Raw genomic sequence first — 42,576 nt, 5'->3', positions numbered from 1 at the left:
GTTCCCCGCGCCCCTGGAAGCGAAAAGCGTGGGGCGCAGCCCCTGCTTTTCAGGGGCGCGGGGAACTGCGCGAGAAGCCCCACCGGGGCCGCACCCGCCGACGCACCCGAACCCCCGGGCTATTAGGCGCCCTCCCCCAAGAACACCCCGTACTCGTCCAAAAGCCCCAACACCTCGGCCTCCCCCGCCGGAGGCAACTGGACCACCGCCTCCTCGATGCCCAGCTCCGCGTAGTACGCCAGCTTCCCCGCACTCGGCCGCACCGCGTACGGCACCACCTGAAGCGCCCCCGGATCACGCCCGGCCTCGGCCCACGCCGCCCGCAGCACGGGAAGCGCCTCCCCCAACCCCCGCCCCCCGATCGGCAGCCACCCGTCCGCGTACTCGGCGATATGGGCGAACAGCTTCGGCCCCGCGGCCCCACCGATCAGCGTGCGCGGCCCCACCACCGGCCCCCGCGGCTTCCGCACCGGCTTCGGATACGCGGAACTCGCCCGCACACTCCCGAACTCCCCCTCGTACGCCGTCGGCTCCTCCGCCCACAGCGCCCGCATCAGCGCCATCCGGTCCCGCACCAGCTCCCGCCGGGTACGCCACTCGACCCCGTGGTCGGCGGCCTCCTCCACGTTCCAGCCGTAGCCGACGCCGAGGGTGAGACGGCCGCCGGAGAGGTGGTCGACGGTCGCGATCTGCTTCGCGAGGTCGATCGGGTCGTGCTGGGCGACCAGCGTGATCCCGGTGCCGAGCCCCAGCCGCTCGGTGACGGCGGCGGCCTGGCCGAGCGCCACGAAGGGGTCGAGGGTGCGGCCGTACTCACGCGGCAGCTCCCCGCCGGCCGGGTACGGCGTCGTCCGCTCGACGGGGATGTGCGTGTGCTCGGGGAGGTAGAGCCCCGCGAAACCGCGTTGCTCCAGCTCGCGGGCGAGCCGGGTCGGGGTGATCGTCTCGTCGGTGAGGAAGATCGTCACGGAGATGCGCATGGTGTCATCTGTAGCGGCTCCGGGCAGGTATGTCCATACCGACCGGTCGGCACTTAGGGGAGCCGGCCGGTCGGCTCCGAGCGGAGTCAGGCCAGTCGGCCAGTCAGCGAGTCAGCGAGTCGGCCGGTCAGCCAGTCGGACTTCCGGCGGACCCGCCGTCCTGCCGGGGAACCGTCGCGAGCAGCACCCGCTTCGCGAGGCTGTCCGTGCGGGCCGGGTCGCCGAGGCGGTGGAGGAGGATCCACCGGCCGTCGTCGTACGCGGCGGCCAGGACGGACGAGCCGCGCGTGGCGCCGTTGTGCCACCGGATCGAGGGGCCGCGCTGCCAGGAGGGCGCCGGGTCGCCGAGCCGGCGTTCGACGAGCAGGGCGACGACGATCCGCGCCAGCGTCCGGCAGGTGGACCACAGACCGCCGGCGGGCAGGATCGGGCCGGTCAGCGTCCACAGCGGGCGGGCCCGGCCGAACGGTCCGCGCGGTACGAGGCGTCGGTCCTCCGGCGGGTACGCAGTCGCCGCGCCCGCCTCCAGCCCGAGCGGCAACAGGACGTACGCGTCCACCAGTTGCTGGTACGAGCGCCCCGTGACGCTCGTGAGCGCGTGCCCGAGCACGGCGTAGCCGAAGTTGGAGTACTCCACCTCCCCGAGCCGTCCGGCCGCCGTCCGGTCCAGGCCGCGCAGCGACTCCCGCAGGGCCGTCTCCGTGAACCCGGCGTACGGGTCGTCCGGGGGGCCGGTGGGTCCGGCGGGCAGCCGGGGCAGGCCCGAGGTGTGCTCGGCGAGATGCCTGAGGGTGATGCCCGTCCCGCCCGGCACGTCGTCGAGGCACTCCTCCAGCGGGGTGTCGAACCCGACGCCGCCCTCCGCCGCGAGCCGGGCCAGGACGGTTCCCGTGAGCACCTTGGTGAGGGAGCCGATCTCCACGAACCGGTCCGGGTCGTGGCCGTGGGCGACCCGGTCGGTGATGCCGGCTCCGCCCAGCAGGCAGGTCGGTGTCCGCACGCTCTGTGTCTCCTGTCGAGAAGGTCGAGAGGGTCGAGAGGGTCGAGTGCGTCAAGAGGTCAAGAGGGTCGAGTGGGTCAAGAGGGTCGATGGGTCGAGTGGGGCCGTGAGGGCTGCTGGGCTGCTGGGTTGCGGCCGCTCGGGTGTAGCGGGCTACACCATCGATCCGGGAGGCCGGTCCCTCGTGGCGGCGGTCGGGCGAGGAGATCGTGGTCGTCAGAGATCCCGCCCACCAGGCCTCCTCCCGAAGAAAGGGTCCCTCATGACCGCCGAGCCCACCCGCCGCCCCCGCAGCCCTCGTCGCCGTATCGCCGCCCTCGCCACCGGCGTCGCCGCCCTCACGCTCTCCGCAGGACTCCTCACCGGCTGCGAGTTCGGTGACTCCCTCGACTGTGTCTCGAACGCGGACACCATCGCCGAGAGCCTCAGGGACATCCACCAGGCCGGACTGGAGGCGGCGAAGGATCCCGCCAAGACCGACGAATCCATCGAGACCATCGAGAAGAACCTCGACGAGATCGACGACAAGGCGGACAACGACGACAGCAAGGTCGACAAGGCGGTCGACGACCTCTCCCAGGCCATCAAGGACTACAACAGGTCGATCCTCAACGGCGACACCGACCCCGACTCCAGCGAGATCGACGCCGCGGCCGACAAGCTGACGGACCTCTGCACGTCCTGACGCACAGCGGGCCCGCCACGACCCGATGCGAGTCGGCCAAGTGGAAAGCCGCCGATTCCCTGCCCTTGCCCCGCAGTTCACCACGGAATACGAAGGTGGCACGCACCACCCCTGCACCACCCACGCCATGTCACTCACGACCGACCTGGGGAGCAGCAGCATGTGCGACGACCACCAAGGTGACGGGAACGGACTGGGAAGGCGCGCGCTGTTCGTGACGTCGGCGGCGGCCGCGCTTACGTTGGGAAGCGTGACCTTTGGGACGAGCGGCGCCGAGGCCGTGGACGGCGACCAGGAGACGAAGACCATCCGGGGGACCCTCCCCACCGGATCCCCCGATTTCGTGTATCTGCCGGTCGAAGTTCCGCCGGGGGTAAGGGAGTTGAAGGTCTCGTACAGCTACGAGAGACCGGCTGTCCCGGCCGGCACCGCGGGCAACGCGCTCGACATCGGTGTCTTCGACGAACGCGGCACGGAACTCGGCGGCAAGGGCTTCCGGGGCTGGTCGGGCGGTGCGCGCACGGAGTTCTTCATCCGGGTGGACGAGGCGACTCCGGGCTACCTCCCCGGCCCGGTCCGCCCCGGCACCTGGCACATCGCGCTGGGCCCGTACACGGTGGCGCCGGCCGGTCTGCCGTACGAGATCACGATCACCCTCACGTACGGCAGGCCGGCCACGCCGGTGAAGCCGGTGTACCCGCCGGAGCGGGCCAAGGGGCGGGGCCGGGCCTGGTACCGGGGCGACTGCCATCTGCACTCCTGGTACTCCGACGGCCGCCGTACGCTCGCCGAGCTGGCGGCGCTGGCGCGGGCGGCGGGGCTGGACTTCATCAACAGCTCGGAGCACAACACCCAGTCCGCGCACGCCCATTGGGCCGAGCACGCGGGCGACGACCTCCTCATCATGCTGGGCGAGGAGGTCACGACCCGCAACGGCCATGTGCTGGCGCTCGGGGTCGACCCGGGGACGTTCGTCGACTGGCGCTACCGGGCCCGGGACAACCGGTTCGGCAAGTACGCCCGGCAGATCCGCCGCGCCGGGGGCCTGGTCGTCCCGGCGCATCCGCACGCCACCTGCATCGGCTGCAACTGGAAGTTCGGCTTCGGCGAGGCGGACGCGGTGGAGGTGTGGAACGGCGCGTACTCGCCGGAGGACGAGGTCGCGCTCGCCGACTGGGACGGCATGCTCGTGGCGGCCGTGCGCGAGGGCCGCCCGGACTGGATCCCGGCGATGGGCAACAGCGACGCCCACCGCGACCCCGACCCCGTGGGCCGCCCCCAGACGGTCGTCCTCGCCGACGATCTGACCAGGGAGGCCATCCAGGAGGGCCTGCGGGCGGGCCGCTCGTACGTCGCCGAGTCCAAGGACGTGTCGGTGTCGTTCACGGCGTCCGGGGCGCGTGGCGAGCACGCGGGCATCGGGGAGCGGCTGAAGGTGGACGCCGACGCCCCGGTCACCGTCCGTCTGGAGGCCACGGGTTCCGCCGGCTGCGTCATCCGCTTCGTCACCGACCAGGGCGTCCTGTTCACCTCGGCCGAGCTGCCGGCGTCCGGCACGGGCTCGGCGGAGTGGCGTACGACGGCCTCGTACGCGGCGTACGTACGCGCCGAGGTCCGCCGGCCGCCCATCGTTCCGGGCTTCCCGGGCCCGCTGGCGGCCTTCACCAACCCGATCTTCCTCGGGCGGCGATAGGACGGCCGGCCACGGAGACGATGGCAGCCAGCAGGAAGGTCGGGCGACGGTAGGGGGAACCCGCGTACGAAATACCTGTGTTGGGCCTTAGGTTTGGCTCGACACAGTACGTGCGTCTGTCTGTGTGACGACGCACCTGCACGGCGGAGGAGAAGGCGCCCATGACCGATCACGCGACCACGCCCGACCCGGCGGCGGCTCCGGCGGCGAAGGAGAAGGTCGACACCTCGGTGCCCGCCTCCGCCCGCATCTGGAACTACTGGCTGGGCGGCAAGGACAACTACCCGGTGGACGAGGCGGCCGGCGACGCGTACGCCGGCGCCTTCCCCGGCATCGTGACCATCGCCCGCAGCAGCCGCGCGTACCTGCGGCGCAGCATCCGGCACCTGGTGGAGGTGGAGGGCGTCCGGCAGTTCCTGGACGTCGGCACCGGGCTGCCCACGGCGGACAACACCCACCAGGTCGCCCAGCGCAGCGCGCCGGAGGCGAGGATCGTCTACGTCGACAACGACCCGATGGTCCTCGCGCACGCCCGCGCGCTGCTGTACTCCTCCCCCGAGGGTGCCACCGCGTACGTGGACGCCAGCCTCTACGACCCGGAGCGCATCCTGGAGGCGGCCGCCGAGACCCTGGACCTGTCCCGGCCCACGGCTCTGATCCTCAGCGGCATCCTGGGCCATGTCGCCGACTACGACGAGGCCCGGGACATCGTCCGCCGCCTCCTCGCCGGCCTCCCCTCCGGCAGCTACCTCAACATCAACGAGGGCTCCCGGGGCACCGACCCCGACTACGAGCGCGCCCAGGACGCCTACAACGAGACCGGCGCCGTCCCGTACTTCCTGCGCCCGATCGACCAGATCACCGGCTACTTCGACGGCCTCGACCTGATCGACCCCGGCATCGTCTCCGTACCGCTGTGGCGCCCGGAGGCCACGCAGGGGGGCGAGCCGAAGGCGATCGGGCAGCATGGGGGGTTGGGCCGGAAGCCGTAGCCGGTAGGGACCGTCGGGTTCGTCGGGTCCTGATGGCCCGTCGGCTCCGTATGGATGGTGAGGGTGGTGGCCGGGGTCGTCAGCGGACCCCGGCCTCCGCTGTCTCCACGGTCCCCACTGTCCCCGCCCCTCCCACCCCATCCGCCCCTTCCGCCAGGTCGGCGACGACGGCCATGTGGTCGGAGGGCCATACGCCGTCGACGGGGGCGTCGCCCGCCCTGCGTACGGCGCGTACGTGCCCGATGCCGCCGGGGCCCGGCGGCCCGACGTGGATGTAGTCGATCCGTACGGCCGGCCCGAACGTCCCGGCGACGTACGGGTTCACGGGGTCCCAGGTGGCGGAGGGCGCGCCCGGGTCGGCGTACTCCCAGGCGTCGAGGAAGCACTGGCCGGGCACGGCGGGCGCGGTTCTGTACCCGCCGAACAGCCGGACCTCGTCGGAGTCGGGCCAGGCGTTGAAGTCGCCGGTGATCACGGGCGGGTGGGCGCTGCCGCCCCGGTGGCGGGCGACGAACTCGGCCAGCGCGGTGACCTGGCGGCAGCGCAGCGCGGAGGCGTCGGTGGCCGAGCTGAGGTGGGCGGTGAAGAAGGGGACGGGGGCGCCGGGCGCGTCGAGGAGGGCGTAGAGGGCGCCGCGCGCGCTGCCGCCCTCCCCGGTGGGCAGCCCGATGGTGTCCCGCTCCAGGACGGGCCACCGGCTCAGCACGGCGCTACCGATCCCCACACTCCGGTCCCCGATCCGCCGCTGCCAGCGCCCGGCGTCGCCGTACGCGCCCCAGGCCCAGTGCAGACCGAGTTCCCCGGCGAGCCACCCGGCCAGGTTCTCCCGGTTCGCCGCATCCCGCGCGTTCTCCCCGCCGTGCTCCCAGACCTCCTGCAACCCGACCGCATCGGGCCGCAGTTCACGCAGTACGGCGAGGATCGCCTTCTGCCGCTCCTGCCACGGTCCGAACCGCCACCACAGGTTCCACGTCACGACCCGCACCGGCCGACCACCGCCTTTCACCGCGTACCCGATCCTGTAACCCGTACCTCGTACCTCCCACTCCCAGAGGAGAACCAAGCCGATGTCCCGCGATGCGGATCCCGCCGCCCCGATGGAGCTCAAGCAACGCGTCGTCACGGCCTTCCAGCGCCACGTCGCCAACCCGGTGCTCCGCCGCATACCGCTCCAGACCGTCCTGGAGACCACCGGCCGCACCTCCGGCCTCCCGCGCCGCACGCCCATCGGCGGGCGCCGCGTCGGCGACACGTTCTGGCTGGTCTCCGAGTACGGCGAGAAGTCCCACTACATCCGCAACATCAAGGCCGACCCGTCGGTCCGCGTCCGCATCCGGGGCCGCTGGCACGAGGGCACGGCCCATCTCCTCCCGGACGACGACCCGGTGGCCCGCCTGCGCTCTCTGCCCCGTATGAACAGCACGGCGGTACGGGTGTTGGGGTCACGGCTGCTGACTGTGCGGGTGGATCTGCACGGTCAGGGACCGACCGGCGGATGAGCTGGACACGGCCCCGGACGACACCGTTTCGCGCCTGTGACCCGGGGAAGCGGAGCCCCAGCCGCCCCCGGGACCCGGCACGTCACAGGGCCCCCGCCGGTGGGTAGCATCTCCGTTTTCCTGTCCCCCCACCTCATGCACCACCTCAAGCACCTGGAGTCCCCCCATGAACCGCACCCCTGGCTTCCCTCTCTCCCGCCGCGGCCTCATACGCACCGGCGCCGGCGCCTCCCTCGCGGCGCTCGGGCTGGGCGTCGGCGCGCGGACCGCCTCCGCCGCGGTGGCCGCCACCAAGCGCTTCGATCTCACGCAGCCGTCGTACGACCTGTTCCGGTCCAAGGACACACACGGTGCGCGGGTCCAGCAGAGCTTCGCCTTCGACTGGGAGAACAAGTTCCTGTTCGTGGCGACCAAGCGGAGCGGAAGCACCGAGGCCGACGGTGACCTGTGCATCAACAAGATGGACTTCGACGGCAACTACCTCTCGTACATGCACCTCGACGGCTTCGGCCACGGCGTCTCCTTCGCCGCGCTGCCGAACGGTTCCGAGACCGAGCTGTGGATCGAGTGCGCCGCGAACACCAAGGGGTACGGCACCGCGCTCGCCCCCATCACCTACCGGCCCAACACCACCCTGGGCTCGCCTGCCGCCTCGGCTGCCTACCGGCCGATCTCCGGGGCCACCGAGTACACCTGCTCCGCCGATCCGGTCTACGACCGCATGATCGTCCGCTACCACACCAGCGGCGGCAAGCGCATCGCCGTGTACCCCCTCTCCGCCTTCCGGACCGGCAGCTTCGGCTCGCCGCTGGTCGACTTCCAGCAGCCGACGATCTCCGGCACGCCCCAGGGCTACGCCCTCTACGGCTCGTACATGTACTACCTGACGGGTGACGCGTACCCCGGCGACGGCACCCCCACCGGCGACGGCAACTCCTACCTCACCAGCATCGACATCAACACGGGCGCCGTGAAGCAGGGCCCCGTCCTCACCAAGGCCGGTTCCACCCTCCACCACCGGGAGCCCGAGGGCCTCGCGGTCTACCGCACCGACGGGGGCGAGGTCCGCCTCTTCATCGGCTTCGCCACCGGCCTGGAGGGCGACCGGCGCTCCAGCATCTTCTACAAGAAGGCGCTGGTCTGAGCCATGTCCGGACCGAGCCCGGGTGGGTTCCCGGCCGACTCCCCGGCCGTCAGGCCTGCTCGGGCTCCAGCTCCGACGTCTCGAACGTGAAGTAGATGCTCAGCGTGTAGGGCTCGTCCTCGTCGTGCGCGAAGTCCCATGACACGTCGACGAGGAAGACGTCGTGCTCCCCCACCCACTCCTGAGCCTTCCGGAAGGCGTCCGCGGCGGTCGTGGCCGGGAACAGCTTCCTGGCCATGGGGTGCACCTGGCTCTCGGCGTCCGAGTCGTCGAAGCCCTCCGGCACGTCCAGGCAGAGATCGGGATCGAGTTCCATGGACTGCGCCCTTCCGGTCGGTGACGCCCGGTAAGACCACGGCGCCCCCGCACGGGTTGCCTGCCAGGCGATCCGATCCGATCCGATCCCCGATCCGATCCCCGATCCGATCCCCGATCCCGATCCGCTTGATCGCCCGCCCGGAGGGCGTCCATCGCCTCCATCGCCTTCACCGCCTTCACCGCCTTCACCCCCTTCCCGCCTTCCCGTCCTCAACTCCGTCGCCTCCACATCGACGCTCCCGTAGGGTGCGCGGGTTGTCGTGGCGGAGAGGCGGTTCGGAACGTGGCATCCAGGTCGGTGACGCGGGAGCGGTTGGCGGGTGCGGCGCGTGCCGCGCTGGGGGGCGGGCGGCGGCTGGAGGCGGTCGAGCGGATCGCGGGCGGCACCAAGAAGGGCGTGTACCGCCTGGTGATGGACGACGCGACGACGGCGGTCGCCTACCTGTGGGACGACGCCGAGAACTACTGGCCGGCCGCCGAGGGCGACGACGACCTCACCGACCCGTTCTCGCCCGGCCTCGGCCTCGAACTGTTCCGGGCCGCGCACGCGCGGCTGGACGCGCTCGGCGTCCGCGTCCCGGCCATCCGTCTCGTCGACCGCGACGGCGACGGAGACGGAGACAGCGCCCACGGCCCCGCCGGCCTCGTGATCGTCGAGGACCTTCCGGGCGAGAACCTGGAGGAGCTGCTCGCGCGCGACCGGGACGCGGCCGCTCCGGTCATGGCCCGGCTCGCGGAGTCGCTGGAGGTGATGCGGGGCCACCGGGCACCGGCGTACGGCAAGGTGGCCGTGGTCGACGGAGGAGGAACCTCGCGCGGTACGTCGTGCGAGGAGGTGGTTCTCGACCGTGCGCTGCGGGACCTCGCCGAGGCGGCCTCGCGCGATCCGCGCATCGCGGACGCCCGCGCCCGGCTGGAGGAACGACTGCTCGGCCTGGCGGCGGCGGTGCGTCCGCGCGCGGAATACGCGGTCGTGCACGGCGAGTTGGGCCCCGACCATGTGCGGGTGGACGCGGACGGCAACCCCGTGGTGGTCGACATCGAGGGGTTGATGTACTTCGACGTCGAGTGGGAGCACGTGTTCCTGCGGATCCGCCTGCACGACGACTACCGGCCGCTGCACGTGGACGGCCTGGACGAGGACCGGCTCGCGCTCTACCTGCTCGCCCAGCGGCTCTCGCTCACTGCGGGCCCGCTGCGGCTGCTCGACGGCGACTTCCCCGACCGGGCCTTCATGGCGGGCATCGCCGAGTACAACCTGAAGCAGGCGCTGGCACTGAGTTGAGCGGAGTGCCGCCGCCAGGGGAAACCCCTCGTGGATCAGCCCAGGCGGTCGTAGAGGTCCGTGATGAAGTCCCGTACGGCGTCGGGGTCCCGAAGGGTCGGGAAGTGGTCGGCGGCCGGGAGGCGGACGAGGTGGCAGCCGGGGACGCGGGCGGCGATCTCCTCGTTGCAGCGGACGACTTCCGGCTGGTCCTTCTCGCCGAGGAGGAGGGCGGCCGGGAGGTCGAGTTCGCCGAGGCGGTCGAAGGCCGGGGGCGCGGGGGTGTCGTGGCCGAAGGTCGTGAACCACGCGGGGATCGCCGCGCGCAGCGCCTCGTCGGCCTCGGTGTCGGGGGACGGGCCCGCCGCGCCCCACAGGCCGAGGCCGAGCTTCACGAGGCCGTCGATGTCGCCCGCCTTGGCGAGCCGCCCGATCTCCTCCGTCAACTCCGGTGACTCCAGGCCCGCGTAGCCGCTGATCCCCGGTACGACCAGCCCGAGCGCCGCCACCCGCGACGGTTCCTCCAGGGCGAAGCTGATCGCCGTCGAGCCGCCCATGCTCGAACCGACGAGCACCGCGCGGGCTACGCCGAAGTGGTCCAGTACCGACCGGAGATCGCGTGTCTGCGCGTACGACGTGCCCGGCTTCGGCGACCTGCCGAAGCCTCGGGCGTCGTACCGGATCACGCGATACCGGGCGCCCAGTCCGCCGGACACCACCCGGTCCCAGATCCGCGAGTCCCCGACTCCCGGGTGCAACAGCACCACCGGCGGTGCGTCCACCCCCGCCCCGGCGCCCGGCCCCGCCGCCGGTCCCGTGTCGTCCGCCCAGACCTCGCCGCCCTCGACCCACACCATGCACTCCATGCCGACGACTGTGCCCGTCCCCCAGAGCCGAGCAAAAGTCCCGAATCGGTCAAACCGCCGGTGGCCGACGCGCCACGAACACCAACTCCCTCCCGGGCCGGTCGGGGGCGTCCCGTACGTCCTCCAGTACGTATCCGTGAGCGGCCAGATCGGCTTCGATGTCGTGCCGTTCGCGGAATCTGAGGGTGGAGTCGGAGGTGAGCGCCCCGCCGGTGCCGGCACCGGTGCCGTTCCCGCTGCCGCGCGTGCCATTGCCGTCGCCGTCGCCGTCGCCGTCGCCGTCGCCGTCGAAGGCGCAGTGCCAGCGGAAGGTCACCAGTTGGCCGGTGACCTCGGTCAGTTCCACCCAGCTCTCGACCGTGCCGATGCCCGGTACCTCGGTGACGCCGTACGAGTCCTCGCGATTCCACCCCTCCCAGGCCCGCCTGGCCGGGTCCCGGGTCTCGAAGACCAGCCGGCCGCCCGGTCGCAGCGCCTCGTAGGCGCCCGTGAGCGTCCGGTGCCACAGCTCGGGGTCCACGATCGCCTGGGCCACGTTGGCCGTCATCGTGACGAGGTCGGTCTGGAGCGGGGGCAGGGCCGTCGCGTCGCCGTGGATCCAGCGGACGCGGTCCGCTCCCGGTTTGGCGCGGGCGACGTCGAGGGAGGCGCCGGCCGGGTCGACGCCGACGACCTCCACCCCGCGCTCCGCCAGCAGCAGCGCGAACACGCCCGTCCCGCAGCCGATGTCCAGCACGCTCCGCGCGCCGAACTCCTCCGCCAGCAGGAGGTAGGCGTCCAGGTCGCCGCGATCGGGGTCGAGGGGGTCGTACAGCTCGGCGAGCCGTCGGTCACGGAAGATCTCGTCTGCCATGCGGTCAAGGTAGGGGACGAGGGTGGGCCGCCCCAACCGCCTTGTCCCGAACGGAATCCCCGGCGGGAATTCACGCGACACGGCACGCGCGCTCTGGAACGCTGTGCGTCGCCCGCCCGCCCCGATCACCGACGGAGGAACCACCACCCATGTCTTCACGCCCGACGACCGTGGCCATCACGGAGTTCCCCGTCTCCGACGCCGAGGCGGGGCCGTACGGAATCGCCGCCGGGCCGGACGGAGCACTGTGGTTCACCCTGGTGCACGCCGGGCGCATCGGCCGGCTCACGCCCGACGGCGAGACCACGTCGTACGCGCTGGAGTCGGCGTCCGGCGGACCGTCGATCATCACGGCGGGGCCGGACGGCGCGCTGTGGTTCACGGAGTTCCGGGGGCATCGGATCGGGCGGATCAATACGGCCGGAGAGGTCACGTCCTTCCCCTTGCCGACGCCTGACGCCGGGCCGTTCGGGATCGCGGTCGGTCCCGATGACGCGTTGTGGTTCACGGAGGCGGGGGCCGACCGGATCGGCCGGATCACGACCGAGGGGGAGGTCACCGAGTTCCCGCTGCCGCTCTCCGGGGCGTTCCCGTCGGCCATCGCCGCCGGGCCGGACGGTCGGCTCTGGTTCACGATGAACCAGGCCAACGCGATCGGTGCCATCACCCTGGACGGGGAGGTCACGGTCCACCCGCTGCCCACGCCGGGTGCCGCTCCCGTGGGCATCACCGCCGGTGGGGACGGGGCTCTGTGGTTCGTCGAGATCGGGGCCGGCCAGATCGGGCGAATCACCACGGACGGGAAGATCGACGAGTTCCCCCTCCCGGACCGCGAGTCCCGCCCACACGCCATCGCTCCCGCTGCCGACGCCGACGCCGACGGTGGTTGCTGGTTCACGGAGTGGGGCGCGAACCGCGTGGGCCGGATCACCTTCGACGGCCATCGCCACACCATTCACGAACACGATCTGCCGACCCCCTCCTCCGAGCCCCACGGCATCGCCCTGGGGCCGGACGGCTCGATGTGGACGGCCCTGGAGATCGGCTCCGTCGCCCGCGTCACGGCTGTGACCGCTGGTCGCTCATAGGGGTGAAGGAGGGCGGGGAGAGGCCTCATCGGTCCGTAGGCGGTGATCCACACTGCCAAGATCACTTGGCAATCGGTCGGACCAAGAGGGGTGTCGTATGGACAGCGTGGGTGCGAAGGTCGCCAAGGCGCGGTGGCTCGTGCGCGTGGGGGTGAGCGCGGCGTGCGCGGGGGCGTTGGTGGCCGCGGGGGCGCCGTCGGCGTCCGCCGGGGCGCAGGGGTGCAATCAGCGGACCTGTATCGAGGTCGAGGGCAGCGGTCTGCGCGTCGAGTCGATCTCCGCGGCGACGACCTGGAACGGCGACTTCACCGGCCACTTCCACATCTGGGGCGGCGGCATCGACACCAACAGCGCCACCGGCTTCTGGGGCTACCACCAGAAGTTCACGGTCCCCGTCCACCGCGACCTCCCCAACGGCGCCGTCCTCTGCGCCGAGGGCTGGGAGCACCTCAACGGCAGGATGGAGTCACGGGGGCGGGCCTGCGCCGAGGTGCACTTCTGAGGCAGGGGCCGGCCCGCATGGACAAGCGCCGCCAACCTCAGATCTCCCTCTGAACCCGCCCTTCCGCCTTGTCGCCCTTCTCGCCCCGGTGCCACGATCACGGCCTCGCCCGCCACCAACGGGCAGACAGACGGGGGTCGTTCATGTCACCTACATCGCGTATACCGCGCGCATCACACACATCGCGTGCATCGCGCGCACCACGCACCTCTCGCCGCGCACGCACCACCCTGACGCTGCTGGCGGCGGCGCTCCTCCTCTCCACCACCGCCGCCTGCTCGTCCGACAGTGACACCGGGTCGCAGAAGCGGCAGCCCGTACGGACGGCCGAGCCGAGCCCGGCGAAGGGAACCCCGGGGGCGGACTCGGACGAGGCCGACGAGACCGCCGCCTCGGGCGGCAAGTCCGTGGACCGCGCTCCGGACCTGGACATGGCCGACCGGGTCGTCCTGCGTCAGAACGGCACCCGGGGCAACGCCTCGCTGGAGTTCGGCAAGGCGAAGAAGGGCGACGGCAAGGCGTTGACCATCGGGGTGCGATGCGAGGGCAAGGGCAGGATCGAGGTGGTCCTGCGTTCCGTAGGCGCCTCCTTCCCCATGGACTGCGTCGACGGCGAAGTGGCCGACATCTACAACCAGGTCGCTGTGGATGGCGCGGACCACGCGGGCAGCGTCACCGTCACCGCCGCTCCGGAGGTGCGCTGGTCCCTGTCGCTCGGCCGTGGCGAGCCTGCCGAGCAGGACCTCAGCGACTAGACACCCGAAGCCCACCGGCTGCCACGCCCTCACCCGCCCACGCGACGCAGTACGACCTCAGCCAGCTCACCCGGGCTCGACTCGCCGTCCAGGAACACCGTGTCGCGGGGCAGGGTGTCGAGCGCGGCCGTGCACGCCGGGATGCGCGCCTTGCACCACCGGCGGACGCGTTCGTCCTGCTCGGGGTCGTCGGGTGTGAAGCTCCGGCCGTCGATCCGGGCGGTCAGTACGTCCTCGGGGACCTTGAGGAAGAAGTGGTGGAGGGGGACACCGGCGGCCTCGATCGCGCCGAACACCTCAGCGACGTAGTCGGGGTTCACCAAGGTCATCGGCGCCAGCACCGGCCGCCGGTACTCCTCCGCCAGGCCCACCAGGAACTCGGCCACCTGCCGCCGCCACAGCCGCAGATCCTGGAAGTCCCCGGTCGGCACCTCCACGATCTCCCGCAGCACATAGCCGACCACCTCGGGATCGAACAGCAACGCCTCGGGCCATCGCCCCCGCAACTCCTCGACCAAGGTGGTCTTGCCGCTCCCGAAAGCCCCGTTCACCCATACGATCATCAGTCGACCGTATCCCTTCCCATCCGGCCGGTGGTGGTCCGCGCGAAGGCAGCGAGGGCCGCGAAGTCCGGTTCTCGCAGGCCGAGTCGGGGGTCGACGCGGTGCAGCAGGACAGAGTTCCGGTGGTGCCTGGCCACGAAGTCCCGGTCGGCGGCGCCGATCTCGTCGTCGACCCATGCGAACGGGCGCCCTGCCGCGTGCTCGACGAGCCGCGGTGTCTTCCAGAAGACCCCAGCCCCCACAGTCCCCGAAGGGTCCGAGTCGGCCCCGGACGCGCGCGTCTCCGGCCACTCCACCACCGGCAGTTCCGGCAGCCCCAGCACCGGCGCAATGTACGTGTTCGCCTCACCGGCCCACGTCGTCGCCCACATCAGCTCGAACAGCTTGGCCAGGGCGAGCAGTTGACGGCCGTGGTCCGGGTTGAGCCAGACCCGTAGCGGCTTGACGTACGCCGCCGGCTCACCCGGATGCTGGTCGAGCCAGCCCTGCGGTTTCATCCGATGGGTCGTGTAACCGGCGGGCCGCCGCTCCGGCTTCGCGGCGTACGGGTTCAACGGCCCGTCCACGTCCAGATAGAGAAGCGGGCGGCTCATCACGACGCCCACCCGATACGCCCAACACACCAGACGCGCCTACGCCGCCCACCCCACCCAACCCGCCACCCAACCAGCATTCGAACATCATCGTGTCACCGACGAGCCCGAGGGAAGAGATCACCCGGGCCAGACGATCGCCTGCACCTCGCTGTACGCGTGCAGCGCGTACGACCCCACGTCGCGCCCCACCCCGCTCTTCTTGAAGCCGCCGAACGGGGCCTCCATGTTGCGGCCGACGGTGTTGACGCCCACGCCACCGGCCCGGAGGCGGCGGGCCACGCGGAAGGCTCGGGCCACGTCGCCGGACCAGACGTAGTCGATGAGGCCGTAGTCGCTGTCGTTGGCGAGGGTGACGGCCTCGTCCTCGTCGTCGAAGGGGAGGACGACGACGACCGGGCCGAAGATCTCCTCGCGGACGACCCGCATGTCCGGGGTGCAATCGGCGAGAAGGGTGGGCGCCACGTAGAACCCCCGGTCATGCGGCGGGCGTTGACCACCGGCCACCACCCGCGCGCCCTCCTTGCGGCCCAGTTCGACATACGACTCCACCCGGTCGCGGTGCGCCGCCGAGATCACCGGGCCGACGACGGTGCCGCGCTCGCGGGGGTCGCCCACGGGCAACCGCCCCGCGTACGCGGCCAGTTGGGTCACCAACCGGTCGTAGACGCCCCGTTGGGCGATCACCCGCGTCGGTGCCGTGCAGATCTGACCGCTGTAGAAGGTGAAGGTCGTGGCGATGCCGGCCACCGCCGCGCCCACGTCCGCGTCGTCGAAGACGACCGCCGCGCCCTTCCCGCCCAGCTCCATCAGCTGGCGCTTCATCCCGCGCCCGCACACCTCCGCGATCCGCTGCCCGACCGCCGTCGAGCCGGTGAAGCTGACCATGTCCACGTCCGGGGAGTCCACGGCCGCCTCGCCGACCTCCGCGCCCGACCCGCTCACCACGTTCACCACCCCCGGCGGAACACCGGCGGCCTCCAGGGCCTCCGCCATGCGGTAGACGGAGAGCGGGTCCTGCGGGGCCGGCTTCACGACGACCGTGTTGCCCATGGCGAGGGCGGGGGCGATCTTGCCCGCCGGGTTGGCCCAGGGGTTGTTGTACGACGTGACGCAGGTGACCACGCCCACCGGCTGCCGTACGGCGAGGGCGCCCATCACGGCCGCCTTGCCGAAGGGGCCCGCCTCGTTGATCTGAGGGGCGATCGGCTCCTCCACCGGCTCAACCCGGGCGTACCGCTGGAAACGGGCCGCACCGATCCCGACCTGCATCCCCCGCGCCGTACCGGTCGTCGCGCCGCTCTCGGCCTGGGCTAGTTCGGCGTACGGAACGAGGTCGCGTCGGATCAGCTCCGCCGTACGGGCCAGGATCGCCGCCCGCTCGGCGGCCGGTGTCCGGGACCACGGGCCGAAGGCCTCGCGGGCGGCGGCGGCGGCCGCGTGGACCTGGTCCCGCGAGGCCTCCGGCGCCCGCCCGACGACGCCCTCGGTCGCCGGGTCGATCACCTCGTAGTGCCCGCCGTCGGGCTCCACCCAGGAGCCGCCGACGAACAACCGCTGGGCGTCGGTCACTTGACGCTCACCTCGTACTCACCGTCCGGGTGTCCCGCCCGCTGCGCAGCACCTTCCCGGGCACCGCCCCGGTCACCACGTCGTCGCGGATCGCCTCGACGCCGTTGACCCAGACCGCCCGTATACCGATCGCCTTGGAGTCGAGGCGTGGGCTGTCGCCCGGCAGGTCGTGCACCAGGGTGGCCTTGCCGGCGTCGACGCGCTCCGGGTCGAAGAGGACGAGGTCCGCATGCCACCCCTCCCGCACCTGCCCGCGTTCCCGCAGGCCGAAGAGGCGCGCCGGGTCGTCGGTCAGCATCTTCACCGCCTGTTCGAGCCCGACGAGCTTCCGGCCGCGCAGACAGTCCCCGATGAACCGGGTGGTGTACGGGGCGCCGCACATCCGGTCCAGATGGGCGCCCGCGTCCGAGCCGCCGAGGAGGACGTCCTCGTGGCGCCAGGTCTCGGCGCGCAGGGTCCAGGAGCCGGGGTCGTTGTCGGTGGGCATGGGCCACAGGACCGTACGGAGGTTGTCGGCGGCGCAGATCTCCACCAGGCACTCGAACGGTTCCTGCCCCCGCTCGGCCGCGATGTCCTTCACGACCCGCCCGGTGAGGCCCTCGTTCGCCTCGCTGTACGTGTCCCCGATGACGTACCGCCCGAAGTTGGCCAGCCGCCGGAAGACGCCCGCCTCCTTCGAGTCCGCGCGGCGCAGCATCTCCGCCCGCACCTCCGGGTCGCGGAGGCGTTCGATCCGCTCGGGCACCGGCAGGCCCAGGATCGGGCCCCAGCCGGGGATCAGGTTCAGCGCGCAGAACGTGCCCAGCGACATGTTCATCGGCGTGAGGATCGGCATCGTCAGGGCCACCACCCGGCCCCCGGCCTTCCGCGCCCGCTCGCTCGCCTCCAGCTGCCTCGGCACGCGTTCGGGGACGGCCGAGTCGATGGTGAGGACGTTCCAGTTGAGGGGGCGGCCGGCCACCGCGCTCATCTCCACGAAGAGATCGATCTCGTCGTCGCTGAACTGGTCCAGGCAGCCCGCGACGATCGCCTCGATCTGTGTCCCCTCGTGCTCGCCCACCGCCCGTGACAGGGCGATCAGTTCGGCGGGCTTCGCGTGCCGCGACGCGACCGGCTGCCCGTCGCCGTCACTGTGCGTCGAGGACTGCGTGGTCGACAGCCCCCACGCACCCGCCTCCATCGCCTCGTGGAACAGCCGCAGCATGGCGTCGAGTTGCTCGTCGCTCGGCTGCCCGCCGATGGCATCGGGGCCCATCACATACCGCCGCAGCGCGCAATGTCCCACCATGAAGCCCGCGTTGACGGCGATCCGCCCTTCGAGGGCGTCCAGATACTCCCCGAAGCCGCTCCAGCTCCAGGGCGCCCCCTCCTCCAGCGCGACCAGCGACATCCCCTCGACCTTGGACATCATCCGTCGCGTGTAGTCCGCGTCCTCGGGGCGGGCGGGGTTGAGGGGCGCGAGCGTGAACCCGCAGTTCCCGCCCGCGACCGTCGTCACCCCGTGGTTGAGGGAGGGCGTCGCGTACGGGTCCCAGAACAGCTGCGCGTCGTAGTGGGTGTGCGGATCGACGAAGCCGGGGGCGAGGACGAGTCCGGCCGCGTTCTCCGACGTACGGGCCTCTTCGGTGACGGTCCCGATGACGGCGATCCGCCCGTCCCGTATCCCCACGTCAGCGGTGTAGGCGGGAGCACCGGTCCCATCGACGACGGTCACACCTTCGATGACATGGTCGAGCATGCCTCTCCCCTCCGGGTGCCTGGTAGCAATCGAGTACTGCAGTTGGGTCAGGGGCGCGGGGAACTGCGCGACCAGCCCCCACCGAGCCGCAGCCGCCGTACAAACGTCACCCCGCCGCCCGGAACCGCGAAGTCCGATGCACAGGATCCGTATCGATCTTCGGAATCACGTGCTCCCCCACCAGCCTGATCGTCTGCAGGGTCGCCTCCTTCGGCACCCCCACCGGCAACCCGAAGCTCAACTGATCCGCCCCGGCCTGCTCCCACCGCTTGCACTGCCGGACCACCTCGTCCGGATCCCCGCAGATCAACAGCTCTTCCTCGATGAGCAGTTCGATGAACTCCTCGTTGTACTCGGGCAGCGTCTCCGGCCAGACCGGGAAGCCGTCCGGCCGCGGGAACGTGTCGTGGTACCGGAAGACGAGCGACGGCAGATAGTGCAGCCCGCCGTTGACCGCGATCCGCACCGCCTCGTCGTGCGTGGGCGCGCAGATCGCGGTCGTCGTCACCATCACGTTGTCGTTGACGAAGTCACCGATGGGCTCGGCGTCGACGATCGCCGTCTTGTACTTCTCCAGCACCCACTCCATGTCGGAGACCTTCTGCACACTGAAGCCGAGCACGCCGAGCCCCTTGCGCGCGGCCATGGAGTACGACGGCGGCGACCCGGCCGCGTACCACATCGCGGGGTGCGACTTCCCGTACGGCTTGGGCAGGATCTTGCGCGGCGGCAGGGACCAGTGCTTGCCCTGGAAGCCGACGTACTCGTCCTGAAGCCACATCTTGGGGAACTCTGCGATGGTCTCTTCCCAGATCTCCTTGGTGTAGTTCATGTCGGTCACACCCGGGATGAAGCCGAGGATCTCGTGCGAGCCGGCCCCGCGTCCGCTGCCGAACTCGAAGCGGCCCTCGGTGAGATGGTCGAGCATGGTCACCTTCTCGGCGACCTTCACGGGGTGGTTGACCTGGGCGAGGGGGTTGAAGATGCCGGAGCCCAGATGGATCCGCTCGGTGGCGTGCGCCAGATAGCCGAGGAACACGTCATTGGCCGACAGATGCGAGTACTCCTCCAGGAAGTGGTGCTCGGAGGCCCACGCGTACTTGAAGCCGGACTTGTCCGCCTGGATGACGTACTCGGTCTCCTCCATCAGTGCCTTGTGCTCCGCGAGCGGGTCGGTCTCGGCCCGCTTGCCCACGTATCCCTGTACAAAGAGCCCGAATTCCAAGGAGGTTCACCGTCCCACGGTCAGGTCCTCTGACTTTTCTGACTGTCCGTCAGATATCGATACGGCCGACTGTTCCACCGGCCCCGTGGAGCGTCAATAGCTGACGTGCCGTCAGATCGATGCCCATCAGATCGATGCCCATCAGATCGACGTCCATCAGATCGACGTCCGCCAGGTCGACGTCCGTCAGGTCGGCGTGCCCTCAGAGGCTCACCCCGGCCAGCCAGCCCCCGTCGATCACGAACGGCTGCCCGGTGATGTAGGAGGAGTCCTCGCAGGAGAGGAAGAGCGCGAGCCGGGCGACCTCGTCGGGGCGCCCGATCCGGCCGAGCGGGACCCGCTTGCGGTAGAGCTTGGCGACGGCCTCGGCGGACGTCTCGTCGCCCGGGTCGGTCATCGCGGTGTCGATGGAGCCGGGGCAGACCGCGTTGACCCGGATGCCCTTGCGGGCCAGCTCCAGCGCGGCGACCCGGGTGAGGCCGACGATCGCGTGCTTGGTCGCGGCGTACGCGCCCACGTACGCCATCCCCGTGAGTCCCGTGTACGAGGCGGTGTTGACGATCGTGCCGCCGCCGGCCGCCTCGATCTCGGGGGCCAGGGTCTTGACGCCGAGGAAGACACCGACCTGGTTGACCCGTACGACCTGCATGAACTCGTCGAGGGGGGTGTCGACGAGGGAGTTGAAGCGCAGCACGCCGGCGTTGTTGACGAGTCCGTCCACCCGGCCGTAGGCGCCCTTGGCGGCGGCCACGGCGGCCGTCCAGTCCTCCTCGCTGCCGACGTCCAGGTGGACGTAGAGTGCGCCGATCTCCTTGGCGAGGGCCTCCCCCTGGTCGTCGAGGACGTCGGCGACGACGACCTCGGCCCCCTCCGCCCGGAACAGCCGGGCCTCCTGTTCACCCTGACCGCGCGCGGCACCTGTGACGAGGACGACACGTCCGTCGAGCTTGCCCATGGGGACTCCCTTCGGGGTGCGTTGGCCGAGGTCAGCGTACCGCCGTAGCTGACGAAGCGTCAGATGCGAGACGCATGCTTGCGATTGCGATCACAAGTGACCAATGGGTAGGGACATTTGACCCTGTCCACCACACGTACGGGGCCTCAATAATTCACCATCGGAAGGTAAAGCCACCCCCAAGGAGAGAGCCGAGCATGGCGAAGAGGCGCTTCAAGAACAAGAAGGTCCGGTACCTGGCGATCGGGGCCTCGCTCCTGACCGGTACGGCGGTCGTCACCGTGCTGCTGCCGTCGGCCAACGCCGCCGATGAGAAGACGCCCGACCAGATCATGAGGATGTGCGAAAGGACTGCCAAGCTCAACGGAAAACAGCAGTCGACGAGGGATTTCGGAGGCGGGCTCGGGGACGGTTTCGAGTCAGACACCTGTGATTTCGTCGAGACGAAGTTCGAGACCTTCGACGGACCCACGGAGAAGGTCACCGTCGACTTCCCGAACTGCGAGCCGAACGCCACCGAACCGTCGAAGGTGACCACCGAGTTCTCGAAGGCGGTGGGCCAGGGCCAGGGCAAGTACACCGCGACCCAGCAGGGCGCCCTCGGCGGTCTCTTCGGAGCCCTGAGCGGCGGCTGGGTGAAGCACAAGGGCACGCTGGACATGACCGTCAAGACGGCCACCGCCAGCGAGTCGGAACAGCGGGAAGTGCCCGTCGGCAAGGTCATGCATGTGACGTTCACGCCGAAGATGCAGCGCATGACCGGCGAATGGCGGGTGCACCTCGACGCCGATCCTGGAAGCTTCGCCGTGAACCCCTCCCCCGAGAAGAACTTCGTGGCGCCGGAGGTCGTCGAGGGCCCGGTCATCCTGGAGAGCGCCGCGGGCACGCCCGGACTCGCGGACGGCACCAGCAAGGTCGTCCTGGAGGACTGCTGACCGAAGGCCGGCAGCCGACGGCCTCGGGGCGCCCGCCCCACCACACAGACTTCTCCCCCCACGGGATCCCCCACCCCTCACGGGAGGGACGCCCCCTCCCACCATTGCTTATCCCCCTCATCACCCTCGCAGGAGACACACATGACACGCACCGGGCGCAGCGGCAACCACCGCAGCAAGAAGAAGCGCATCACCCTCGCGCTGGCGCCGGTCGCCGCCCTCGGACTGGCCGTCCCACTGATGTACAGCGCGGGTGCCGCCACCCCCGACGAGGTGGCCACCGACTGCCGTACGGACTCGGACAAGCTGGAGAACTGCGAGTTCGTCGACGTCCAGGTCAAGCGCAACAGCCTCGGCCCCAACGAACGGGTCACCTCGGTGACCGACAACTGCGGAGTCAGCACCGCGGCGACGAAGACCTTCAGCGGCACGGCGTCCGTGACACGCACCATTCAGCTGGAGGACGGCTTCAACACGGACGGCAGCACGAAGCTGGCGAGCTCCGTCTTCGAGATCGGCGTCAAGTTCGCCACGCAGGAATTCAACATCAAGCGCGACGACACCACGTCGTCGTTCTCCTTCTCGAGAAGTGACACGGTCAAGCCGGACCACATCGCCTTCTTCATGTGGTCCCACAAGCGCACCGACGTGAGCGGTTTCCTCAAGGCCACCTACAAGGAGGCCCAGGACGGCCAGAAGGTGTTCTTCTCCCCCAGCGAGGGGGCTACGAGCGTCCACGTCTTCTATCCGCAGCTCCTGCCCAGCGGAACGCCGGACGGCCGGCTCTGGCTGCGCAACGTCCAGTGCGGTACGCCCCAGGCCAACGGAATCATCAACAGCGAGAACAGTGCCCGCGCCGAACCCGGATTCGACGAGGGTGGCGCGAACGTGACCGACATCGAGGTTCCGCTCTCCGAAGTCACCATTCAATAGCCGCCGGAGAAACCCGAGTAATCCCCCGTGCCATGCGCGGGGGATTCTTTCGTACGGTTTCCCGAATGGGCTCCCTGTGTTCCTGGACGTGCTCAGTTCCGCGTTCTCATACGCGAACCCCGGGGGTCGCCCCCAGCCAGCGCAGCACCGCCTCCGTGCTCCCCCGGACATCCAACTTGGCGTAGATGTTGCTCAGGTTGTTGCGGACGGTCTTCTCGCTCAGCCGCAGACGCAGCCCGATCTCCTGGGCGCCGAGGCCGGTGGAGAGGAGTTCCATGATCTGGCCCTCGCGGGGCGAGAGCAGCGAGCGCAGTCGCTCCATCGCCTCCCCGTGGTCCGGCAGACGCTGGGCCGCGTCCCGGATGGCCGCGCAGGCGACGGGCGAGAAATAGGTGTGGCCGACCGTGGCGGCCATGACCGCCGAGGAGAGCATGCAGGTGCAGTAGTCGCCCTCGACCAGATAGCCGGCCCCGCCGCGGAACACCTCCACCACCGCCTCGGCGTCCCGGCGGGGGCTGACGACGACCACCGGAGCGCTCATGGAGCCCATGGCCCTCAGCAGTTCCGCGAAGGAGACCGACGGGTCCTCGCAGCGCAGGACCACGACATCCGCCTCGCTCTCCCGGAGCGCGTGATAGGGCGGCGGGACGTACAGCGCGCTGCTCACGTACCGGTCGTCGGGGGCCGGCCAGTCGTCGTGCGGCCACTCCCTCTCGGCACAGGCGAGGGCGACGGACAGGCTCTGGGACGACGGTTCCGGCAGCCGGGGCGGGTGCGCCGGGACACGGGAAGGGGGTGCGGGAACAGCTGAAACGGGGGTGCCTACGGGGGTGCCTACGTGCTGGGACGTTCTGACGTGCCGGGGGGATCGCACTTCGCGTGTCCTTCCGCCGAAGCCATGACGTACGTACATACGTGACTCGGGCGTAAGTTGTTCGAAGATTCAAGAAACGAATTGTCTGGCTGTCAGACAGGTTCTGCCGGCCCCGCCCGCCCCAGCGGTCCGACAACCCCGCATCGAACTCCCCTGCCTGGTCGGGGAGTTCGGCTCGGCGAGCGCCCGCACTGGGGCCGTTCCCGTTCCCGTCCTGGCCCTCATGACCGGAGTGGTGGCGATCGTGGCCGGAACGGTCGGGACGGTGGGGAGGGGACGGTCGCGCTGTGGCACCGGGCGGGCGTAGGGTCCCCGTGTGCGTTGATCTGCCGGGCGGTGGCCGCGTTGCCGCCGCAGAGGATGCGGGTGACCCCGACGAGGTTCGGGGCCGCCCGTTCGGCATACCCGTCGCCATCCCACCGGAGATCACGCCATGACCGCTCAGCGATCCCTCGCCTCCTACGACGCGTTCGTCGAGTTCACCGAGCTCGCCGCCGCCGACCCGGCTGTCGTAGGCCTCGTCCTCAAGGGCTCCCGGGCCCACGAGGGCATGACCACCGAGTACTCCGACCATGACCTGTACGTGGTCCTCGCCGACGGCGCGACGACGACGCTCACCCGGTTCACGGGGCACCGCACCCCGGAACTCGACCTCGTCGTCCTCTCCCTCGCCGAGTTCCGCGCCGCCGGGATGCCCGGCTTCGAGCGGTACGCCCTCGCCCGCGCCCGCGTCGTACTCGACCGCCTCGACGGAGGCATCGCCCGCATCCTGGCCGCCAAGGCACGGCTCGACGCCGACGAGGCCTTCCGGGAGGCAGGGGCGTACCTCGACGCCTACGCCAACTCCCTCTACCGCTCGGTCAAGAACCACCGCGACGGCCACACCCTCGCGGCCCGGCTCGACGCCGCCGACAGCGTCCGGTACCTGCTGGAAACCCTCTTCGCCCTGGACCGCCGCCCCCGCCCGTACAACAAGTACCTGGAATGGGAGCTGACCCGCTTCCCCCTCCCCGACTGGGACACCGCCACACTCCTCGACACCCTGGCCCACATCTCGGCCACGGGCGACGCGCCCACCCAGCGCCGCCTCTTCGCCCAGGCCGAGGCCGTCGCCCGGCGTGCGGGGCACGGCCCGGTGCTGGACGCGTGGGGCGAGGACCTGCACCTGATGCGACCGGTCAACGCGCGGCCGGTCAACGCGCGGCGGGCTCCCACCACCGAAGATGGGCGGCTGCCTGAGCCACCGGCTCGATGACCTCCCAGCACTCGGCGATCAGCCCGTCGTCGATCCGCCAGATGTCTACGACGGCGATCTCCGTTCCCCCACCGGGGAGTTGGCGCCGCGAGTGCATGACGACGTGATCACCGTCGGGGAGCCGGCGGCTCCTACGACAACGGCCGTACACGGCTTCGGCGGTGGCGGCCAAGGTTCACAGCAGACCGAGGTCGCGGGCGCGGAGGGCCGCCTGGGTGCGGTCGCGCAGGGCGAGGCGGTTGAGGATGCGGGAGATGTGGTTCTTGACGGTGCCCTCGCTGAGGTAGAGGCGCGTGGCGATCTCCCGGTTGGTGTGGCCGTGTGCCACGAGCCGCAGGATGTCCGTCTCGCGTGGGCTGAGGGTGACCGCGGGAGTCTCCGCGGTGGGGCCGGGACGCGGCAGGAAGGCGGTCAGGTGGTGGGCGACGGACGAGTCGAGCTGGGTGACGCCCGCGTGCGCCAGGCGGATCGCGTGGGCGAGTTCCTCGGCCGGCAGATCCTTGAGGAGATAGCCGTGCGCGCCGGCCCGCAACGCCTGCACGACGTACTCCTCGTCGTCGAACGTCGTCAGCATCACCACCCGGCACTCCGGCGCCCGGTCGCGCAGGACGGCGACCGCCTCGACACCGTCCATCTCCGGCATCCGGACGTCCATGAGCACGACGTCCGGCCCCAGTTCCAGCGTCCTCGCCACGGCGTCCCGGCCGTCCACGGCGGTGCCGACGACCTCGATGCCCGGCCGGATGGAGAGCAGGGAGGCGATGCCGTCCCGGATGAGCCGCTGATCGTCCACCACCAGCACCCGCACGGGCGGCACCTGCTCCGGCTCATCGTCGTTCATGTCACCGCTCCCCTGTCTGCCTGGGCATCTGCCCGAACACCTGCCCGGACTTCGCCGTCGTCCCGCGCGGGACCGTCACCGTGAGCCGGGTGCCCGCTCCCGGGCTGCTGTCGATGTCGACGCTCCCCGCCACCAGATGCACCCGCTCCCGCATGCCGAGCAGCCCGAACCCGGCGGCGGCCGCGTCCGGTGCGAAGCCGCGGCCGTCGTCCGTCACCTCCAGCCGCGCGGCGTCCCCGGTCAGCCGGACCACGACGGTCACCTGTGCGGCCCGGGCATGGCGGCGCGCGTTGGTCACGGCCTCCTGCGCGGCCCGGTGCAGCGCGGTCAGCTCGGCCGGGCCGTAGCCGTCCTCGTCGCCGCTCACCTCGACCGTGACCCGCGGCCGTGCCGTGCCGTCCTGCGCCAGCGCGGCGAGCGCCGCCGACAGCGTGGGGCGCGTCGCCTCGTCCCGCAGCGCGCGCACCGACTGCCGTACGTCGCCCAGCGCGAGCCGTACCGACCGCCGTGCCTCGTCCAGGGCCCGCCGGGCCGCGTCGGGGTCCAGGCTCCTGAAGTCCGAGGCCATCTCCAACTGCACGGACATCACGGTGAGATGGTGACCGAGGCTGTCGTGGATGTCCCGCGCCAGCCGGTTGCGCTCGGTGGCGGCGGACAGTTCGGCGACCCGCGCGGCATACGCCTCCAGTTCGAGCCGTGCGCGCTGCTCGCCGACGGCCACCGCCGCCATCGAGATCGCCAGCACCAGCCCGACGCAGAGCATCAACAGGTCGGCCACGTACTCCGGGTCGCGGTACCAGCCGGGCGCGGTCAGCACGTAGGTGGTGAGCAGCCCGGCCAAACACAACGCGCCCAGCGCCAGCGCGGTGGTGCGGCCGAAGGCGAAGTAGGCGGTGAACGGCACCAGCACGAACAGCACATGGGACAGTCCCGAGGCGTCCAGCAGCACCACCGCTCCGATCAGGGCGCAGCGGGCCGGCAGCAGCACCCGGGCGGCGGGCCGACGGCGTCCGGCCGCCTCCAGGGCGAACAACGCGCCGATCGCGGTGACGAAGCCGGCCGTCCGCCAGGCCGTCGGCCCGGGGCCGTCGTCCAGGCCGGCCGCCGCGGAGTACAGACCACCCACCAGTACGACGCCGTACAGCAGCGGCGCCACCCATCGCGCGGGCACATACGCCACCATGCGCACCCCCTCACCCGTTGCCGCCAGGCTAGGCCGGTCACGACCGCCCCGGCACACCGGCGAGCACATCACGGCCGGATCGTGCCCGAGGGCATGTGCCGAACGGCCCGACGCCGTCCGGAAGACGGTGACTTCCGGCCGCCGGTGCCGGACGTCCTTCACCTCCCGGCGCCGACCGAGTGCTTCCTACGGTTGCGACCCGACCCACTGTCCGAGCAACCGGAGCAACCTCATGCCCTCATCCGTGACCTCATCCTTCACCTCATCGACCTTTCGCGTCGGCGCCCTGTGCGGGGCGCTGTCCGGTCTACTGATCGCCCTGCCCGGCCTGGTCGAGGCGTTCACCGGAGAGACCTCGGCGACCAGCGTCCCGCTCGCCCTCGCCTCCGCGTTCGCCCTGCCGCTGCTCCCCGCGCTGCACCTGCGCCAGGGCCCGGCCACCGGACGCCTCGGCACGAGCGCCGTCACCCTCAACCTCATCGGCCTCGGCCTGTTCGGCGGCGCCGCGTTCGCGTCGAACCTGGTCCTCTTCTACTTGGACGACGACATCATCGACGAGACCCTGACCGGCCCCACCGTCCCCGCACTCCTCGGCTCCGCGGCCGTCTTCGCCGTGGGCTGCGCCCTGTTCGGGGCGGCCATGATCCGCGCCCGGGTCCTCCCGAGGGTCCCGTCCTGGGGATATGCCGTGGTTCTGCCGCTCTTCGCGTTCCTGACCGCGCTGCCCGAATCCGTGCTCACCAGCGCGCTGCACGTCCTGGTCGGAGTCATCCTGATGTGGCTCTCGGCCGCGTTGTGGCGCACGGCCCCGGACGTCGAGCACGCTTACAGCAAAGGCGCGACCTCCGTGCCGAACTCCGCCATCTGATCGACGAGTTCGCTCCGGCCGCGGCTCCGGAACCGTACCTGGATCTGATCCACGCCCATCGCCGCGTACGCCCGCAGCGACTCGGCGAGGGCGGCCGGTCGGCCGGTGAGGGTGCGGCGGCCGACGTTCCAGGTCGGGTCGCCCAAGTACAGCGGCTCGGTGATGGCGCCGATGGTGAGGGGGGTGGTGACGCCGGCCTCCTCCCGCAGCTGCCGTAGCCGGGTGATCTGGGCCGGGAGCCGGTCGCGGGGGTCGCCCTGCGGGAGCCAGCCGTCACCCCGCACCGCGGCTCGGCGTACGGCGGCGGGGGACGAGCCGCCCACCCACACCGGGATACGGTCCTGGGCCGGGCGGGGACGTTGGCCCAGGTCCTCGAAGTCGTACAACTTGCCGTGGTGGGCGGGGAATTCGTCCGGGCCCAGGGCGGCTCGCAGCGCGTCGACGCACTCGTCCAGGACGGCTCCCCGCCGGTCGAAGTCCACGCCGAGCGCCTCGAACTCCTCCCGTACGTGCCCGGCGCCCACGCCGAGGATCAGCCGGCCGCCGGAGAGGTGGTCGAGGGTGGCGTACTGCTTGGCCGTGAGGAGCGGGTGGCGCAGGCCGACGACCGCGACATGGCTGAGCAGCCGGACCCGTTCGGTGACCCCGGCCAGATAGGCGAGCGTGGCGACCGGGTCGTACCAGACCGTGCTCATCGCGGGCGCGAGGCGGCGCGGGATGGCCACGTGGTCGCAGGTGGCGATGTACGCGAATCCCGCCCGGTCGGCGGCCCGCGCGATCTCGGCCAGATCCTCCGGCCCGGCGTCCGCCTCCCAGGGCTCGGCGTAGAGGGTGCTCTGCGACTGGACGGGGAGTTGCATCCCGTAGCGGAGCGCCGCATCGGCCCCGCTCAACGGGCGCTCCCCGGCCCGGCCCAGAGCCCCTCCCCCGTCAGCCCGAGCAACTCGATCGCGTTGCGCCGCACGATGCGGTCGACGACGTCCGGGTCCAGGTGCCCCATCTGCGCCTCGCCGACCTGCCGGGACTCGGGCCAGGTGGAGTCGGAGTGGGGGTAGTCGGTCTCGTACAACACGTTCCCCACGCCGATCGCGTCCAGGTTGCGGAGCCCGAACGCGTCGTCGAAGAAGCAGCCGTAGACGTGGTCGGCGAACAGTTCGGACGGCGGGCGGTGGACCTTGTCGGCGACGCCGCCCCAGCCGCGGTTCTCCTCCCAGACGACGTCCGCGCGCTCCAGGATGTACGGGATCCAGCCGATCTGGCCCTCGGCGTACATGACCCTGAGGTTGGGGAAGCGTTCGAACTTGCCGCTCATCAGCCAGTCGACCATCGAGAAGCAGCAGTTGGCGAAGGTGATGGTGGAGCCCACGGCCGGTGGGGCGTCGGCCGACGTCGACGGCATACGGCTCGACGAACCGATGTGCATCGCCACCACCGTGCCGGTCTCGTCGCAGGCGGCGAGGAAGGGGTCCCACTCGTCGGTGTGGACGGAGGGGAGGCCCAGGTGCGGGGGTATCTCGGAGAAGGCCACGGCACGGACCCCCCGGGCCGCGTTGCGGCGGACCTCCGCCGCCGCCAGCTCGGCGTCCCAGAGCGGGATGAGGGTGAGCGGGATGAGACGGCCGTGCGCCTCGGGGCCGCACCACTCCTCCACCATCCAGTCGTTGTACGCCCGGACACCGAGCAGCCCCAGCTCATGGTCGGCGGCCTCGGTGAACGTCTGGCCGCAGAAGCGCGGGAAGGTCGGGAAGCAGAGGGCCGACTGGACGTGGTTGACGTCCATGTCCGCGAGGCGCTGCGGGACGTCGTACGAGCCGGGGCGCATCTGCTCGTAGGTGATGATCTCCAGTTTGATCTCGTCCCGGCTGTAGCCCACCGCCGTGTCCAGGCGGGTCAGCGGGCGGTGCAGGTCCTCGTAGACCCACCAGTCGCCGATCGGGCCGTCGTCGCCGGGGGCGCCCATGACGGGCTTGAACCGGCCGCCGAGGAACGTCATCTCCTTCAGCGGCGCGCGGACTACGCGGGGACCGATGTCCCGGTACTTCTTCGGGAGCCGGTCCTGCCAGACGTTCGGCGGCTCCACCGTGTGGTCGTCGACGGAGATGATCTTCGGGAAGGCGGTGGTCGCCGTGGCGGTCTCCATGGTCTCCATGTGCGCCACGGTAGCGCCGAACTGACGGTCCGTCAGCTATGCGTGGGGCGTTGTTGCGTATGGGGTCCCGCGGAAACGCCGGTGCACCGGTGGCCCTACCGCCCCTCCACCCCGCCACACCCGGCGACATACCGCCCCCGGCACACGGAGCGGTGAGGAGAGCTCGTGTGGACCTGGTGATATCCCGCGTGGCTCCCTGTGATCGAGCTCTCGCACGGCTGACGGATCCGTCAAGAACAAGGCAAACTGGCCTCGTTGCCAGGGAGGCTTGGGGGACGTCGATGGGTGGTGAACCGGGAGTGCCGGAGATCGGTGTGCCGCGAGTGCCGGAGCAAAGGGTTGCCATGGACGCTCGGACACCGGAACCGGACCCCCAGACCGCGGCCGAGCTGCGCTTCAGCGTGCTCGGACCCGTGCGGGCCTGGCGCGGCGCCGAACCGCTGGCCACCGGTTCGCCCCAGCAACGTGCCCTGCTGGCCGCGCTGTTGCTGCGCGAGGGCCGTACGGCCACCGCGAACGAGCTGATCGACGCGCTGTGGGGCGACGAGCCGCCGTCGCAGGCGCTGGCCGCCGTACGGACGTACGCCTCGCGGCTGCGCAAGGTGCTCTCCCCGGGCGTCCTGGTCAGCGAGTCCGGTGGTTACGCGATCCGCGCGCTGTCCGGCGGCGCGCTGGACCTCGCCGTCGCCCAGGAACTGGCGGCCGACGCGGAGAAGGCCAAGAACTCCGGGGATCTGTGCCATGCCCGTCATCTGCTGAACAAGGCGTTGGGGCTGTGGGACGGCGAGGTCCTGGCGAGCGTTCCGGGGCCGTACGCGGAGACGCAGCGGGCCCGGCTCGACGAGTGGCGGCTCCAACTGGTCGAGACCCGGATGGACATGGACCTGGAGCAGGGCTGCCACGCGGAGGCGGTGTCCGAGCTGACCGCCCTCACCGCCGCGCACCCTTTGCGGGAGCGTCTGCGCGAACTGCTGATGCTGGCGCTGTACCGCAGCGGACGGCAGGCGGAGGCCCTAGCGGTGTACGCCGACACCAGACGCCTGCTGGCCGACGAACTCGGGGTGGACCCGCGCCCGGGCCTGCGGGAGTTGCAGCAGCGCATCCTACAAGCGGACCCGGGCCTCGCGGAGCCCTCCGCCCCGCTCGCCCCGGAGCCCGCCGCCGCCCCCGTCCGTCCCGCCCAGCTCCCGGCGACCGTCCCGGACTTCACCGGCCGGGCCTCCTTCGTCGGCGACCTGAGCAAGGTGCTGGCGGAGGCGTCGGGCGCCGAGGGCCAGGTGATGGCCGTGTCCGCGCTGGCCGGTATCGGTGGCGTCGGCAAGACGACCCTCGCGGTGCATGTGGCCCATCGGGCGCGGTCGGACTTCCCGGACGGGCAGCTCTACGTCGACCTCCAGGGCGCCGGTTCCCGGCCCGCCGAACCGGAGACGGTCCTCGGCTCCTTCCTGCGCGCCCTGGGCACGGCCGACTCCGCGATCCCGGACTCCCTGGAGGAGCGGGCCGCGCTGTACCGGTCGGTCCTGGACGGCCGCCGGGTGCTGGTCCTGCTCGACAACGCGCGGGACGCCGCCCAGGTACGGCCCCTGCTGCCCGGCACGGCGGGCTGCGCGGCCCTCGTCACCGCCCGGGTGCGCATGGTGGACCTGGCCGGGGCCCACCTCGTCGACCTCGATGTGATGTCCCCCGACGAGGCCCTCCAGCTCTTCACGAAGATCGTCGGCGAGGAGCGGGTCGCGGCGGAGCGCAAGGCCGCGCTCGATGTCGTCGCGGCCTGCGGGTTCCTGCCGCTCGCCATCCGTATCGCGGCCTCCCGCCTGGCGGCCCGCAGAACCTGGACGGTGTCCGTCCTGGCCGCGAAGCTCGCCGACGAGCGACGCCGGCTGGACGAGCTCCAGGCCGGCGACCTCGCGGTGAAGGCCACCTTCGAACTGGGCTACGGCCAGCTGGAGCCCGCCCAGGCCCGCGCCTTCCGCCTCCTCGGCCTGGCCGACGGCCCGGACATCTCCCTGGCCGCCGCGGCCGCCGTACTGGACCTGCCGCCGGAGGACGCCGAGGACGTCCTGGAGATCCTCGTCGACACGTCCCTGCTGGAATCCGCGGCCCCGGGCCGCTACCGCTTCCACGACCTCGTCCGCCTCTACGCGCGTGCATGCGCCGAACGGGACGAGCAGCCGCCGAGCGAGGGGGCACCTCCCACGCCTTTCGGGCAGGGCGAGCGGGAGCGGGCGATGTCGCGGTTGCTGGACTTCTATCTCGCCACGGCGGCGGAGGTGTACGCGATCGAGCGGCCGGGGGACCGGCTGGTCGATCACCTGGAACCCACCGAGTACCCGGGCCTCCGCTTCGCCGACGGCTCCTCCGCCCTCGACTGGCTGTACAACGAGGCGGCCTGCCTCCTGGCCTGCGTACGGCAGGCCGCGGGCACGGACCGGCTGCGCCGCGCCGTGGACCTGCTCTGGGCCGCCAAGGACCTCACCGAGTCGGGCGCCAACTCCCATCAGTACGAGGCGACCGCGCGCGCGATGTGCGACGCGGCGCGGGCCGCGGGGGACGAACGGGCGGAGGGGCGGGCGCGGATGATGCTGACCAACGTCCTCCTGGTGTCCGGGCGCATCCAGCAGGCGGGGGACCAGGCACAGCTCGCCATGGACCTCACGGCCTCCGCCCAGGACGTCGCCACGAGTTGGGTGGCCAACGACCGGGGCCTCATCTCCATGCACCAGGGCCGGTACGCGGACGGCCAGGTCTTCCTGGAGCAGGCCATCGAGGGCTACCGGGCGGCGGGCAACCGGCTCAACGAGGCGGTGACGCTGGCCAATCTCTCCCGCGCCCACCTGGGCATGGGCAGCATCGCGAAGGCGATCGACATCGCCCGGCACAGCCTCGACGTGCACACCGAGATGGGCCGGCCGATGCGCCGGGCCAACGCCCATCTCGCTCTCGGTCTCGCGCTCACCAGCGCGGGCCGGCACACCGAGGCGCTCGAACAGTTCTCGGACGCCCAGGACATCTTCGCCGAGCACCGGCAGCGGCTCTGGGAAGGCAACACCCACTTCCGCAAGGCCGAGGTGCACCTCGCCGCGCAACGTCCCGCGCGCGCGGCCCAGCACGCCGAACAGGCCCTCGCCCTGGGCTGTGTCGGCGGCGACCGGATGCGCGGTCACATCGTCACGCTCCTCGGCCGGGCCCTGTCCACACTGGGACAGACGGACCGGGCGAACGCCTGCTGGCGGGACGCGCTCAGCCTCTACGAACAGAGCGGCGCCACCGAGGAGGCCTCGGCCGTACGCACGTTGATCGCCCCGGCCACCGCGGCCTGAGCGCCTGTACGACCCGCGCGGCGGCGTACCGGCACCGGCGGCCGGAGGCGTTCAGCATTCGTTTATCTCCGCCCGGCACTCTCATACCTGCCAGACCGTCGCGTCGGGGGGCAGGCGGTCTGAACACGGGCGCAACCAGTACGGTTGCAGCCCTGCGGCGCCCGTCCGGCGGCCCTCGGGGGAGCTTCCGGACGGGCGTTCCTGACTCGTCACCACAGCAGAGGAACCCAGGCCATGAGCGACAAGAAGAAGGACGCGGACGTCACCACGCTGGACAACAGCATGCCCAGCGAGCCGGCCAAGTCCGAGGCCGAGACCATCACGACGATGGACAACAGCATGCCCACGCCGCCGAAGAAGCCCGTCGCCAAGCCGCTGGACAACAGCATGCCCAGCGAGCCCGTCGACACCCTCACCACGATGGACAACAGCATGCCCGCCCCGCCCGCCCTCGACCTCGACGGCGGCAAGTAGGCACACCGGGACTTCCGTTCCCACGGGGATCGGCCGCGGTGGCGCGGAGGGGGAGCCACCGCGGCCGAGGTGTGTCCGGGGCCGGTACGACGCAGGGGGGAATGACCAGGATGATCGCAGCGCATGCCGGAGCCGGGGCTCCCGTCGCCTCGCGGCCGGAGAGGACACCGTCCGCCCTGCGCGCCGCCCTGGAACAGGTGGCCCCGCACCGCCTCGGCGAGATGGAACGGCAGAAGGACGAGGCCATCACCCTGGCGGCCCGCACGGGCAGCCTCGGCCCGATCACCCGGTTCCTCGACACCTGGGCCGTGGCCGTCGAGATCGCCCGAATCCCCGCCTCCGCCGCACGCCTGCGCGCCGCCGAACACACCGCGCGCACCGTCGGCCACGACGACCCCGCCTGGCGCGAGGCCATGGACGAGATCCACGAACTCCACGCCACGGCACGGAAGTCACTCGCCCACGAGTGACCGGCACGGACGCCCCGGCCCACGCGAGCCCTCCGGCAAACGCGCCCCCGGCCCACGTGGGCCCCGCCCCTCACCTCCCCCGCAACTCCCCCTTCACCACCTTTCCGCTCGCGTTCCGCGGCAGCTCCCCCACGAAGTCCACCGCCCTCGGCACCTTGTAGTTGGCCATCTCGCGCCGGGACCAGGCGATGAGGTCGTCGGAGGTGAGCAGGGAGCCCCGCCGCCGTACGACGTACGCCTTGCCGACCTCGCCGAGGCGGGCGTCCGGGACACCGATGACCGCGACATCGGCCACATCCGGGTGCAGACCGAGCAGTTGCTCGATCTCGGCGGGGTACGCGTTGAACCCGCCGACGATGAACATGTCCTTGATCCGGTCGGTGATCCGGAGATTGCCGTCCTCGTCGAGCACCCCCACATCCCCCGTGCGGAGCCACCCGTCGGCGGTGATCGCGCGGGCGGTCTCGGCGGGATCCTCGAAGTAGCCGCGCATGACGTTGAAGCCGCGCACGAGCACCTCCCCGGGGGAGCCGGCCGGCAGCGCGGCCCCCAACGGGTCGACGACGCGCACCTCCGTCCCCGGGACCGCCCGCCCCGACGTCGAGGCGATCACCGACGGCTCGTCGCCGCGCCGGCACATCGTGACGATGCCGGATGCCTCGGACAGGCCGTACGCGGTCAGGACGGTGTCCACGCGCAGCTCGGCCCGCAGCCGTTCGACCAGTCGGAGCGGCACCACCGCCGCGCCCGTCACCACCAGGCGCAGGGCGCTGAGGTCGTAGTCGTCGCGGGCGGGGTGGTCCAGGAGGGACTGGTGGAGGGTGGGCGGGCCGGGGAGGACGGAGACGCGTTCCGCCGCCACGTTGGCCATCGCCGTCTCCACGTTGAACACCGGCTGCGGGATCATCGTCGCGCCCCGCATGAGACACGCGATCACACCCGCCTTGTAGCCGAAGGTGTGGAAGAAGGGGTTCACGACGAGATAGCGGTCGCCCTGCCGGAGCCCGGCCAGTTCGCTCCACACCTCGTACGCCCGCAGCGTCTGCGCGTGCGTGATCACCGCGCCCTTGGGCCGGCCGGTCGTACCCGAGGTGAAGATGATGTCGGACGGGGAGTCCCCGCTCAACGCGTCCGCCCGCGCCCGTGTCTCCCCCGCTCCCACCCCGTCGCCGCTCGCGAGGAAGTCCTTCCAGGTGCGGAAGTCGGCGGGGGCGTCGTCCGACAGCACCACCACCTGCTCCAGATGCGGGAGTCCGGGCAGCGGGCCGGGCCGCTCGCACGCGCTCCCGGCCCCGGGCGCCCGCAGCCGACCCCCGTCCGCGCCCGCGGCCCGCCGCAGCGAGGCAACGTACGAGGTCCCCAGGAACGTCCCGGTGATGAACAGCAGCTTGGCCCGGCTGCGGGCCAGGACGTCCGCCGCCTCGCCGCCCTTGAAGCGGGTGTTGAGCGGGACGAGCACCGCGCCCGCCGAGACCGCGCCGAGCGCGGAGACGATCCAGTCGAGGGAGTTCGGCGCCCACAGGGCGACCCGGTCGCCGACCCGGACCCCGTTCGCGACGCACGCCGCCGCCGCGCGCTCCACCCGCGCGCCCAGCTCCGCGTACGACACCCGCGTCCGCCCGTCGACGACGGCCTCGACCCCGCCGAACCGCTCGGCCGCCGAGCGGACCAGCCCCGGGACGGTGCCCCACGCCAGATCCCCGCGCCCATCCAAGTCACCGCGCACAGCAGGCCTCCGTACCGAGAACCAGTGTTCAGACATGAGCCGACCACCTGACTACCTGACTACCCGTCAGATTAGCTGTACCCTGACGGACTGTCAGCAGCCGACAGCCCCCTGTGCGGAGGTGCGCTCCGCAGCCGTGTGCGGAGGTGTGCCCCATGGCCGTGCTCAAGGACGCGACAGCGATCGTCGGCATCGGCCAGACCCCCTTCGCCAAGCAACTACCCGAAAGCGAACGGACGTTGGCGTGCCGGGCGATCCTCGCCGCCCTCGACGACGCCGGGATCGCGCCGGACGAGGTCGACGCGCTCGCCTCCTACACGATGGAGGAGACGGACGAGGTCGAGGTGGCGAAGGCGCTCGGCCTCGGCGACCTCACCTTCTTCAGCAAGGTCGGCTACGGCGGCGGCGGTTCGTGCGCCACGGTCGCGCATCTCGCCGCCGCGATCGCGACCGGTCAGGCCACGGTCGGCGTCGCCTGGCGGTCCCGGAAGCGCGGCTCGGGCCCCCGCCCGTGGAAGAACACGACCGTCCAACTCCCCACCCCGGCCCAGTGGACCCGCCCGTACGGCCTGCTCCGCCCCGCCGACGAGATAGCCATGCTCGCCCGCCGCCATATGCACGAGTACGGCACCACCCGCGACCACCTCTTCAACGTCGCCCTGGCCTGCCGCAACAGAGCGAACCAGAACCCGGCGGCGATGATGTACGAGCGCCCGCTGACCCGCGAGATGTACATGAACTCCCGCTGGATCAGCGAGCCCCTCTGTCTCTTCGACAACTGCCTGGAAACGGACGGGGCGTTGGCGTGTGTGGTGGTGAGCGCCGAACGCGCCCGCGACTGCCGTCGCACCCCCGTCCACGTCCACTCCGCCGCCCAGGGCCTGCCCGCCCAGCACCACGGCATGGTCAACTACTGGAACGACGACCCCCTGACCGGCCCCGCCTGGACCGCCGCCCGCCACCTCTGGAAACACGCGGACCTCACCCCGGACGACATCGACGTCGCCCAGATCTACGACGCGTTCACCGCCCTCATCCCCCTCTCCCTGGAGGGGTACGGGTTCTGCGCGCGCGGCGAGGGCGGCGCCTACACCGAGGGCGGCGCCCTGGAGATCGGCGGCCGTCTGCCCCTCAACACCTCCGGCGGCGGCCTCAGTGAGGCGTACGTCCACGGCTTCAACCTGATCACCGAGGGCGTCCGGCAGCTGCGCGGCACGAGCACCGCGCAGGTGCCGGGGGCTTCGACGTGCCTGGTGACGGCGGGCGAGGGCGTCCCGACCTCGGCGCTACTGCTCCGCACCTGACCAAGTCACCTGAGAACATGGGGAGTTGACGCATATGCTCACACCGGTGGTGGACGACGACGGCGCCCCCTTCTGGGAGTACGCCGCCCGAGGCGAACTCCGCGTCCAGGCCTGCGCCGACTGCGGCGAACTCCGCTTCCCGCCCCGCCCCTGCTGCCCGCACTGCCGTTCCTTCGCGACGGAGTGGCGCCGCGTCACGGGCCGGGGCCGGATCTGGTCGTACGTCCTCCCCCACCCGCCCCTCCTCCCCGACTACGCCGAGCAGGCCCCGTACAACGTCGTCCTCGTCGAACTGACCGACGCCCCCCGCATCCGCCTCGTCGGCAACCTGGTGACCGGGCCGGGCGCCCGCCTGGACTCGGTGCCGGTGGAGCGGATCCGGATCGGGGCGAGAGTCCAGGTGGTGTTCACGCCCACGGGCCTCCCCCAGTGGGTACTGGAGCGGCCATGACGACCCCGCGCACCCTGCGCACGACGACGGACAAGGACACGGGCGTAGCACTCGTGACCCTGGACCGCCCGACGCGACTGAACGCGATCGACCTCCCGACGGCGGAACGACTCACCGCACTGTGGCGGGAGTTGAGGTACGACGACACCGTACGGGCGATCGTCGTGACCGGCGCCGGCGACCGTGCTTTCTGTACGGGCCTCGACCGGGACGCGGCGACGGCCGTCCCCCAGCCGAACTCCCCCTACACGATCGAGGACCCCCTCCTCAGAATCGGCCCCAGGTCGAACGATCTCTGGAAGCCGGTCATCGCGGCCGTGAACGGCATGGCCTGCGGCGGCGCCTTCTACCTCCTCGGCGAGTCCGACTTCCTCGTCGCCGACCCCGCCGCCACCTTCTTCGACCCCCACACCACGTACGGCATGGTCAGCGCCTTCGAGTCGGTGTTGATGGCCCAGCGGATGCCGTACGGGGAGGCCACGCGGATGGCGCTGATGGGCACCGCCGAGCGGATGTCCGCGCGCCGGGCGTACGAGGTGGGTCTCGTGTCGGAGGTGACGGAACCCGGCGGGTCCGTCGCCGCCGCCCTCCGCTGCGCCGAGGTGATCGCCGGCTACCCCCCGGGGGCCGTCCAGGGCACGGTCCGCGCCTGCTGGTCGGCCCGGGAGGCGGCCCGGGCACACGCCCTCGCGTACGCCCCGCACCTCGTGTCGTTGGGGAACCTGCCAGGGGAACAGCAAGCTGAGCTGTACACGGGCCGGAGACGCCACCCCGACGGCCACCGCGTGCGGTGAGCCCACGCCCACCGCACTCAGCCGATCGACTCGGCCTCCGGCTCGTCCTTGATCGCGGCCCCGTTCCTGTCCTTGAACGAGGCCATGTCGCCGTGCGGCTTATATACACGGGACATTGCCCTTGAATAGAGGAGTCCAATATGACCGTGACGACGATCGATCTCGATGACGACGTGCTGGAGAAAGCCATGCGCGTCGCCGGCGGCGGTACCAAGAAGGACGTGGTCAACGCCGCCCTCCGCGAGTACGCGGAACGCCACGAGCGGGCGAGGCTCGTGGCCAAGCACTTCCGCGCCGCCCAGGAGTGGGACTACGAAGGCTGGCAGCGACGCCGCGCCGAGGACAAGAACGGTGGCATGTGATCCACTACCTGCTCGACTCCTCGGGCCTGTGGCGTCTTCTCCGCGAGGAGAGTCTGAGGAACGCGTGGCTGGAGACCACTGAGCTGCGTGCCATCGGGTCCTGCGCCGCCCAGCGGGCCGAGTTCCGGCGCTCGGCTCGCAACGCGGCCGAGTACGAGGCCATGGGGGAGATGTTCACCGACCTGTACCCCGATGTGCCGCTGCCGAAGAGGTTGTGGGACTGGGTCGACACGGCCCAGCACGCCCTCGCCGGGAAAGGGGCACTCGCCGCTGCCGGACCGCTCGACCTGATGATCTGCGCGACCGCCGCGCATCACGGACTGATCATCCTGCACGACGAGGCCGACTACGCGACAGTGGCCCGCTTCCTGCCGGACGTCAGCGAACGGAACGTACGCAACGTCCCGGATCTCTGACCGGGTTCACGGGCAGGGCCGACCGCCCCTGGCGCCTTGCGCCTTGCGCGGCCCAGGGGCCGGGCCGGGCGTCGCTCAGGAGCACCTCACGACGTCCGCGCCGTCCCCGTCCCCTTCTCCGCGTCCAGGGCGTACACGCACCGGTCCTTGCTGCAGGCGTACACGACACCGTCCTTGACGACGGGTGAGCCGGTGATCTCGCCGCCGGTGGCGAGCTTCCAGCGCAGGCGGCCGTCGTCCGCCTTCAGCGTGTAGAGGAGGTGGTCCGTCGAGCCGAAGTGGATACGGCCCTCCGCGACCGACGGCGCGCCGACGATCTCGCCGCCCGCCTGGAAGCGCCATTTCGGCGTTCCCGTGACCGCGTCGAGGGTGTAGAGGCCCTTGCCGCTGCCCACGTGGACGTGTCCGGCGGCCACCAGGACGGGTTCCAGGGAGGAGCGGGACTCCGTCGCGATGCGCCAGCGGTCGCGGCCGTCGGTGGCGTCGAGGGCGTAGACCGTGCCGAGGTAGTCGGCGAGGTAGACGCCGCCGCCCGTGACCGCGGGGCCCGGCGCGAACGTGGGGGCGGAGAGGAAGACGGCCGGGGCCTCGAAGTGCCAGCGGACATGGCCGCCGGCGATGTCGATGGCGAGGACGCGGCTGCCGGCGGAGACGTAGACGTAGCCGTCCGAGGCCGGGGTCAGGCGCACCGGGACGCCGCCGCAGGAGGCCGCGTCGCCGATGGGGTACGACCAGCGCTCGTCGCCCGTACGGGCCTCCAGGGCGCGCAGCCGGGCGTCCTTCCAGATGTAGACCGTGCCGTCCTGGACGAGCGGGCCGGCCTCGGGGGACTCGAAGTCGGTCTGGGCGCCGCTCAGCTCCCAGAGCTTCTGCCCGTTGGACGCCTCCCAGCCCTGTACGCCGCCGCCCCGGGTGGCGGTGACCACCGTGCCCCGGTCGGCCTTCAGGGAGTACACCCAGGCGTCCGTGGAGAGCCGCCACAGGTCGCCGCCCTCACGGGCGTCGAGCGCGAAGAGGGTCGGGCCGTCGGAGGCGTGGATACGGCCGTCCGCGACCGCCATCGACCAGGCGACGTCCCGGGTCTTGAAGCGGCGGCGGCCGGTGGCCACGTCCAGGGCGTGTACCTCGAAGGAGGTGACGTAGACGAGGTCGTCGGCGACGGAGGGGGTGCCCCAGACGTCGTTCGACATGCGGAAACGCCAGGGGCGCCAGCCGGAGGCGGCCGGTTCGGGGACGGCGGGCGGGGCGGTCACGGAGGGCGCGGGGTCGGCGCCGTTCACGCCGGCGCGCGGCCGGGACCAGGACGCGGCGAGGCCCGCCTCGGGCGGAGGCGCCTTCACGGCGGCGGCGCGGGCGTCGGCGACGCGCGGACCGGGCCCGATGGGCACCTGGCCCCCGGCGAGCCGTACCGGCCCGGTGTCGGGGGCGCCGAGGGAGACGGGCGCGGGGTCGTACGACGGCGGGGGCGGCGGTACGGGGGCTGGGCGGGCTCCGCCGCCGCTGCGCCCACCGGAGGCTTGCTGCGGCTTGGGCGCCGGACGGCCGCCCCGGCGGGTCTCGATGAGGCTCACCGCCTTCTCGGGCAGCCACGCCGAGGCCGTACCGCTGTCGTCCGAGCCGGAGCCGAAGAGGTGGGGCGCCAGCTGGGCCTGGAGGTCGGCGGGGTTGGGGCGCGCGGTCGGGTCCATCTGCATACAGGACTCGATGAGCGGGCGGAGATCGTCCGGGAGCCCGGAGAGGTCCGGTCCTTCTCTCAGCAGCATGAAGACGGTCTCGACGGGGTTGGCCCCGTGGAACGGCGCGTGGCCGGTGGCGGCGAACACGAGCATCGAGCCGAGCGAGAAGACGTCGCTCGCGCCGGTCACGCTCCGCGAGTCCTTCGCCTGCTCGGGCGACATGTACGCGGGCGTCCCGACGGCGACATTCGTCATCGTCAAACGCGTGTTCGATACGCCGGACGCGATGCCGAAGTCGATGACACGCGGCCCGTCCTCGACGACGAGGACGTTGGAGGGCTTCAGGTCGCGGTGGACGAGCCCGGCGCCGTGGATGGACTGCAGGGCTTCGGCGACGCCCGCGGCGAACCAGCGGACGGCCTGGACCGGCATGGGCCCACAGTCGTTCACTATTTCTTCGAGGGAGGGCGCGGGAACGTACGCGGTCGCCAGCCACGGCACGGCGGCGCGGGGATCGGCATCGACCACCGCCGCCGTGTAGAAGCCGGACACCGCGCGGGCCGCCTCGACCTCACGGGTGAAACGGACCCGGAAGAGCTGGTCCTCCGCCAGTTCCGTCCGCACCGTCTTGATCGCCACACGCCGGCCCGACGCCGAGCGCGCCAGATAGACCAGCCCCATGCCGCCGGCACCCAGCCGTCCCAGCACCTCGAACGGCCCGATCCGCCGCGGATCGTGCTGTGTCAGCTGATCCACCACTTGCCCTGCCACCTCCCCGTACGGACCGCGTCACCCACGTTGTGCGCGCGACCCCCGTGCAGCGTCTCACCACCGCACCGCCATGGCGGCACGCCCCCCGATTCTTCCTGCTAGCGGGGGCAGGTGCGAACCCGGGGGCGGATCGGGGTGTCTCAGGACAAAACCACGTTGTCCGCCTCTCGGGAAGCGGGAGCCCGGATGGTGGGACACCTCGGCGAGCCGCGTACCACCGGCGCACAACCCCGTACGTCTGCCCACGCAAGGCCCCCGTCACGCCTCCGTCACTCCCCCGGGAACATACGGAACCACCCTCGGCGCCCCGCGCGGCCGGTCACCGTCTTCTCGCTGGTCAGCCGTCGTCCTCGGGGCGGTTCGCCCCGCGTTCTCCCGCCGGTGGGGCCTCGTCCTCGCGCAGGTCGTCGCCCTGTTGCCGCAGTTCGTCCGGGCGCTGTTCCGCCTGATCCGCCTCCTGCGGCGCCTCCCGCCAGCCGTCTTTGTGCTTCCGTTCGAGCAGCGCGAACGACGCCCCTTGATTGTCCGTGACGACCGCCACATTTCCGTACGACGTGTCGAACGGCGGCACCTGCACCCGGCCCCCGAGCCGGCTGACGGTCCCGAGCGCGGCCTCGCAGTCCTCCGTCCCGAAGTGCACCAGGAAGTGCGGCGGCATCTCCGCCGGGAACACGTCCGTGAGCGTGGCCCGGCCGAAGTCCGGGGCCGCGTCCGGGCCGAAGAGCGCGTCGTGGAAGAGGTGCGCGTAGAAGGAGTTGGCCGCCTCGGTGTCCCGTGTGTACAGCTCGGCCCACACGAACGTGCCCGGCTCGTGGCGCCGCCCGAAGCCGGTGTGCGCCGCGGCCTGCCAGAGAGCGAAGACGGCGCCCTCGGGGTCCGTGGCGAGCGCGGCCGTGCCCAGCGTGCCGACCGGGGTCGGCGGGGTGATCACCTGGCCACCGGCCGCGGTGATCCGGGCGGTGAGGGCGACGGCGTCCGGGGTGGCGAAGTGGACGGTCCACACGGTGGGGAGCCGGCCGTCGGGCTTGGGCGCGATGGCGGCGAGCGGGGTCTCGGCGGCGTCGGCGGGCTCGGCGGCCTCGGGATAGGCCCACACCTCGTGGGCGCCGTCTCCGGGCGCCACCTTGAAAGTCCATCCGAAGAGTTCGCCGTAGAACCGCTTGCCCGCCTCCACGTCCGGCAGCTGGGCGTCCACCCAGCAGGGGACGCCCTCGGGGTACACGGCGGCCCCCGTCCCGGCGGCGGCACCCGTCTCATCGGCCATAGGGCCAAGCTAACGGCCACCCAGTGCGGGCGCGCGTCGGGCCGTGTTTCGCGGGGGAGGAGGGGGGTTCGGTGCGTTGGCGGGTGCGGCTCCGGTGGGGCTTCTCGCGCAGTTCCCCGCGCCCCTAAGGATTCAGGCCCCTGCGGGCCTGAAAGGCACGGGGCGCAGCCCCTGCCTTTCAGGGGCGCGGGGAACGGCGCGACCAGCCCCCACCGAACCCGCGCA

41 protein-coding genes are annotated in these 42,576 nt (G+C 71.5%); 21 read left to right on the top strand and 20 right to left on the bottom strand.

Annotated features, from left to right (window positions below; all coding sequences use genetic code 11):
* Window positions 1-122: 122 nt before the first annotated feature.
* Window positions 123-980, bottom strand: a complete 858-nt coding sequence (locus ABT147_RS42695) for an LLM class F420-dependent oxidoreductase (RefSeq protein WP_351416907.1) — start codon at window positions 978-980, stop codon at window positions 123-125.
* A 127-nt stretch (window positions 981-1,107) separates the two neighbouring features.
* On the bottom strand, window positions 1,108-1,980 hold the full coding sequence (locus tag ABT147_RS42690; RefSeq protein ID WP_351416905.1) for a serine hydrolase domain-containing protein: 873 nt from the start codon (window positions 1,978-1,980) through the stop codon (window positions 1,108-1,110).
* Window positions 1,981-2,242: 262 nt separating this feature from the next.
* Between ABT147_RS42690 and ABT147_RS42685 the strand changes: the two genes are divergently transcribed.
* The 3 genes from ABT147_RS42685 to ABT147_RS42675 all read left to right on the top strand — a co-directional run bounded on the left by ABT147_RS42685 (window position 2,243) and on the right by ABT147_RS42675 (window position 5,350).
* Window positions 2,243-2,665: a hypothetical protein gene (locus ABT147_RS42685; RefSeq protein ID WP_351416902.1), complete on the top strand. Its 423-nt coding sequence runs from the start codon at window positions 2,243-2,245 to the stop codon at window positions 2,663-2,665.
* A 160-nt stretch (window positions 2,666-2,825) separates the two neighbouring features.
* Window positions 2,826-4,358, top strand: a complete 1,533-nt coding sequence (locus tag ABT147_RS42680; protein WP_351416914.1) for a CehA/McbA family metallohydrolase — start codon at window positions 2,826-2,828, stop codon at window positions 4,356-4,358.
* A 161-nt stretch (window positions 4,359-4,519) separates the two neighbouring features.
* Window positions 4,520-5,350, top strand: a complete 831-nt coding sequence (locus ABT147_RS42675; protein WP_351416900.1) for an SAM-dependent methyltransferase — start codon at window positions 4,520-4,522, stop codon at window positions 5,348-5,350.
* 79 nt (window positions 5,351-5,429) lie between these two features.
* Here the strand turns inward: ABT147_RS42675 and ABT147_RS42670 are convergent, their stop codons facing one another.
* Complete coding sequence (locus tag ABT147_RS42670) at window positions 5,430-6,335, bottom strand: endonuclease/exonuclease/phosphatase family protein (protein WP_351416897.1); 906 nt, start codon at window positions 6,333-6,335, stop codon at window positions 5,430-5,432.
* Between the two features lie 82 nt (window positions 6,336-6,417).
* On the opposite strand from ABT147_RS42670, the gene ABT147_RS42665 reads away from it, so the two are divergent.
* Together ABT147_RS42665 and ABT147_RS42660 are read left to right on the top strand one after the other, a co-directional pair.
* Window positions 6,418-6,849 carry a nitroreductase/quinone reductase family protein gene (locus tag ABT147_RS42665; RefSeq protein WP_351416894.1) on the top strand — a complete coding sequence of 144 codons (432 nt, stop codon included), beginning with the start codon at window positions 6,418-6,420 and terminating at the stop codon, window positions 6,847-6,849.
* 166 nt (window positions 6,850-7,015) lie between these two features.
* Window positions 7,016-7,993, top strand: coding sequence for a phage baseplate protein (locus ABT147_RS42660; protein WP_351416892.1), 978 nt, complete (start codon window positions 7,016-7,018; stop codon window positions 7,991-7,993).
* A 49-nt stretch (window positions 7,994-8,042) separates the two neighbouring features.
* Here the strand turns inward: ABT147_RS42660 and ABT147_RS42655 are convergent, their stop codons facing one another.
* On the bottom strand, window positions 8,043-8,309 hold the full coding sequence (locus ABT147_RS42655) for a hypothetical protein (RefSeq protein ID WP_351416889.1): 267 nt from the start codon (window positions 8,307-8,309) through the stop codon (window positions 8,043-8,045).
* 300 nt (window positions 8,310-8,609) lie between these two features.
* Here ABT147_RS42655 and ABT147_RS42650 point away from each other — a divergent pair, with 300 nt between their 5' ends.
* Window positions 8,610-9,596, top strand: a complete 987-nt coding sequence (locus ABT147_RS42650; protein WP_351416911.1) for a phosphotransferase family protein — start codon at window positions 8,610-8,612, stop codon at window positions 9,594-9,596.
* 35 nt (window positions 9,597-9,631) lie between these two features.
* On the opposite strand, the gene ABT147_RS42645 is transcribed toward ABT147_RS42650, so the two are convergent.
* Together ABT147_RS42645 and ABT147_RS42640 are read right to left on the bottom strand one after the other, a co-directional pair.
* On the bottom strand, window positions 9,632-10,441 hold the full coding sequence (locus ABT147_RS42645; protein ID WP_351416887.1) for an alpha/beta fold hydrolase: 810 nt from the start codon (window positions 10,439-10,441) through the stop codon (window positions 9,632-9,634).
* Between the two features lie 49 nt (window positions 10,442-10,490).
* Window positions 10,491-11,294 carry a class I SAM-dependent methyltransferase gene (locus ABT147_RS42640; RefSeq protein ID WP_351416885.1) on the bottom strand — a complete coding sequence of 268 codons (804 nt, stop codon included), beginning with the start codon at window positions 11,292-11,294 and terminating at the stop codon, window positions 10,491-10,493.
* Between the two features lie 149 nt (window positions 11,295-11,443).
* Between ABT147_RS42640 and ABT147_RS42635 the strand changes: the two genes are divergently transcribed.
* The 3 genes from ABT147_RS42635 to ABT147_RS42625 all read left to right on the top strand — a co-directional run bounded on the left by ABT147_RS42635 (window position 11,444) and on the right by ABT147_RS42625 (window position 13,639).
* Window positions 11,444-12,382 carry a Vgb family protein gene (locus tag ABT147_RS42635; protein WP_351416882.1) on the top strand — a complete coding sequence of 313 codons (939 nt, stop codon included), beginning with the start codon at window positions 11,444-11,446 and terminating at the stop codon, window positions 12,380-12,382.
* A 97-nt stretch (window positions 12,383-12,479) separates the two neighbouring features.
* Window positions 12,480-12,884 (top strand): hypothetical protein, encoded by a 405-nt coding sequence (locus ABT147_RS42630; RefSeq protein ID WP_351416880.1) that lies wholly within the window; start codon window positions 12,480-12,482, stop codon window positions 12,882-12,884.
* A 143-nt stretch (window positions 12,885-13,027) separates the two neighbouring features.
* Window positions 13,028-13,639, top strand: a complete 612-nt coding sequence (locus tag ABT147_RS42625; protein WP_351416877.1) for a hypothetical protein — start codon at window positions 13,028-13,030, stop codon at window positions 13,637-13,639.
* A 29-nt stretch (window positions 13,640-13,668) separates the two neighbouring features.
* Here the strand turns inward: ABT147_RS42625 and ABT147_RS42620 are convergent, their stop codons facing one another.
* The 6 genes from ABT147_RS42620 to ABT147_RS42595 all read right to left on the bottom strand — a co-directional run bounded on the left by ABT147_RS42620 (window position 13,669) and on the right by ABT147_RS42595 (window position 20,285).
* Complete coding sequence (locus ABT147_RS42620; protein WP_351416875.1) at window positions 13,669-14,202, bottom strand: P-loop nucleotide/nucleoside kinase family protein; 534 nt, start codon at window positions 14,200-14,202, stop codon at window positions 13,669-13,671.
* Window positions 14,202-14,795: an HAD domain-containing protein gene (locus tag ABT147_RS42615; RefSeq protein WP_351416872.1), complete on the bottom strand. Its 594-nt coding sequence runs from the start codon at window positions 14,793-14,795 to the stop codon at window positions 14,202-14,204. The genes ABT147_RS42620 and ABT147_RS42615 overlap by 1 nt, the downstream gene beginning before the upstream one ends.
* Window positions 14,796-14,915: 120 nt before the next feature.
* Window positions 14,916-16,367 (bottom strand): aldehyde dehydrogenase family protein, encoded by a 1,452-nt coding sequence (locus ABT147_RS42610; RefSeq protein ID WP_351416870.1) that lies wholly within the window; start codon window positions 16,365-16,367, stop codon window positions 14,916-14,918.
* A 7-nt stretch (window positions 16,368-16,374) separates the two neighbouring features.
* Window positions 16,375-18,105, bottom strand: coding sequence for an N-acyl-D-amino-acid deacylase family protein (locus ABT147_RS42605; protein ID WP_351416867.1), 1,731 nt, complete (start codon window positions 18,103-18,105; stop codon window positions 16,375-16,377).
* A gap of 106 nt (window positions 18,106-18,211) precedes the next feature.
* The gene (locus ABT147_RS42600) at window positions 18,212-19,330 is read right to left on the bottom strand and encodes an LLM class flavin-dependent oxidoreductase (RefSeq protein ID WP_351416865.1); all 1,119 of its coding nucleotides are present in this window, start codon (window positions 19,328-19,330) and stop codon (window positions 18,212-18,214) included.
* 202 nt (window positions 19,331-19,532) lie between these two features.
* Window positions 19,533-20,285: an SDR family NAD(P)-dependent oxidoreductase gene (locus tag ABT147_RS42595; RefSeq protein ID WP_351416863.1), complete on the bottom strand. Its 753-nt coding sequence runs from the start codon at window positions 20,283-20,285 to the stop codon at window positions 19,533-19,535.
* Window positions 20,286-20,482: 197 nt separating this feature from the next.
* Between ABT147_RS42595 and ABT147_RS42590 the strand changes: the two genes are divergently transcribed.
* Together ABT147_RS42590 and ABT147_RS42585 are read left to right on the top strand one after the other, a co-directional pair.
* A complete protein-coding gene (locus ABT147_RS42590) occupies window positions 20,483-21,220 on the top strand; it encodes a hypothetical protein (protein WP_328838592.1) in 738 nt (245 codons plus the stop codon).
* Between the two features lie 141 nt (window positions 21,221-21,361).
* Window positions 21,362-22,153, top strand: coding sequence for a hypothetical protein (locus tag ABT147_RS42585; RefSeq protein WP_351416860.1), 792 nt, complete (start codon window positions 21,362-21,364; stop codon window positions 22,151-22,153).
* A 106-nt stretch (window positions 22,154-22,259) separates the two neighbouring features.
* Here ABT147_RS42585 and ABT147_RS42580 read toward each other — a convergent pair whose 3' ends face one another.
* Entirely contained in the window at window positions 22,260-22,820 is a 561-nt protein-coding gene (locus tag ABT147_RS42580; RefSeq protein ID WP_502983261.1) for a LuxR C-terminal-related transcriptional regulator, read from the bottom strand.
* Between the two features lie 640 nt (window positions 22,821-23,460).
* Here ABT147_RS42580 and ABT147_RS42575 point away from each other — a divergent pair.
* Complete coding sequence (locus tag ABT147_RS42575; protein ID WP_351416855.1) at window positions 23,461-24,282, top strand: hypothetical protein; 822 nt, start codon at window positions 23,461-23,463, stop codon at window positions 24,280-24,282.
* A 175-nt stretch (window positions 24,283-24,457) separates the two neighbouring features.
* On the opposite strand, the gene ABT147_RS42570 is transcribed toward ABT147_RS42575, so the two are convergent.
* Together ABT147_RS42570 and ABT147_RS42565 are read right to left on the bottom strand one after the other, a co-directional pair.
* Window positions 24,458-25,123, bottom strand: coding sequence for a response regulator (locus ABT147_RS42570; protein WP_351416852.1), 666 nt, complete (start codon window positions 25,121-25,123; stop codon window positions 24,458-24,460).
* A gap of 1 nt (window position 25,124) precedes the next feature.
* Window positions 25,125-26,306 carry a sensor histidine kinase gene (locus tag ABT147_RS42565; RefSeq protein ID WP_351416851.1) on the bottom strand — a complete coding sequence of 394 codons (1,182 nt, stop codon included), beginning with the start codon at window positions 26,304-26,306 and terminating at the stop codon, window positions 25,125-25,127.
* Between the two features lie 244 nt (window positions 26,307-26,550).
* On the opposite strand from ABT147_RS42565, the gene ABT147_RS42560 reads away from it, so the two are divergent.
* Window positions 26,551-27,174, top strand: coding sequence for a hypothetical protein (locus ABT147_RS42560; protein ID WP_351416849.1), 624 nt, complete (start codon window positions 26,551-26,553; stop codon window positions 27,172-27,174).
* Here the strand turns inward: ABT147_RS42560 and ABT147_RS42555 are convergent.
* Both ABT147_RS42555 and ABT147_RS42550 read right to left on the bottom strand, forming a co-directional pair.
* On the bottom strand, window positions 27,132-28,034 hold the full coding sequence (locus ABT147_RS42555) for an LLM class F420-dependent oxidoreductase (RefSeq protein WP_351416909.1): 903 nt from the start codon (window positions 28,032-28,034) through the stop codon (window positions 27,132-27,134). The genes ABT147_RS42560 and ABT147_RS42555 overlap by 43 nt on opposite strands.
* Window positions 28,035-28,063: 29 nt before the next feature.
* Window positions 28,064-29,323 (bottom strand): amidohydrolase family protein, encoded by a 1,260-nt coding sequence (locus ABT147_RS42550; RefSeq protein WP_351416846.1) that lies wholly within the window; start codon window positions 29,321-29,323, stop codon window positions 28,064-28,066.
* 344 nt (window positions 29,324-29,667) lie between these two features.
* On the opposite strand from ABT147_RS42550, the gene afsR reads away from it, so the two are divergent.
* The 3 genes from afsR (at window position 29,668) to ABT147_RS42535 (ending at window position 33,587) form a co-directional block, all read left to right on the top strand.
* Entirely contained in the window at window positions 29,668-32,643 is a 2,976-nt protein-coding gene (gene afsR / locus ABT147_RS42545) for an SARP-family global regulator AfsR (protein WP_351416844.1), read from the top strand.
* Window positions 32,644-32,877: 234 nt separating this feature from the next.
* On the top strand, window positions 32,878-33,117 hold the full coding sequence (locus ABT147_RS42540) for a hypothetical protein (protein WP_351416841.1): 240 nt from the start codon (window positions 32,878-32,880) through the stop codon (window positions 33,115-33,117).
* Between the two features lie 110 nt (window positions 33,118-33,227).
* Window positions 33,228-33,587 (top strand): DUF6247 family protein, encoded by a 360-nt coding sequence (locus tag ABT147_RS42535; RefSeq protein WP_351416839.1) that lies wholly within the window; start codon window positions 33,228-33,230, stop codon window positions 33,585-33,587.
* Between the two features lie 70 nt (window positions 33,588-33,657).
* Here ABT147_RS42535 and ABT147_RS42530 read toward each other — a convergent pair whose 3' ends face one another.
* On the bottom strand, window positions 33,658-35,349 hold the full coding sequence (locus ABT147_RS42530) for a fatty acid--CoA ligase family protein (RefSeq protein ID WP_351416837.1): 1,692 nt from the start codon (window positions 35,347-35,349) through the stop codon (window positions 33,658-33,660).
* 119 nt (window positions 35,350-35,468) lie between these two features.
* On the opposite strand from ABT147_RS42530, the gene ABT147_RS42525 reads away from it, so the two are divergent.
* The 5 genes from ABT147_RS42525 to ABT147_RS42505 all read left to right on the top strand — a co-directional run bounded on the left by ABT147_RS42525 (window position 35,469) and on the right by ABT147_RS42505 (window position 38,640).
* The gene (locus tag ABT147_RS42525) at window positions 35,469-36,617 is read left to right on the top strand and encodes a lipid-transfer protein (protein WP_351416835.1); all 1,149 of its coding nucleotides are present in this window, start codon (window positions 35,469-35,471) and stop codon (window positions 36,615-36,617) included.
* Between the two features lie 34 nt (window positions 36,618-36,651).
* Complete coding sequence (locus ABT147_RS42520) at window positions 36,652-37,068, top strand: Zn-ribbon domain-containing OB-fold protein (RefSeq protein ID WP_351416833.1); 417 nt, start codon at window positions 36,652-36,654, stop codon at window positions 37,066-37,068.
* Window positions 37,065-37,862 (top strand): enoyl-CoA hydratase/isomerase family protein, encoded by a 798-nt coding sequence (locus ABT147_RS42515; RefSeq protein WP_351416831.1) that lies wholly within the window; start codon window positions 37,065-37,067, stop codon window positions 37,860-37,862. Before ABT147_RS42520 ends, ABT147_RS42515 begins: the two co-directional genes overlap by 4 nt.
* Before the next feature lie 140 nt (window positions 37,863-38,002).
* A complete protein-coding gene (locus ABT147_RS42510) occupies window positions 38,003-38,224 on the top strand; it encodes a type II toxin-antitoxin system VapB family antitoxin (protein ID WP_351416828.1) in 222 nt (73 codons plus the stop codon).
* Entirely contained in the window at window positions 38,221-38,640 is a 420-nt protein-coding gene (locus ABT147_RS42505; RefSeq protein ID WP_351416826.1) for a PIN domain-containing protein, read from the top strand. Before ABT147_RS42510 ends, ABT147_RS42505 begins: the two co-directional genes overlap by 4 nt.
* An 86-nt stretch (window positions 38,641-38,726) precedes the next feature.
* On the opposite strand, the gene ABT147_RS42500 is transcribed toward ABT147_RS42505, so the two are convergent.
* Both ABT147_RS42500 and kbpA read right to left on the bottom strand, forming a co-directional pair.
* Entirely contained in the window at window positions 38,727-41,075 is a 2,349-nt protein-coding gene (locus ABT147_RS42500) for an outer membrane protein assembly factor BamB family protein (protein ID WP_351416824.1), read from the bottom strand.
* 349 nt (window positions 41,076-41,424) lie between these two features.
* Entirely contained in the window at window positions 41,425-42,351 is a 927-nt protein-coding gene (gene kbpA / locus ABT147_RS42495; protein WP_351416821.1) for an AfsK-binding protein KbpA, read from the bottom strand.
* Between the last annotated feature and the right edge of the window lie 225 nt (window positions 42,352-42,576).

This window comes from Streptomyces sp. NPDC001868 (assembly GCF_040297125.1).
Classification (GTDB): Bacteria; Actinomycetota; Actinomycetes; order Streptomycetales; family Streptomycetaceae; genus Streptomyces.
This window is presented reverse-complemented; position numbering and strand designations above follow the sequence as displayed.

Bases quoted from the DNA above. Each gene is read 5' to 3' on its own strand.
- ABT147_RS42695 (WP_351416907.1), bottom strand. From the start codon at position 980: ATGCGCATCTCCGTGACGATCTTCCTCACCGACGAGACGATCACCCCG.
- ABT147_RS42685 (WP_351416902.1), top strand. From the start codon at position 2,243: ATGACCGCCGAGCCCACCCGCCGCCCCCGCAGCCCTCGTCGCCGTATC.
- ABT147_RS42680 (WP_351416914.1), top strand. From the start codon at position 2,826: ATGTGCGACGACCACCAAGGTGACGGGAACGGACTGGGAAGGCGCGCG.
- ABT147_RS42675 (WP_351416900.1), top strand. From the start codon at position 4,520: ATGACCGATCACGCGACCACGCCCGACCCGGCGGCGGCTCCGGCGGCG.
- ABT147_RS42665 (WP_351416894.1), top strand. From the start codon at position 6,418: ATGTCCCGCGATGCGGATCCCGCCGCCCCGATGGAGCTCAAGCAACGC.
- ABT147_RS42660 (WP_351416892.1), top strand. From the start codon at position 7,016: ATGAACCGCACCCCTGGCTTCCCTCTCTCCCGCCGCGGCCTCATACGC.
- ABT147_RS42655 (WP_351416889.1), bottom strand. From the start codon at position 8,309: ATGGAACTCGATCCCGATCTCTGCCTGGACGTGCCGGAGGGCTTCGAC.
- ABT147_RS42645 (WP_351416887.1), bottom strand. From the start codon at position 10,441: ATGGAGTGCATGGTGTGGGTCGAGGGCGGCGAGGTCTGGGCGGACGAC.
- ABT147_RS42640 (WP_351416885.1), bottom strand. From the start codon at position 11,294: ATGGCAGACGAGATCTTCCGTGACCGACGGCTCGCCGAGCTGTACGAC.
- ABT147_RS42635 (WP_351416882.1), top strand. From the start codon at position 11,444: ATGTCTTCACGCCCGACGACCGTGGCCATCACGGAGTTCCCCGTCTCC.
- ABT147_RS42630 (WP_351416880.1), top strand. From the start codon at position 12,480: ATGGACAGCGTGGGTGCGAAGGTCGCCAAGGCGCGGTGGCTCGTGCGC.
- ABT147_RS42625 (WP_351416877.1), top strand. From the start codon at position 13,028: ATGTCACCTACATCGCGTATACCGCGCGCATCACACACATCGCGTGCA.
- ABT147_RS42620 (WP_351416875.1), bottom strand. From the start codon at position 14,202: ATGATCGTATGGGTGAACGGGGCTTTCGGGAGCGGCAAGACCACCTTG.
- ABT147_RS42615 (WP_351416872.1), bottom strand. From the start codon at position 14,795: ATGAGCCGCCCGCTTCTCTATCTGGACGTGGACGGGCCGTTGAACCCG.
- ABT147_RS42605 (WP_351416867.1), bottom strand. From the start codon at position 18,105: ATGCTCGACCATGTCATCGAAGGTGTGACCGTCGTCGATGGGACCGGT.
- ABT147_RS42595 (WP_351416863.1), bottom strand. From the start codon at position 20,285: ATGGGCAAGCTCGACGGACGTGTCGTCCTCGTCACAGGTGCCGCGCGC.
- ABT147_RS42590 (WP_328838592.1), top strand. From the start codon at position 20,483: ATGGCGAAGAGGCGCTTCAAGAACAAGAAGGTCCGGTACCTGGCGATC.
- ABT147_RS42585 (WP_351416860.1), top strand. From the start codon at position 21,362: ATGACACGCACCGGGCGCAGCGGCAACCACCGCAGCAAGAAGAAGCGC.
- ABT147_RS42575 (WP_351416855.1), top strand. From the start codon at position 23,461: ATGACCGCTCAGCGATCCCTCGCCTCCTACGACGCGTTCGTCGAGTTC.
- ABT147_RS42570 (WP_351416852.1), bottom strand. From the start codon at position 25,123: ATGAACGACGATGAGCCGGAGCAGGTGCCGCCCGTGCGGGTGCTGGTG.
- ABT147_RS42565 (WP_351416851.1), bottom strand. From the start codon at position 26,306: ATGGTGGCGTATGTGCCCGCGCGATGGGTGGCGCCGCTGCTGTACGGC.
- ABT147_RS42555 (WP_351416909.1), bottom strand. From the start codon at position 28,034: ATGCAACTCCCCGTCCAGTCGCAGAGCACCCTCTACGCCGAGCCCTGG.
- ABT147_RS42550 (WP_351416846.1), bottom strand. From the start codon at position 29,323: ATGGAGACCATGGAGACCGCCACGGCGACCACCGCCTTCCCGAAGATC.
- afsR (WP_351416844.1), top strand. From the start codon at position 29,668: ATGGACGCTCGGACACCGGAACCGGACCCCCAGACCGCGGCCGAGCTG.
- ABT147_RS42540 (WP_351416841.1), top strand. From the start codon at position 32,878: ATGAGCGACAAGAAGAAGGACGCGGACGTCACCACGCTGGACAACAGC.
- ABT147_RS42535 (WP_351416839.1), top strand. From the start codon at position 33,228: ATGATCGCAGCGCATGCCGGAGCCGGGGCTCCCGTCGCCTCGCGGCCG.
- ABT147_RS42530 (WP_351416837.1), bottom strand. From the start codon at position 35,349: ATGTCTGAACACTGGTTCTCGGTACGGAGGCCTGCTGTGCGCGGTGAC.
- ABT147_RS42525 (WP_351416835.1), top strand. From the start codon at position 35,469: ATGGCCGTGCTCAAGGACGCGACAGCGATCGTCGGCATCGGCCAGACC.
- ABT147_RS42520 (WP_351416833.1), top strand. From the start codon at position 36,652: ATGCTCACACCGGTGGTGGACGACGACGGCGCCCCCTTCTGGGAGTAC.
- ABT147_RS42515 (WP_351416831.1), top strand. From the start codon at position 37,065: ATGACGACCCCGCGCACCCTGCGCACGACGACGGACAAGGACACGGGC.
- ABT147_RS42510 (WP_351416828.1), top strand. From the start codon at position 38,003: ATGACCGTGACGACGATCGATCTCGATGACGACGTGCTGGAGAAAGCC.
- kbpA (WP_351416821.1), bottom strand. From the start codon at position 42,351: ATGGCCGATGAGACGGGTGCCGCCGCCGGGACGGGGGCCGCCGTGTAC.